Source organism: Flavobacterium sp. FlaQc-30, from assembly GCF_044005885.1.
Taxonomy (GTDB): domain Bacteria; phylum Bacteroidota; class Bacteroidia; order Flavobacteriales; family Flavobacteriaceae; genus Flavobacterium.
Map to the genome: position 1 here is coordinate 346029 of NZ_JBIPCO010000005.1, position 57671 is coordinate 403699.

Below are 57671 nucleotides of genomic sequence, written 5' to 3' on the forward strand. Positions count from 1 at the left end.
ACCTTAAAAGAAAAATCGAAGATCGAAAACTAAAGTTAGAAATTTACATTCCAATTTTAGACTTTCAACCTTCGACTTTATAACTTTTGACTAATTTTTAATATGCGAAAATTGGTCTTTCGCTCATCATTTCGTTTACTTGTTCAGCAACTTCTTCGATAACATCTTCATTTGTGTGATCTGTAAGTACTTTATCGATTAAAGCAACGATAGTTTCCATGTCTTTTTCAACTAAACCACGAGTTGTGATTGCAGCTGTACCAACACGAATTCCAGAAGTAACAAATGGTGATTTGTCATCAAATGGAACCATATTTTTATTTACTGTGATTTCTGCTTTTACTAATGCATTTTCAGCTTCTTTACCAGAAATATTTTTATTTCTTAAGTCAATAAGCATCATATGGTTATCAGTTCCTCCAGAGATAATATTGTAACCTCTTTTTACGAAAGCATCTGCCATTGCGTTTGCATTTTTTTGCAATTGCATTGCGTATGTAAAGAATTCATCTTTAAGAGCTTCACCAAAAGCAACCGCTTTTGCTGCAATAATATGCATTAAAGGTCCTCCTTGATTTCCAGGGAAAACAGCTAAATCTAACAATGAAGACATCATTCTGATTTCTCCTTTTGGAGTTTTTAAACCTTGTGGGTTTTCAAAATCTTTCCCCATCAAGATCAAACCTCCACGAGGTCCGCGTAATGTTTTGTGAGTTGTTGTTGAAACAATATGACAATGAGGGATTGGATCATTCATTAAACCTTTTGCAATTAAACCTGCAGGGTGAGAAATATCAGCAAACAAAATTGCTCCTACGCTGTCTGCGATTTGTCTGAAACGAGCAAAATCCATATCACGAGAATAAGCCGAAGCTCCTGCGATGATTAATTTTGGCTGCTCTTTTGTAGCAATTTCTTGAATTTTGTCATAATCTAAACGACCAGTTTCAGCATCTACACCGTAGAAAACTGGACGGTACAAACGACCAGAAAAGTTAACTGGTGAACCATGAGTTAAGTGACCACCATGAGATAAATCAAATCCTAAGATTGTATCACCAGGATTTAAACAAGCATGATATACAGATGTATTTGCTTGTGAACCTGAGTGAGGCTGTACGTTTGCATATTCAGCACCAAACAATTCTTTTGCTCTGTCAATAGCAATTTGCTCAATAACGTCAACTACTTCGCAACCGCCGTAGTATCTTTTGCCAGGATACCCCTCGGCATATTTATTAGTTAAAACAGACCCTGCTGCTTGCATTACTTCATCACTTACAAAATTTTCTGAAGCGATAAGTTCTAATCCGTGAATTTGTCTATCTTTTTCCTCTAGGATAAGATTAAAAATTTGTTCGTCGCGTTGCATTTTTTCGTTTTTCGTTAATTTCCTGCAAAAATACAAAAAAACGTTTGTGATACTGTTAGATTATGATATATTTGACAAGTAATTTTTCAACAAATAATTAACATTCAACATGCCAATAACCGCCAACGATACCAAAAGAAAATCATGGTTAGAAGTACCAGAAAATAGCGACTTCCCTATTCAAAACATTCCTTTCGGTGTATTTCTTACTAAAGAAAATATCGTGACTGTAGGAACTCGAATTGGCGATTACGCTATAGATTTAGGGGCTTTACAACAATTGAACTATTTCGCAGGAATTGATTTGACTGACGATATGTTTATACAAGATACGCTTAATGATTTTATTTCTGACGGAAAAAAAACATGGCGTTTAGTTCGAAATCGCATCGCAGAGATTTTCGACGAAACCAATCCACAACTTAGAGATTCAACAAAAGACAGAGATATTGTTATTTTTAACATCGATGATGTAGAAATGCAGCTTCCTGTTTTAATTGGTGATTATACTGACTTTTACTCGAGTAGAGAGCACGCAACAAACGTAGGTAAAATGTTCCGTGATCCAGAAAATGCGCTTCTTCCAAACTGGCTGCATATTCCGGTAGGTTATCACGGCAGAAGCTCAACAATTGTTCCTTCAGGAATTCCTGTTCACAGACCAATGGGACAAACTTTGCCTGCAGGCGAAAAATATCCTGTTTTTGGACCATCTCGTTTAGTTGATTTTGAATTGGAAACTGCTTTTATTACAACTGATGTTAATGTAATGGGCGAAAACATTTCAACATACGAAGCCGAAGATTATATTTTTGGTATGGTTTTACTAAATGACTGGAGTGCGCGTGATATTCAAAAATGGGAATATGTGCCACTTGGGCCATTTTTAGCTAAAAACTTTGCGACTTCAATTTCTCCATGGATTGTGACTATGGATGCGTTAGAGCCTTTTAGAACAAAGGGACCTAAGCAAGATCCTACTCCGCTTCCTTATTTACAAACAAAAGGAAAAAAGGCATTTGATATTCATTTAGAAGTTTCGATAAAACCCGAAGAGCAAGAAGAAACTGTAGTTTCTAAATCTAATTTTAAATATTTATACTGGTCAATGAGTCAGCAATTAGCGCATCATACTTCAAACGGATGCCGTGTAAATTCTGGTGATATGATGGGTTCAGGAACTATTTCGGGACCAACTCCTGATAGTTTTGGTTCTATGCTTGAATTGACTTGGGGTGGAAAAAATCCGCTTAAGCTAAATGACGGCAGTGAACGTAAATTTATTGAAGATAACGATACAGTGATTATTCGCGGTTTCTGTGAAAATAATGAAGTACGAATTGGATTTGGAGAAGTTTCAAGCCAATTATTACCTCCATTCATCAGACAATGAAGAGCAGATCAATCTGAAGAGATATAGAAATAGAAAAACCTTGGTAAGAGCCAAGGTTTTTTTATGCTTTATATTTGATCTTGAAAAAACGGAAAGAAAAAGTAATTTATTCTAAGATCACCTTTATCCAAACCAAACGATGATCTGAACTTGACTCCCGTTTTTCGACTAATTCTGACATTGGTTCGCCTTTTGCAGGCCAGAATACACCGCTATCGACAACCTTAAAACCAAGTCTGGATGGTAATACATAGTCAGCTCGCATTCTCCAAAAGGCTGTATGATTAACTCCAAAAGGGTTTTCCGGACTAAATTCAGCACCACCTTTACTAGCAGGCGTAAAGTCGTTATTAATTTTCGGACTCTCTATTAATGACTTTATACCTTCTCTAATAGCATCCCTCTCAACTGGTGAAGCGTTTTGGTCACCCAATATCACAAATCGAGAATCTGGAGGCAAACCACCTTTTCCTCCTTTATCATCATAAATATACGAAGCTGAATTGTCTGAAATATAATCTCTCCAGAATCGGATTTCATCATGATTTCTTTTTCCATTTCGATCTTCATCACCATCAAAAGTAGGAGGAGTTGGATGACTGACTAAAACATGAACTGTTCTATTACCAATCTCTACAGGAACATCCCAATGGGATTTTGAAGATAATGGAAATTCCTTCCATGCATTCTTACTGTACCAATCCGATCCATCCGCTTTTTTGGTAAGTAATGCTCCCGGCATATCTTTCCATTTAAAATGTTGAAAAGTACGAACCGCCTTAACATCAATAGGATATTTAGATAAAAGCATCATCCCATATTGCCCAGGATACATACCAAATGCCCACGCGTCATTTCCAAAATTAGTCAACTTTCCATCATTGTTCAAATCATAAGGACTTGGCTGGCCAGTATTCACCGTCGAATAATAGTAGTAAGGATAATCAATAGCCGTTGCTCCGCCTTGACTCACATTCAAATAGTTTTTTATAAATGTCTTTACTCCAAGCTCAGGATCTTTAATATAGTCAAATTCGTTTAGCAAAATAACGTCTGGCCTAACGGTTTGAATAATCTGGGCAATATTTTTGATTTGAGTATTATGCCCTGAGTTAAGCTGATAAATCAATATTTGCTCCGATTTTCCCATTGCACCTTTGGGAGAATAATTATCAGATTCCATACTCACATTGTAGGTCGCAAATGTAAGTTCAGTTTTTTCCTGTGATTCTGACTGTGAAAATAAAACTCCGGAAGAAAGCACGGAAAGGATAAAAAATATTTTCTTCATATAAAATTAAATCTGCATTTTTGCATTGTTGAACATACGAATATAAGAAGGACGCTGAGACACACGGCAAATCTATCTGTTAAATATACAACAAAAAAAAGCTGCCACTTTTGGTGACAGCTCAAATAGTACAAGAAAGTCTCTGTGTATCTGATAATTTTATCACAGCTTAAAAAAACAAAATGATTATTTTATAATCTGTGGCTACTATTTTTATGCAGGAATCTGCTGACTTAAACAATGTAAAGTTCCGAAGCCCCAGATGAAATCAATACAACTAATTCCGATTACTTCTCTGTCAGGGAAACATTCTGCTAAAATGTTTAAAGCTACACGATCGTTGCTGTCGTTAAATGTTGGTACTAAAACGCAATTATTTAAGATTAAGAAATTAGCATAACTCGCAGGTAATCTTAAATCTTCGAAATCTACACGTTTTGGCATTGGTAATGCTACAATAACTGGAGATTTTCCGTTTTCTAATTTAGCATTTTGCAAACGTTTCAAATTGTCCTGTAAAGGTTTGTAATTTGAATCATTTTTATCAGTTTCAACAATGGTTACAATTGTATCTTCATTTACAAATCGGCATAAATCATCGATATGACCGTGAGTATCATCGCCTTCGATTCCATCACCAAGCCAAATTACATTCGTAACGCCTAGATATTCTTTAAAAACAGCTTCGTAATCTTCTTTTGCAAAACCTTGATTTCGCACCTGAATTGTTGGATGCATCAAACATTCTTCAGAAGTTAACAAAGTCCCTTTTCCATTAACATCAATTGCGCCACCTTCTACAACTACTGGTTTACCTTTGTACATAACCTGAGTTAAAGGCACATCAATAAAATCAGCTATTTTACTTGGAACGAATTTATCTAATTGATAGTTTTTATATTTAGCCCAACCATTGAAGTTAAAATTTAATGCTTCACGTTTTGAACCATTTTTTACAATAATTGGTCCAGAATCACGCATCCAGCTTCTATTTGTTTTATGAATGATAAAAGAAACATTTTTAATGTTTACACGAGCTCTTTGAAGCATATCGGCAACTTTTTCTTTTAATTTCTCGTCGGCAACAACCAAAAAAACAGTTTCAAATGTGGCTACTTTTTTTATAAATTCTACAAAAGCCCATTGAACAGCTTCATATTTTCCTGGCCAGTCATTACCGTTATGCGGAAAACATAATACAATTCCTTGTTGTTTTTCCCATTCTGCTGGAAATCTTCTATTATTTGTTGACATAAAAAGGTTCTATTTTGAAAGAGTACAAAGATAAACATTCGTTAGGATTTTAAAACATTTGAATAGAAATGATCTGAGATTTAATAATTATTGCCTTCTAAAAATTAAGTTAAAGATTAAATAATGAAGGCTTAATATACTGCCGAGATCCGCTAATTACATTTGGCAAAACTAAAAAACTAACAAATGAAAAAATTAAGTATCACATTATTAGCAGCATTAGCTCTTATGACAAGCTGTAATAACGATGAAAACTCAAAAAATGAAGAAAACGAAGTTGTTGTAAATGAAAACCCAGCAACTTTTAAAGAAATTGGCTCAATTACAATTGGCGGAGAGGCTGCTGCTGAAATTTCTGCTTATTGCGAAAAAACAAAAAAGCTTTTTACAGTAAATAACAGCGGAACAAACCAAATTGATGTAATTGATTTATCAGATCCAACTAAACCGGCAAAAATTGGAAAAATTGATTTAAGCCCTTATGAAGGTGCATCAAACAGCGTTTCTGTTTATAATGGAAAACTTGCTGTTGCTTTAGAATCAACAACAAATAAACAAGGAAACGGAAAAGTTGTAATTTTTAATACAAGTGATTACAGCTTAATAAAACAAGTGACTGTTGGTGCTTTGCCTGATATGATTACATTTTCGCCAGATGGAAAGTTTATTATGACTGCAAATGAAGGAGAGCCAAATACAGATTATTCATTGGATCCTAATGGAACAATCTCTATTATCGATACTAATACTTATGTGGTTACAACTCTTGATTTCAGCTCATTCAGCAGTCAAGCTGCGGCATTAGCTAAAGATGGATTTAGAATTTCTAAGTTTGCTAAGAGTTTTGCTCAGGACATTGAACCAGAATATATTACTATTTCTGATGATTCTAAAACGGCATGGGTAACTCTTCAAGAAAATAATGGTGTTGCAAAATTAGATTTAACTTCAAAAACAATTACAGCTATCTATCCGTTGGGTTTAAAGGATTTTAACACGGCTGAAAATGCGATTGATGTAAGCGATAAAGATGATAAAATTGCTTTTAATCCGTGGAAAGTTAAAGGAATGTATATGCCGGATGCTATTAGTCATTTTTCAGCAAATAGTGTTCCTTATTTTGTTACAGCGAATGAAGGAGATGCTAGAGAATATACAGCTTATTCAGATATTAAGAGAATGAAAGACATGAAGCTGGATGCGGCTGTTTTCCCAGATGCTGCAACTTTAAAATTAGAAACAAATTTAGGAAGACTTAATCTTGTTGCTGATATGGGCGATACTGATGGAGACGGCGATTTAGACCAAATGGTTAGTTTTGGCGCTCGCTCTTTCTCTATCTGGAATGGAAATACTGGAAAAATTGTTTACGACAGCAAAAATGATGTTGACAAAAAAACAAATGAATTTGGAACTTATGATGATAAACGAAGCGATGACAAAGGATCTGAGCCAGAAGCTGTAGTTGTAGCTAAAATGGGGAATCAGAACATTTTGTTTGTTGGACTTGAAAGATCTGATGCTTTCATGACTTATGATGTAACAAATCCTGCTTCACCGCAATATTTGCAAACGGTAAAAACTGGAGATGCTCCAGAAGGACTTTTATTTATACCAGCTTCAAAAAGCCCTAATAAAAGAAGTTTAGTTGTAGTAAGCAGTGAAGGTGATGGAACCATAAAGATCTATCAGCCAGATCTTAAGTAGTTAATTTTAACAAAATTAGTAAGAGGGTAAAATATTAATTTTACCCTCTTTTTTTATCAAAAATTGAGCTTTTATTAACTAATTTACATAATTAAATGCCAAAATATGGGAATTATGTAAGACCTAATAGAACACAATCTAAAACATGAAGCATAATTTTGTCAGGAGTTTAATAATAAAAACAACTAAATTTTTGATATCATGAAAAAGAAATTAGCTTCCTTATCACTTTTATTCTTAGCATTTGCTGCAAGTGCTCAAAATATGGCTACGACCTCTGCACAGGCGACAGTTGATCAACCTGCTTATAACAAATGGTCTATCGAACTTAATGGCGGTGTTAACAAACCAACACGAACAATGACTCCTGGTTATTCTACATCAACTTTAAATCCGTTTCATGCTGATTTAGGCGTTAGATATATGTTTAGTCCAAAATTTGGTGTTAAACTGGATGTTGGATACGATCAGTTTACAGAACGTGACAATACGCCAAATTTTGAAAGCAGATACGTTAGAACAAGTTTACAAGGTGTTGTAAATATTGGACGAGCTTTAAATTTTGAAACATGGACTAATACTATTGGAATCTTAGCTCATGGTGGATTTGGTGTTTCGCAAATAAGTACTGAAACTGGTTTTGGCGGTCAGGATTATATGGCGCACGGAATTGTTGGTTTAACGGGACAAATTAAAGTAAGTAACAGAGTGGCTTTGACTGGTGATCTTACGGGAATTGTAAACGGAAGACAAAACTGGAACTTTGACGGAATGGGTAATACTACCACTGGTTCTTTTGATGGTGTTTTACTAAATGCCTCTGTAGGTTTGACATTTTACCTAGGTAAAAATGAAAAACATGCTGACTGGGTTAGCGAAGAAGACAGATACGGAAAATTAGAAAAAAGAGTTGATCTAATCGAAAGTGGTCTTCTAGACACAGACAAAGATGGTGTTGCTGATTTATACGATTTAGAACCAAATTCTATTGCAGGTGTTGCTGTTAATACAAAAGGACAATCAATTGATACAAATCAAAATGGAGTACCTGATGAAATGGAAAGTTACTTAGACAAAACATACGAAAAGAAAGGAAACGGAACTGCAACTAATAATACTGTTGAAGAATTAATTAACGGTGGTTATGTAAATGTTTACTTTGACTTCAATTCGTTTAAACCTACAAACGCTTCATTGTCTGGTGTTGATTTCTTAGTGAAATATCTAAAAAATAATCCAGGAAAATCTGCTGATATTATTGGTTATGCTGATGAAATTGGAAACACTAGTTACAATCAATCATTGTCTCAAAAAAGAGCTGAAGCTGTCAAAAAAGTAGTTGTAAATGCCGGAATTGATGCTTCAAGACTAAATGTAATTGGTAACGGAGAAGACACTTCTGTAAACAAAAAATCAAAAGAAGCACGTCAAATCGTGAGAAGAGTTACTTTCCAAGTGAAGTAATTTACATATAAAGCTAAAAACAAGAAAAGGAGCTGTTTCATTTTTGAAACAGCTCCTTTTTGTTATTTAGAAGAACTCCTTACAAAGTTTTTCAGAGCCAGTTTTTGATAATTGAATGTACATTTGATAAAGCTCCGGAGGAGCAAAATATTTATAGAATTTCAATACGACCAATAAAAAAGCTCCAGCGTAGCGACATGTACTAGATTGAAAAAAAACATGTTGCTCCGCTGGAGCTTTATATTGTAAATATTTATTCTTTGCTATAAATATTTAGCTACCCTGAAACTTACAAAAAAAGGGCAAAATAATATTTTTTGCCCTTTTTATATTTATGATAAATCTAATTATCTATCTATTGCTCTTTTTGTAATATCACCAAAGGCATCAATTCTTCTATCTCTAAAGAATGGCCAGTTCTGACGAACATTTTCTTGTAAATCTAAATCAACTTCGGCAATTAGAATTTCTTCTTGATCGTGAGAAGCTTGTGCTAGAATTTCACCTTGAGGGCCTGCAATGAATGATGCTCCCCAGAACTGAATTCCTTCTGTTCCTTCAATGTACTTTTCAAGACCAATTCTATTTGCTGCTGCAACAAAAACGCCATTTGCAACTGCATGACCTTTCATTACATTCATCCAAGCACCATATTGGTTTTCACCATATTGTTCTTTTTCTTTTGGATGCCATCCAATTGCTGTAGGATAAAATAAAACTTCTGCTCCTTTTAAAGCTGTAATACGCGCTGCTTCTGGATACCATTGATCCCAACAGATTAAAGTTCCTATTGTTCCTTTTTTAGTTTCGATTGCTTGAAAACCTAAATCACCTGGTGTAAAGTAGAATTTCTCATAAAAATGCGGATCGTCTGGAATATGCATTTTACGGTATAAACCTGCCTCTGTTCCATCAGTATCGATAATATAAGCACTATTGTGGTAAATACCAGCCATTCTTTTTTCGAAGAAAGGAACAATAATTACTACTCCTAATTCTTTTGCCAATTCGCTGAAAGCAATAAACGAAGTACTGTAAAGTGGTTCTGCTAATGCAAAATTATCTACATCTTCGCTTTGGCAGAAATAATGACTGCTATATAATTCTGGAAGCAAGATAACCTCTGCTCCTTTTCCGGCAGCATCTTTTACCCAGCTGATGCATTTTTTAAGATTATTTTCGGCTACGTCATTCAAATTTAATTGAATAACCGCTATTTTATACTTTCTTTTCGGCATGACATAAAATTTAGAGTGCAAAAATAGTAAATTTTAAAGGAATGACAAACCAAGCGTATCGAGCGTTTCTAGAAAACTGCAATCAATAATTTCTGCAATAAGAAACTTTGCAAAACTTATTTAAAAAGAAAACCATTTTACATTAACTTAAAAAAATAAATCTCTGCAAAATGGCCTCTCAACCTATTTTTCTTATAAGAAACTATTCAATAACCACTTTCTGAGTCAGGAATTCAGTTTCAGATTTTTTGAATTTAATTTCAAAAGTTCCTTTTGCTGTAGATTTAAATTTGTAAACCGTTTTCTTTGGTTCTGGAACTTGCAGCGTGCAAACTCCTGTTGGGTATCTTACATCTATTTGTAAACCTTTTACTTCACCAATAGTTGTCTCAGAAATTTTTACAAATTCGCCGCACGCATTATCTACAAGATAAGTTACATCATAGCTCAATTCTTCATTAACTTTTCCTGTTTCTGGTCCTTTAATTTCTGTTGCAAATGCCGCTTTTATGTTTTCAGGTGCTGTTGCTTTGTCATCATCGTTGCTGCATGAAACAAATGCAGTTGTTAAAAATAATACTACTAATGCTGATGTTAATCTAATACTTTTCATATAAAATAATAATTAATTGTTAATTACTATGAAGATGTATCAAAATTAAGATGGTTGCTTTTATAAAATGTTAAAAAAAACACCAGACAAATAACATACTGTTAATCAGATATTTATTTTGAATAAAAATTTCAAAAAATAATTTTATTTTCTATTAAAAATCAAAATATCTCGATTAGCCCCGGTAGAAACGGCATCCTTTTTCTTGCTTCTTTAGCAAGAAAAAGATAAAGTGGATAACGGGACAAGTGGTCTCCAAAAAACTCTTAGAACTGCTCCAAAAAAAAACATCAGCCTTTCGACTGATGTTTTATATGGTAACTTTATTCTTACTTTTATTTCTTCTTTTTAAACAACATTTTAAAAAGATTTACGGCGCCAAGAACGACAAGTCCTAAAGCTAGTCCAATTACAAATTCTTTTATAATTGATGGAATATTAATTGTTTCTGATAAATGATGAAAATATGGAATATAGTGCACAAAGATACCGCCGGCAACTAATAGTAAGGCTATTGTACCAATTACAGTTAAACTCTTTATAACTAACGGAAGTCCTTTTACTAAAAGATTTCCAATGAATTTTGATATACTTTTTTCTCCTTTGCTAAATTTGATCAGCTTATATCCAGCTTCATCCATTCTGACAATAAGAGCTACAATACCATAAACTCCAATTGTTGCTACCAAAGCAATGATTGACGTTACAGCTATCTGTTGTGAAATTGGTTTTCCTATAACAGTTCCAAGCGCAATAATTACGATTTCGACAGATAGAATAAAATCAGTTACAATTGCAGATTTGATTTTTCCTTTTTCGGCTTCTAAAATTTGCTCTTCTGTAAAAGTTTCTTCTGTAATTCCTTCAGATTCTTCATGACTGTGTGGAAAAATAAACTCGTAAATCTTTTCGGCACCTTCATAAGCTAAAAAAAGTCCGCCTAAAACAAGAATTACAATGATTGCAATAGGAAAAAATGCACTTAACAAAAATGCAATTGGCAAAATGATAATTTTGTTAAGCAATGAACCTTTACTGATTGCCCATAATACAGGAAGTTCTCTTGAGGAAGCAAATCCTGATGCTTTTTCTGCATTTACAGCTAAATCATCGCCTAAAATCCCTGCTGTTTTCTTTGCTGCAACTTTACTCATTACGGCTACATCATCCATAATTGCTGCAATATCGTCTAGTAATACGAAAAAACCTGATGCCATTATATTTGTTTTTGTTTAAATTTAGTTGTGCGAATCTAAGACTTTTTATGCTAATCTTAATGCTGTAAAATCACAATTAATTCCTAACTGCACTGTCCTAAAAGCACCCAAATAATTATAAAAATAAAAACTGTGCTAAAACAACCACATCCTAATTTCTTGGCACCATAACCTGCAATTAATCCTCTAACTATATTATTCATACCTTTTATTTTTAAACTACTGTAAATTTGAGAATTAAAGATGAGAGTGGCTTATATTACTTTAAAAAAAAGTTTCATTATTTTATGGACATAAAAAAAACACCAGCATTTCTGCTGGTGTTTTTCTAGTGAGTGTAAAGACGCACAGACGTGCGTCTTTAAATTATTTTCTAGTACTAAATTATTTTACTTCGTGGGTTTGGTTTCTAAATACCAATTTTCCATCGAAAGCATCAATTAAAATAATACTGTCCGTTGTAATATTGTTTGCCAAAATTTCTTTTGACAACTGATTCAGCACTTCTCTCTGAACGATACGTTTTACAGGTCTTGCTCCAAACTGAGGATCATATCCTTTTTCAGATAAGTAAGCAACAGCCTCTGGCGTAGCATCCATTGTAATACCTTGCAAGGCAAGCATTTTTGTAACACTCTTAAGCTGCAGACTTACAATTTTCGAAATATTATCAACCGTTAATGGCGTAAATAATACGATTTCATCAATACGGTTTATAAATTCCGGACGGACGGTTTGTTTCAATAAGCCTAAAACTTCAACTTTTGCAGCTTCGGTCGTATCTTCAATGCTTCCTTTTAGATTTTCAAACTTTTCTTGTATAATTTGACTTCCCATATTAGAAGTCATAATAATAATTGTGTTTTTAAAATCGGCTAGACGACCTTTATTATCCGTTAATCTACCTTCATCTAAAACTTGCAATAAAATATTGAAAGTATCTGGATGTGCTTTTTCTATCTCGTCTAATAAAACTACAGAATATGGTTTTCTACGAACCGCTTCTGTTAACTGACCACCTTCATCATAACCTACATATCCTGGAGGTGCACCAACCAAACGGCTCACGCTGTGACGTTCTTGGTATTCGCTCATATCGATACGAGTCATGGCATTTTCATCGTCAAAAAGATATTCTGCCAATGCTTTTGCAAGTTCTGTTTTACCAACACCGGTAGTTCCTAAAAATAAGAATGTACCAACAGGTTTTTTCAAATCTTGCAAACCAGCACGACTTCTTCGAACAGCATCACTTACTGCTTCAATTGCCTCTTCTTGTCCTACAACACGTTTGTGCAGCTCATCTTCAAGATGTAAAAGTTTCTCTCTTTCGGTCTGAAGCATTTTCATTACAGGAATCCCTGTCCATTTTGCTACAACTTCCGCGATATCTTCTCTGGTTACTTCCTCTTTAATTAAAGAAGTTCCTGATTGAAATTCTTGCAGTTGTTTCTGCAGTCCTTCAAGACGTTCTTGAGCTTCTTTTATTTTTCCGTAACGTATTTCAGCGACTTTTCCATAATCACCATCACGTTCTGCACGTTCAGCTTCATATTTAAAATCTTCAATTTCTAATTTTACAGCCTGAATCCCATCAACAATATCCTTTTCAGATTTCCATCTTGCATAGATCTCGTTACGTTCTTCTTTCAGATTTGCCAAATCCATGCGAAGGATTTTCAGTTTACTTTCTTCTTTCTCGCGTTTTATCGCTTCAATTTCGATTTCAAGCTGCATAATTTTACGATCCAAAACATCTAATTCCTCAGGTTTTGAATTGATTTCCATACGCAGTTTTGAAGCCGCTTCGTCCATTAAGTCAATAGCTTTATCTGGTAAGAAACGGTTTGTAATATAACGCTGTGAAAGTTCAACAGCTGCAATAATAGCTTCGTCTTTAATTTGAACTTTATGATGCGTTTCGTACTTTTCTTTAATACCACGTAAAATTGAAACTGCACTTTCGGTATCTGGCTCATCAATTAATACCTTTTGGAAACGTCTTTCTAAAGCTTTGTCTTTTTCAAAATACTTTTGATATTCATCTAATGTAGTTGCTCCAATGGCTCTTAATTCACCACGAGCCAAGGCTGGTTTCAGGATATTAGCCGCATCCATTGCGCCTTCTCCTCCACCCGCACCTACAAGTGTATGAATCTCATCAATAAACAAAACGATATCACCTTCGGCAGATGTAACCTCTTTTACTACCGATTTTAAACGCTCTTCAAACTCTCCTTTAAACTTAGCTCCTGCAATCAAAGCTCCCATATCTAATGAGAAAACGATTTTATCTTTTAAATTTTCAGGAACGTCTCCGTCAACAATTCTGTGTGCTAAACCTTCTGCAATTGCAGTTTTACCAACTCCAGGTTCACCAATTAGCATTGGATTATTTTTAGTTCTACGAGTTAGAATCTGCAATACGCGTCGAATTTCTTCATCACGTCCAATAACAGGATCTAATTTTCCTGTACGAGCTAATTCATTTAAGTTTTTTGCGTATTTATTTAATGAATTATAAGTTTCTTCGGCAGATGCAGATGTTACTCTTTCGCCTTTTCGAAGTTCTTCGATAGCCGCTTTTAAGCCTTTTCCTGTAACACCTTGATCTTTTAATATTTGTGAAACTTTGCTTTTTGAGTCGAAAATAGCTAAAATTAAATGCTCGATCGAAACATATTCGTCGTTCATTTTTTGTGCTATAATTTCGGCTTCATTCAAAGCTTTGTTTGCGTCTCTAGAAAGCAGAATATCGCCTCCTGAAACTTTTGGGAAACTCTGAATTGTGCTGTCTAATATCTGTAAAAACAACGGCACATTTACATTGAGTTTTTTCAGAATAAACGGTGCAACATTTTCATCTACTTCAAAAATAGCTTTAAAAATGTGTTCGTTTTCTATTTGCTGCTGACCATTTCGTTGTGCCAACTGTTGTGACAGCTGAATGGCTTCCTGCGATTTAATTGTAAATTTGTTTATGTTCATATTTTTTCGATTTGATTGATTTATTTGTCTGATTTTCAATAGGATTAAAGTTACAATTTATTAAGCTACATTTTTAACTCAAATAATTTAACTTTGCATTTTAATAAACAAATTATATTCCACAGTAATAAAACAGACAAAACGGCATTAAAAACAGCATAAACAGCTATTTTTAATGTCAAAAAGTCATAAAATAAGCCAAATATGAGTTTTTTAAATTCAATCTTCGGAAGTTCAGAGAACTCAGAAGCCTCAAAAAGTAAAGTAAACTGGACAGAATTAACAGATATGCGTCAATTAACAGAAATCGAAACAATCTCGAATGAAAAACCAGTTGTAATATTTAAACACAGCACAAGATGCAGTATCAGCCGAATGGCACTAAAACAATTTGAAAGAGATTATGATCTTGAAGAAGTTGTTGATGCTTATTTTCTAGATTTGATTGCACATCGTGATATTTCAAATGAAATCGCAAGCCGATTTGGAGTTTATCATGAATCACCGCAATTGATTTTAATCAAAAACGGAAAAGCTATTTATGATGTCTCCCATAGTGATATTGATGCTGAAGCTTTAAAAAGCAAAGTATAAAATAGTAAGATGATATAAGTAAAATATCAGATGTGTTTTACTTATATCATTTTACATTTTACTAATCACATTTCACAACATTAAAAATTTCCCGCTGAACCGCCACCGCTAAAACCTCCTCCACCGAATTCCATTGGAGAATCTACTTTAACTTCTGGTTTTATACCGAAAGTCGAGGCTACAATTAAAGCTTCGGCATGTAGGAAATTATCTGAATGATTGATTCTATCTTGTTTAAAAGTTATACCGCTTTCTTTTTCTTTTAATTTTTTAATTGAAAAATATGCTATTGCGAATAAAATAATTCCACCCAGCGTCAATGCTAATTCGATTGGCAATACCGCATAATAAAATCGAATGGTATAGATTGAAAATCCTATGGCTAAAAAGCTGATCCAAAGCATAAATCTGTCTTTTGCTCTTAAAGCCTGAACTAAATAGATAATTGGAACAACAAAAGTAAAACCGTAAAAGAAAAACGCAAACGGAATATCGGTTCCAGGTTGAACTTCCGTTCCTAAAAGTTCAGAAGAAAGCTCTCTCACTACCAAATAATTACATGAAAGGTAAAACAGAATCAAACAGAAACTATTTGCAAGCAAAAGTCCGTTGTAATAATAACTTTTGCTTAAGTTACTAATGAATTTCCTTGTCAAAAAATAACAAATTGCAGCAAAAATCATCGCTGTGAATGGTAAAACATTTTTCCCTATTTCCCCAAATTCAAACATTTGAAAAAATAAAAATGCTGTAATGGACAAACAAAAAACCAACATTGAAAGCAAATGCAGGTATCTTAAAAACATGTAAATCGAGACAACTGCCATAAAAAAAGCTATAACAGACTCATAACCGTCTGTGGTAATTCCGATAGCAAATCCAATATTTAAAACGGCGCCTAAAATAAATGCATCATCTAATCCATGATTGTGATAGTTTTGTTTTGCCAGCAATTCCGAGCCTGCAAAACCAACCGCAGCGAAAATATAACAGCAGATTTTGAAATAAGCATTCTCTGCATTCATTCCAATAATAGAAATTGCACCACAAATTGAACCATACAAAAAACTACCTAATAAAAAGAATCCAATTCTAACAAGGATATTATTCTGACTTCTAAAAACTGGTAATTCTTTTTTGATAAATTGTTTCTGTTCTTTACTTATAAAACCTCCTTTGTATAAAGTATTAGCTTCATCAACCAAAATTTCATTGTCTAATATTTTTGTATCGTATACTATCATTCTGCAATTTCTTTATGAAAGTTTTTAATTAATTTAATGAATATTACAATTGAGCCAATAAAATAAGCTGGTAACAGAAAAATGAATAATTCCCAAATATCAGAGAAATCAATATTGTCACAAAGTCTGAACAAAAATATATTGACACCAATGTAGCCGTAAACAATCATAAAAACATACAAAGACATGGCTTTATTCTCATAACTCGCTTTATAAAAATAAAAAGTAGAGGCTGCCAAAACAATCGCAAATAACATCCAATTTAGCGTATCATAACTGGTTAAATTGCTAATTGAAGCTATACTTATAATATGCAGTGCAAAAGTCAGAAAAATTAAACCAAAGTGTGTTTTTAAAGAAATTCTGCGACTGTAAATTGTCCATAAAATTAGTAAGACACCAAGCATCACAGCCGAGTAACTTAAATTTTGACTTGCATACAAATTATTACTGTCATTAAAAATATCTTGTGGCGTTACCGAAAGACCTATGTAAGCTGCCAAACCTGTAATTGCAATTGTCAAAACACTTTTATTATCAAAATAATAAGCACAAAAGAAACTGACTATTGTTGGAACTAAAGTTGCCAGTCCGTAATGTTCTCCAAATGGTTTGTACTGAAACTGAAGATATCCAATAAAAATACACGTTAGAATATTAGCCACTAAAACTAAATATTCTAAAACAGGATGCTCGAAAGTTGTCTCTGATTTCTGAAATCCCTTTGAATTTTTGAAACAGTAATAGAAACAAACCACAATTACAATTAATAAAATCGAAAGAATAGCAATATGACCAATGGTATCAATATTTTCATAAATCAAGATTCCAATTCCTGAAGTAAATAGTAAAACAGATAAATAAAGAAATAACTTTAATTCTGCATTCAATGAAAAAATATTGAGAGCCCGATATGTTTTAATTTCCTGAAACTGATTTTCCGTAATTAGATTTTTCTCAAAAAGACTTTGAGTCGCCTGTTCATCAAACTGTTTCATATCTAAAATTTAAAAGTAACTAATTCTCAAATTTATAGAAATTAGGTCGAATTTTCTTAATATTATAAAACAATATTTTTAATAACAAAAAAACCGATTTACAGCAAATGCAAATCGGTTTAAATAAAGCTTAAAACGCTGTTATAAAGCAGCTTTCATTTTATTTTTTATCGCGTCTAGGCATAAATTATTGATACTTCCTTCGTGTGTATGTTTCGTTTCTTTCGGAGATTTGTATGTTCCTGCTTCTAATTGTTCTGCAACAGCTTTGTAAGCATCTCTAAACGGCATTCCTTCTACAACCATTTCGTTTAAAGTATCAACTGTAAACAAATAATCGTATTTTTTATCTTCTAAAATATGATCTTTAACCGTAATATCTTTAATTGAAAATATAGCAATATCTAAACAAGATTTTAAAGTTTGAATCGCTGGAAATAAACCTTCTTTCAAAAGCTGTAAATCTCTGTGATAACCGCTTGGAAGATTATTTGTAATTAAAGTAATCTCGTATGGAAGCGCCTGAATTTTATTGCATTTTCCTCTGATTAATTCGAAAACATCTGGATTCTTTTTGTGAGGCATAATGCTGGAACCTGTTGTAAGATGCGCAGGAAGACCAATAAAGTCAAAGTTCTGACTCATATACAAACAAACGTCCATAGCAAATTTTGATAATGTTCCTGCAACGCTTGTCATCGCAAAAGCAACTGTTTTTTCTGCTTTTCCGCGACTCATTTGAGCAGCAACGGCATTGTATTTTAAAGTTTCAAAACCTAATTCTTGAGTTGTAAATGTTCTGTTGATTGGGAACGAGCTTCCGTAACCTGCAGCAGAACCCAGCGGATTCTGATCTACAATTTTAGACGCCGCGTTCAACATTGTAATATCATCAATTAAACTTTCAGCATAAGCTGAAAACCACATTCCGAAGGATGATGGCATCGCGATTTGTAAATGCGTATAACCTGGCAATAATACATTTTGATGTTTTTCTGCCGATTCCATCAACAAATCAAAAAGCGTTTTTACTTGTTCTTTTATCGCTTTTAATTCGTCTTTTAAATACAAATGAACGTCTACTAAAACTTGATCGTTACGAGAACGTGCGGTGTGGATTTTCTTTCCTGCATCTCCTAGTTTTACAGTTAAAAGATATTCGATTTTAGAATGCACGTCTTCGAAACTGTCTTCGATTTCGAAATTCCCCACTACGATATCTGCAATGATTTCGTTTAATGCATCAACTAAAGAAGTTGTTTCTTCTGAAGTTAATAAACCAATTTGACCGAGCATTTTAGCGTGAGCAATTGAACCTAAAGCATCGTATTTTGCTAAAACTAAATCCAGTTCACGATCGTTTCCAACGGTGAATTGTTCGATTTGTTTATCTGTTGGTATTCCTTTTTCCCAAAGTTTCATAAGATGTATGTTTTTTGTTTCACAGAGATACACAAAGGTTCTCAAAGTTTCTTTTTTACTTAATGTTTCTAAGTTCCTGAGTGTCCTAGCCCCGATAGTAGTGGAAATCCTTTTGTGCCGGGGTTCGGTACAAAAGATTGGAACGGATAGCGGGATTAGCTCCTAAAAAATATTATAATTTAAAGAAATCAGTTAGTATTTTAATATACAAGTCGACTCCTTCCTCAATTTCATTTATAAAAATAAATTCGTCTGCTGAATGTGAACGCAATGTTTCTCCTGGTCCTAATTTTAAAGACTGACAGCTTAAAACGGATTGATCTGAAAGTGTTGGCGAACCATATGTTGTTCTTCCTAATGCAATTCCCGCCTGAACCAAACCGTGTGCAACTGGAATAGAAGATGCGTTTAAATGCATGGATCTTGGCGTTACTTCGGCGTTTACATTTGCTTTTACGACTTCCAAAATCTCACTATTTGTGTAACGATCTGTTACTCGAATATCTACAACTAAATCACATTCTGAAGGCACAACATTATGTTGTTTTCCTGCATTAATTTGCGTCACGGTCATTTTTACGGGACCTAAAACGTCTGAGATTTTGTCGAATTTATAGTTTTTAAACCATTCCATTACTGGAATTGATTTGTATAATGCATTATCGTCGTTTTGATGTGCGGCGTGGCTTGCGGTTCCTTTTACTTTTACGTCCAAAACTAATAAACCTTTTTCTGCAACTGCCAATTGCATTAATGTTGGTTCTCCAACAATGGCACAATCTAATTCTGGCAAACTTTTTAAAACGCTATTTAAACCATTTTTCCCACTGCTTTCTTCTTCGGCGGAAGCCACAATTACGATATTATGTGATAGGTTTGGGTTTTCGTAGAAATGTACAAAGGTTGCTAATAATGAAACCAAACATCCGCCTGCGTCATTGCTTCCTAAACCAAATAATTTACCGTCTTTCTCGATTGCTTTAAAAGGATCGTTGGTGTACGCCTGATTTGGTCGTACGGTATCGTGATGTGAGTTTAGTAAAAGTGTTGGTTTGTTTTCGTCGAAATATTTGTTGAAAGCCCACACATTGTTGTTTTCTCTCTTGAAAGGAATTTCATTCTGATTGAACCAATTTTCGATTAAAAGAGCTGTTTGGTCTTCTTCACTTGAAAATGAAGGGGTTTCGATTAAGCTTCTTAATAAACTAATTGCTTCCTGGGTAAGCGTATCTATATTTTTCATTTTGTTGTGCTCTTGCCACAAAGGCGCTAAGTCGCTAAGTTTTTTTAAGCTTTTACTTTCTTAACTAAATAATATGCGACATTTTTAATTTGCGCAAATTTCTAAAATTAATATTTAAAAGCACTGCGCAATTCTGTTTTTTTGCCACTAATTGCACGAATTTTCACGAATTATTTTTTTGTAACAGATTTAAAATCAAAATAAACTTTTTACTGTATGTCTAAAATTATTTTCTCTTTTAACAGTAAAATTAGAGTCAATTCGTGGCAACATTTTTTATAATGTAATCGTTGTATGCGGAATATCTGAATTTTGAAGCATTTTGTGATGCCCAATTTTGATTTTCTGTACACCTCTTGATAAACTATTGAAGCAATTGTCCAATTTCGGAATCATTCCGGAATGAATTACTTTTTCTCCTTTTAGTTTATTGTATAGTGTTTCGTTGATTTCTGTTATTACAGATGAATCGTCTTCTGAATCTTGTAAAACGCCTTGTTTTTCAAAACAATATGTTAGTGTAACATCAAAAACTTCTGATAATGCAATTGATAATTCGCTCGCAATTGTATCAGCATTTGTGTTTAACAATTGTCCGTTTTTGTCATGTGTAATCGCACAAAAAACAGGAGCAACTCCTGCTTCTAACAAAGTTGCCAGTAATTTGGTATTGACTTGCTTTACATCGCCTACAAATCCGTAATCAATTGTTGGGTGATTTCTTTTTGTTGACTGAATTAAATTTCCATCAGCTCCTGAAAAACCAATTGCATTATTGTCTTTTGCCTGCAATTGCGCCACAATATGTTTGTTGATTTGTCCGGCGTAAATCATGACCACGACATCAAGCATTGGAGCATCTGTAATTCGGCGTCCGTCAATCATTTGCGGAACCAAACCTATACTCTGCGCCATTTTTGTAGCCGATTTTCCACCGCCGTGAACTAAAACTTTATAGCCTTCAATTTTAGAGAAATCGCTTAAGAATTGTTCTAATTCTGCTGGATTGTCGATGATGTTTCCACCTATTTTTATTACTGATACGTTCATTTTTTTGAGGTTCTAAGATGCTAAGGTTCTAAGGGACTAAGGTTTTTTGCTCATCGTTTCTTAGCATCTTAGAAACTTAGAACCTTAGTGCCTCAAAAATTACAATTTCTTCAAAATCTTTTGTAAAACTAATTGTGCTGAATACGTTCTATTATTCGCTTGCTCGATTACGATTGAATTTTCTCCGTCTAAAACTTCGTCACTTACAATAACATTACGACGAACTGGAAGACAGTGCATGAATTTTCCGTTGTTGGTTAAAGCCATTTTTTCGGCTGTAACGGTCCAGTTTGGATCGCTGTTGGTTACTTTTCCATAATCGTTGAAGTTGCTCCAGTTTTTAACGTAAACGAAATCAGCATTTTCAAACGCTTTGTCTTGATCGTATTCGATTTTACAGTCTTTTGTTATTTCCGGGCTCAATTCGTAACCTTCTGGATGAGTGATTACAAAATCCATATCTTTTTGCATCTGCATCATTTCTACGAATGAATTTGCAACAGCCTGAGGTAAAGCTTTTGGATGCGGTGCCCATGAAAGCACTACTTTTGGCTTGTGTTTCGTTTTGTGTTCTTCCATTGTAATGGCATCTGCCAAAGACTGCATCGGGTGACGAACGGCACTTTCCATATTTACAATTGGCACTGTAGCATATTTCAAAAACCCTGAAATTACAGTTTCAGCATAATCTTTTTCTTTATCGACTAAACCAGCAAAAGCACGGATTGCGATAATATCACAGTATTGAGAAACAACTTCTGCTGCTTCTTTAATGTGTTCTGAAGCACCAGAATTCATAACTGCTCCGTCTTCAAACTCTAAAGTCCATCCTTCGTTGGTAAAATTCATTACCATTACATTCATCCCTAAATTTAAAGCCGCTTTTTGAGTACTCAAACGCGTTCTTAAACTTGGATTAAAGAATAACATTCCAAGAGTTTTATTCTTTCCTAAACTTTGATTTTTAAGCGGATTCTTTTTGATTTTTATCGCTTGTTTTACCCATTTTGATAATGAGTTGATGTCTTTTATTGAGATATAGTTCATTTGCTTTTTTGTTTAATCGGTTAATCGTTGATTTGTTTAATCGTTTTGTGAGTTAAATAATCTAACTTTCATCCATTTATGTGTTTTTATATTTAGTTTTTAATCGATTAACCGAATTAACGATTAAACAATTAAACGATTTTCGTAAACGGAATTTCGTCTTTTAATGCCTTCAGAATAAAATTATCATTTAATCCATTGACTATCCATGTTTCTATATTTGCAGCTTTTGCGATTCCTGCCGCTTCTATTTTAGATTGCATTCCTCCTGTTCCGTGTGACGATTTTGATTCGCCGATTTCTTTTTCCAATGTTTTCAAATCGTTTACCAATTTTATCGTTTCTGGATTTTCATCATGAATTGAATCTTTTGTGTAAATCCCGTTTGTATTGGTGGCAATTATCAGAATATCAACATTTAAAAGAACTGCTGTTAAAGCCGCTAATTTATCATTATCTCCAAACCGAATCTCATCTGTGGCAACAGTATCATTTTCATTGATAATCGGAATGTAATTGTTTTTAACCAATACATTAATCGTATTTACAATGTTCTTTTTGGTCTGCTCTTTTTCAAAATCAGAATAAGAAAGTAAACACTGCGAAGTATTTAATCCTAAATCTTTAAAGTTTTCATTGTAAATCCGCATTAAATGAGGCTGTCCGATAGAAGCCAAAGCCTGTTTTACAAAAACATCTTTGTCTTGATTATCCAGCTTCACAAATTGCTTTGCCGCCGCAATTGCTCCTGAACTTACGATGATAAACTCGTATTCGTCGTTTAAAGCTGCAATCTGTACTCCAATATCTTCAATCTTTCCCCGCGAAATATGATTGGTTTCTTTGGTTAAAGTATTACTTCCTATTTTTAATAAAATCCGTTTTTTTGCCATGTCTTTTGTTTTTGCCACGAAGGCGCTAAGGCACAAAGTTTTTTTTAAATCTATTAAGGTGCAATTGTTTAATTATCTAATTGACACATTATCTAATTATCTCAATTACCTAATTTGTCCTTCTCCGTAAACGTACCATTTGTTCGTTACAAGATGCTGTAAACCAATTGGACCTCTTTGATGCAATTTATCAGTACTTATTGCCAATTCTCCGCCTAAACCAAACTGTCCGCCGTCTGTAAAACGGGTTGATGCATTTTGGTAAACTGCTGCAGCATCTATTGATTCCATAAACTGCTGTGCAACATCATTATCTCTTGTAATAATTGCTGCTGAATGTCCTCCGCAGTATTTATTAATCATATCAATGGAATGCTCTTGAGAATCGATGGTTCCAATTACGATTTTATAATCTAGAAATTCTTCGTACCAAATATCTTCGTTTTGAAGTGTTTTCGTGTTTTCGAAATTCTCTAAGGACTTATCAACGATAACTTCCACTTTTGCTTCAATTAAAGCTTCAATTAACATTGCTGTGAAACCTTCAAAATTTGGAAGTTTCGAATCAATTAAAACTTTATCTAAAGCATTACAAGCTGAAATTTTAGCTGTTTTAGCATTTAAAATTACTTTTAAAGCTAAATCTGTATCTGCTTTTTCATGAACGTAAACAAAATTATTTCCGCGTCCGCTTACGATTACGGGACAGGTTGCGTGCGCTTTTACAAATTCAATTAGCTTTTCTCCGCCTCTTGGAACTATTAAATCTACTTTTTGAGTTGGTTTTTCTAGAAAAGCCTGAGTTTCTGTTCTGTTATAATTCAGATATTCTACCCAGTCTTTTGAAACTCCGTTTTCTTCCAAAGCTTTGTGCCAAAGACTTACGATTTTTAAGTTTGATTTCAAAGACTCTTTTCCTCCTTTCAATAAAATCTTATTTCCGGATTTAAAAGCGATTCCGCCCGCTTCAATGGTAACGTCTGGGCGAGATTCGTAAATAATTAAAATCGTTCCGAAAGCAGCCGTTTTATTTATAACTTTTATTCCATTATCGTGTGTAAAATGAAAACGCTCAACACCAACGGGATCTTCTTGAGAAGCTAATTGGTTTAATGATAAAATCATTTCGTCGACTTTTTTATCATCTACTTTTAAGCGTTCTTCCATCGCTAAATCTGAGCCGTCGTAATCGGCAAGATCTTCCTGATTGGTTAGGATTATCTCATTCCGCTCCTGCTCGACCAGCTTTGCCATGGTCCGCAGAACGAGATTGCGTTTTTCAATTGATAATGGATTCATTTTTTTGGTTTAATTGGTTAATTCGTTTAACTGTTTAATCGTTAATTCGTTTAATCGATTAAACAGTTAAACGATTAAACGAATTAACATTATAGCTCTTCTAAACTTTCTTTCAATGCTTTTACAAACGTATCGATATCTGCTTTTTTCACTGTAAGCGGCGGTAAAATTCTTAATAGATTTTTGTTATTTGCACTTCCTGTAAAAATGTGTTTTTCGATGATTAATTTCTTTCTTAAAGCTGCTACATCAAAATCAAATTCTACTCCAAGCATTAAACCTTTTCCTTTTACTTGTTTGATGCCGCTAACTTCTTTGATTTTTTCTAAGAAATATTCATAAACTTCGTTTACATTTTTTTGTAAATCCAGTTTTTCAATTACGTCTAAAACTGCAATTCCTGCTGCACAAGACAAATGGCTTCCGCCGAAAGTTGTACCTAATAATCCGAAACTTGCTTCAAATTTTGGAGAGATTAAAATAGCTCCAACAGGAAAACCGTTCCCCATTCCTTTTGCAACTGAAATAATATCAGCGTTGATTCCGTGGTGTTGGAAAGCGAAGAATTTTCCGCTTCTTCCGTATCCAGATTGCACTTCATCTAAAATCAAAACAACATCGTACTTTTTACATGCTTTTTCTAAAGCCTGAAAAAATTCAGTTGTTCCTTGGTCTAAACCTCCAACTCCTTGAATTCCTTCGATAATTACTGCAGTAACATCGCCTTTAGCTAATTCTGCTTCAACTAATTCTATTTGGTTTAATGGTAAAAAAGTAACTACTTGTTGTGCATTGATTGGAGCAACAATTTTTTTGTTATCTGTAACTGCAACGGCAGCAGAAGTTCTTCCGTGGAAAGAATTATCAAAAGCCACAACTCTTGATTTTCCGTTATGGAAAGAAGCTAATTTCAAAGCATTTTCATTGGCTTCGGCACCAGAACTGCATAAAAACAATTCGTAATCTTCAAGACCTGAAAGTTTTCCTAATTTTTGAGCCAATTCAACCTGTAAAGGATTCTGAATAGCATTTGAATAAAAACCTAAATTATCTATCTGATTTTTTAATTTTGCTACATAATCCGGTTGTGTGTGTCCGATAGAAATCACACCATGTCCGCTGTATAAATCTAAATATTCTACTCCTTTGTCGTCAATAATTGTACAATCTATGGCTTTTACTGGAGTTATGTCGTATAATGGGTAAACGTTGAATAAGTTCATTTTTGTTTTGTTTAATTGTTTAATCGTTGATTTGTTTAATCGATTAACCGAATTAACGATTAAACGGTTAACCAACAATCTAAAATCCGCTTGGTTTCAAATGTAAACCTGTGGTTTCTTCTAAACCGAACATTAAATTCATGTTTTGAATCGCTTGTCCTGAAGCACCTTTGGTTAAGTTATCTATAATTGATGTGATGAGAACCCGGTTTCCTTTTTTCAATAAACTAATGATACATTTATTCGTTTGCACCACTTGTTTCATGTTGATGTTTGTTGTGGTAACAGTTACGAAAGGTTGATCTTTATAGAAATCTTCGTATTTCGCAACCAATTGCTCCAAACTATCATCACACAATGTGTATAAGGTTGCAAAAATTCCTCTTGGAAAATCACCTCTGTTCGGAATAAAAAGCAATTCGCTGTCAAAATCATCTTGCAATTGTACCAAACTCTCTGAAATTTCACCTAAATGTTGGTGCTCAAAAGCTTTATAATGCGACATATTGTTGTTTCTCCAACTGAAATGAGAAGTTTCAGAAAGACTTACTCCTGCTCCTGTACTTCCGGTTGTAGCATTAATATGAACATCATTATTTAACAAATTATGCTTCGCTAAAGGCAATAATGCCAATTGAATAGCCGTTGCAAAACAACCTGGATTTGCAATATAATTTGCTTTTTTAATGTCTGCTTTATTGATTTCAGGCAATCCGTAGATGAAATCTTTTCCTTCAAAATGAGCATCTTTATTCAATCTGAAATCATTTCCTAAATCGATAATTTTAGTGTGACTTGCAAACTGATTTTCTTTCAAAAATGAAATCGATTTTCCATGCCCTAAACACAAGAAAACGACATTCACATTTGGATTGATTTCAGCTGTGAAATTCATTTCAATATCGCCCATCAAATCGTGGTGCGCTACAGAAAGCGGTTTTCCAGCGTTTGTTGTACTGTAAACAAAATCGATGTTTACTTTTGGATGATACATTAAAATTCTGATAAGTTCTCCCGCTGTATAGCCCGAACCACCAATAATTCCGACATTAATCATGATCTAATTGATTTACAGATGAAAATATGTTTTGTGCATTTCCAAGGATTTTGATAAATCCTTTTGCATCGTCAGATGTCCATGCATTGTTCATTTCTCCGTATTGACCAAAACCTGTGTTCATCAAATCGTTTTTAGATTCAATTCCGTCAAGTGAGAAATGATATGGTTTTAATGAAACTGTTACGGTTCCATTTACAGTTTTTTGTGTATCTTGCAAGAACGTTTCAATATTTCTCATAACTGGATCTAAGAACTGACCTTCATGAAATAACATTCCGTACCAGTTTCCTAATTGCTCTTTCCAATATTGCTGCCATTTTCCAAGGGTATGCTTCTCTAATAAATGGTGCGCTTTAATAATAATCAATGGAGCTGCAGCTTCAAAACCAACTCTTCCTTTAATTCCGATAATAGTATCTCCAACATGAATATCTCTACCAATTGCGTAAGCGTTTGCTAATTTTTCAAGTACTACAATATTGTTAGATGGTTTATCCGTTTTTCCGTTGATTCCAACTAATTCTCCTTGTTCAAAATGTAAAGTCACTTTCTCTTCTCCTTCTTTTTTTAATTGAGATGGATAAGCTTCACTTGGTAACGGCTGACCAGAAGTTAAAGTTTCTTTTCCTCCAACACTTGTTCCCCAAAGTCCTTTATTAATAGAATATTGTGCTTTTTCCCAAGAATAATGAACTCCGTTTTGAGCTAGATAGTCAACTTCTTCTTGTCTTGACAATTTTAAATCTCTAATTGGCGTAATGATTTCGATTTCCGGAGCAATGGTTTGGAAAATCAAATCGAAACGAATTTGGTCATTTCCTGCACCTGTACTTCCGTGTGCGATTGCGCTTGCTCCAACTTTTTTAGCATATTTAATAGCTTCAATTGCTTGAAAAACACGTTCTGCACTTACTGATAATGGGTAAGTATTATTTTTTAATACATTTCCAAAAATCAAATATTTTATAGCTTTATCATAATATTTGTCTACGATTGTAAGGTTTGCGTGTTGTGCACTTCCTAATTCGTACGCTCTTTTTTCTATAGCTGATAATTCTTCTGCATCAAACCCTCCTGTATCAACAAGTACAGTATGAACTTCGTATCCTTTTTCGTTCTTTAAATATTTCAAACAATAAGAGGTGTCTAATCCTCCGCTATAAGCTAATACTACTTTTTTCATAATGTTACTTTTTTAAAAATAAGGCTTGTTTAATGGTTCTCAGTCTATTAAGAACTTTTTCGTTAAAAGGGTGTTTTGGCGGTATTTTTTGTTTTTCCTTTGGATCATACAACATACCTGTGCATAAACACATTTTGTTTTCTTTACTTTGTAAAATTTGATAGTTGGTGCAGGTTTTACAGCCTGCCCAAAAACTAGGATCAGTTGTCAATTCTGAGAATGGAACTGGTTTGTAACCTAAATCCGAATTGATTTTCATTACAGCTAAACCAGTTGTAATACCAAATATTTTAGCATCTGGATATCTTTGTAATGAATAATCAAAGACTTTAGATTTGATTTTTTTTGCCAATCCTAAACTTCTATAATCAGGATGAACAATTAAACCAGAATGTGCCACGAATTTTCCGTGCTGCCAGCTTTCGATATAACAAAAGCCTGCAAATTTCCCGTCTGCCAGAGCAATCATTGCATCACCATTCGACATTTTTTTCTGAATATACTCAGGAGTTCTTTTAGCTATCCCCGTACCTCTTAGCAAGGCCGATGATTCTATCGTATCGCAAATTTCTTGTGCGAATTTGAAGTGTTCTTCCTGAGTAACAACAATAGAGATCTTCATTTCAATAATTGAAGTTAGAGTTAAAAATTAATGCATACTGTTTGGTTTGAAATTCAGAATTGAATCCAATAAAATTAAGCAAAATAGAAGTAACATTCTCAAAATCAAAATATTGATTAAGAAAATTTACAAAATAATAAATACTTTTAGGATATGTTTGTCCAATGGACAAATTATGTAATTTCAAAATGAAAAGGGAGTATGAATAAATATACGGCTAAAAACTCAGTGAATACTATATAGATAGTATCCGTACTTCGGGAGAAGTACTAGGTGAGTTTGTCCGTGACAAAGAAGTTATATGTAAACTTATTTTATTCATCGACGCAAAAGTACATAAAATTTTAATTCACAAAACAAAATTTTAAAAATATAACATTTTTTTATCTCAATGTTAAACCATACAAAAGCAAAAACCCGATAGTTTTAATTAACTATCGGGTTTTAAGTGTTTTAATTCCTTTATTTTTTAGTTCTTAGTAAACGGTATTATTTGTCCGTTAGCTAAAAGTGTCATGTCAACCGCTGTTCTAGCTTCGTTAAATTTAAATTTTACTCCCGCACCAGTAGACTGAAATGTATCTTTTTCATTTTCAACAGCCGTTAAAGGAAATTTAGGATAGTTGGTAATTTCAACATTTAGTGTGCTGTTTTTTTCGCTAAAAATAAGTTTTAATGGCGCTCTGCTTGTTGAAAAATTCCCTAAATAACTATCCAAAATCACATCTTTCTCAATTACACCTTTTCCTGCTGTCCAAACATTATTTGCATCGTTATTATCTGGAAAAAGATGTTCTGGATCAAGTGTAATACTTTCAATTTCTTCTGTAGAATTATGTCTAAACGTCCAAACATTATTACGCTGCCAAACTTCTACTGGTAATTGTACTCTTGAAACTTTACCACTTTTTGTTTTTACATCCAATATAATAGGCATTGGCATTTTATCAAAGTTTTCAACAGTAATGGCAACTCCTTTAGAAGGATCGTTTTTGATATATTTAATAGAATTAATTCCTTGATCAAATCTCCAATTGTTTACAAACCAGCTTCTCCAAAACCAGCTTAAATCTTCACCAGCAACATTTTCCATTGATCTAAAAAAGTCATCTGGCTGCGGATGTTTGTATGCCCAACGTTGTATATAGGTACGGAAAGCATTATCAAAACGTTCTTTTCCTAATACTTGCTCTCTTAAGATAATTAAAGCCGAACTTGGCTTAAAATAACACAACATACCAATATTTGCTTCTTTCATATTATCAGGAGAACTCATTACAGTTTCTAAATCTGTACGTGTAAATGATTCTGCCCTTTTATGGAAATCTGTTGGTTCTTCTTTGTACTCACCATTATTAAATGCTGCTGTACTTAACGAATTTATAAAAGTATTAAATCCTTCATCCATCCAACCGAATAGTCTTTCGTTTGACCCAACAATCATAGGAAACCAAATATGTCCGAATTCATGATCTGTAACTCCCCATAAATCTTGTCCTTTCGATTCCCATCCACAAAAAACAATACCAGGATATTCCATTCCGCCTTCATTCCCTGCAACGTTTGTTGCTGCTGGATAAGGATATTCAAACCATTGTTTTGAATAATGTTCAATTGATGCTTTTACATATTCTGTCGAACGCCCGTAAGCGTCTTTACCAGCACTTTCTACTGGATAAGCTGATAATGCTAAAGCTTTTTTACCACTTGGTAAATTAATTTTCGCGCCATCTAAAATAAAAGCAGGAGAAGATGCCCAAGAAAAATCACGAGCATTTTTAATTTGAAAATGCCATGTTTTTTCACCTACAGCATTTTTACTAGCAGTTGCAGCAACTTCTTCGGCAGATCGAATGGTAACCGTTTTATCACTCAAAGATGCTTCTTTATAACGTTTAAACTGATCTGCTGATAAAACTTCGGCTCCATTCAATAATTCTCCTGAACCTACAACATAATGATTCGCTGGTACAGTAAGTTTTACATCAAAATTTCCGTATTCCAAATAGAACTCAGAAGCTCCTAGATAAGGCGCAGTATTCCAACCTTTTACATCATCATAAACACACATACGAGGATACCATTGTGCGATGGTAAAAATTTTACCGTTTTTAGTTTCTAAAACTCCCATTCTATCTGATCCTTCAAAAGGAGAAATGAATGAAAATTCAATCTTAATTTTTACCGTTCCACCTTTTGATGCTAATGCTTCTGGAAGAAATACTTGCATTCTGGTATCGGTAACTACATATTTTGCATCAACAGTCGTTGGTTTCTTTCCTCCGGTAATTACTTTTACTGACTTAATTTTATTTCCTCCCTCAAAAATCTGACCTTGAGCACCATTACGACTTCCGGTTAAAGGCACAACAGCATTTCCTCTAGAATCTTCTTTAAATAAGTTTTGATCTAAATTTAACCAAACAAATGATAATTTATCAGGGCTGTTGTTGGTATACGTAATTTCATCTGTACCAATAATTTCGTTTGTAGTACCGTTTAACTTAGCAGTAATTTGATAGTCAGCTCTATTTTGCCAGTATTCAACTCCGGGCTGACCGCTTGCTGAACGGGTTGGAGTGCCATTTTTGGTATAAAAATTCGGCCCAAATGCATCATGATAATTGTAATTATTAACAGGATTTGCTGCTGTTGTTGCTGGTGTTTGTTGTGCCCAAACAGAAGAAATCCCAACAAATAAAGCCATTGTTAGTAAGGCTTTTGAAGATTGTATTTTCATATTTTTTTGCTGTTTATGCAACAAATTAATGAAAAAAAAAGCTATTTACAGAGAAATATGCACGTCTAAATTTAATTTTAGCAAAATTTTATCAGAAAAAATATTTTACGGTTTTTTCTTAAAAAAACGAATTTTATAAAATACATTTACATCAAGACTAAGTTTAATTTTATTCAACATTATCCCCTTGAACACAATCATCTCAAACTCAATACTTAAAGCTTCTATTAATCATGCTGGAGCAGAATTATTTTCTTTAAAAAATAATCAAGAAAAAGAATATATATGGGAAGGAAATCCTAATTTTTGGGGCAAACACTCTCCTATTCTTTTCCCAATCGTAGGAACATTAAAAAACAATACTTATACTATTGATCAAAAAGATTATCAATTGTCTAGACATGGTTTTGCAAGGGACATGGAATTCGAATTGATTGAAAAAACAGAGAACAGTGCTGTGTTTTCTTTAAAATCAAACGCTGAAACTTTAAAAAAGTATCCTTTTGAATTTGAACTACAGCTAATTTATTCGCTTGAAAAAACATCCTTAAATATTGAATATATTGTAATTAATAAAAGCGATAGAAAAATGCCTTTTTCGATTGGGGCACATCCAGCAATTGCTTTACCTGAAAATTTTGAAAACTATTCTTTTAAATTTGAAAAAGAAGAAGTCTTGAAGTTTAATCTTTTAGAAAATGATTTAATTTCTAACAAAACAGCGGTTTTAAAAACTTCTGAAAATTTAGTTCGATTAAATTATAAGCTTTTTGAAAATGATGCTTTGGTTTTCAAAACGTTAGAGTCAAATTCATTGACTATTTTAGAAAATGAGAAACCATATATCGAGGTTGATTTTGAAGATTTTCCTAGTTTAGGGATCTGGACAAAGGATCAAGCGCCGTTTGTTTGTATTGAACCTTGGTTTGGTTATTCAGACACAGCCAATAATTCTGGAGATTTATATCAAAAAGAAGGCATCGTACTTTTAGATGCAGATCAAATATTTCACTCAAAATTCAGTATAAAAATTTTATAAAATGTTAGAATTTAATTTTCACCCTTTTCCCATAATTAAAACTGACCGTTTAGTTTTAAGGAGACTTATAAATGATGATGTTAAAGAGGTTTTCGAAATACGTTCGAATCCTGAAACCATGAAGTATATCCCGAGACCTCTTGCAAAAAGTAACGAAGATGCACTAGAGCTCATTGCACAGATTGAAGATAAAATTACAACCAACACAGGAATTAACTGGGCAATTACTTTAAATGATAACCCAAAACTACTTGGTATTATAGGCTTTTACCGTACTCAATTTGAAAATTATCGTTCAGAAATAGGCTATATACTACATCCTGAATTTCACGGAAAAGGAATTGTTTCAGAAGCTGTAAACAGACTAGTTCAATTTGGGTTTGAAGATCTTAAACTCCATTCTATCGAAGCAGTAATCGATCCTGAAAACACTGCTTCTGAACGAGTATTACAAAAATGCGGTTTTGTTAAAGAAGCACATTTAAAAGAAGCCGATTTTTATGAGGGTGTTTTTTTAGACAGAGTAATATATTCAATATTAAACAAATAGCTTTTAAGTATTTTATCGTAAAAATTAATTCTTGTTAAAAGCACCATATTCCGCAATAGTCAATGATCTATTACGTTATATTTGTGCCGAAAATAAATTAAGCCCTTTTGATCTTAAAAAATACCATGAAAAAAATACTTTATTTAGCCGTTCTTCTTTTATCAATTCAATCACAAAGTCAAACTTTTATTAAGTTCAATGCTGCAACAGCACTATTAGCTGTTCCAAACATTGGTGTAGAAACTAGCCTTGGCGAAAAGACCACTTTCAGCTTTGATGTTATGGCTTCTTTTTGGGAATCATTTAATGGTCACAGCCCAATGAAATTTTACACTTTTACACCAGAGGTTCGTTACCATTTTAAAGAAAAATATAATGGTTTTTATGTGGGCGGACATGCAGGCGCTGATATGTACGACCTTCAAAAATGGAATTATTGGGATACTAATAAATATGAGCACGGATTTGGTTACCGTTTTGGGGTTACAGTAGGATATAATCTAAAATTAAGCGATAAGTTTTTACTTGATATTTTTGCAGGAGGCGGATGGCACCAAGGTTTTTATCATGGATATTATAATGATGGAACTCCAGGGAGATATGAAAAAGCAGAACACTGGAATAAAAGCGGTGAATGGCTTCCTTATCGAGGCGGCGTAATGATTTCTTACAAATTATAATTAATTTGAAAGTTTAGGAAGTGTTTTAATATACAGATCCTCTACTTTTTTTCGAGCCCAATCTGTTTTTCTTAAAAAAGTAAGGCTTGATTTTATACTCGGATTAGAACTGAAACATTTTATTGGAATCAATTCTGCTAAAGTATCAAATCCGTAAAAATCTACTAGAATTTCTAGAATATTTTGAAGTGTAATACCGTGCAGCGGATCTTTAGATTTATTTTGCATTTCTATATATTTTAAAACAACAATAAAAAGACCGTACTTAAAAAAGCACGGTCTTTCTTTTTTTACAAAATTAATGAATTGATTTAAAACAATTCAATATAATTAAAATACAAATTTAAATCCAACAGAAAGCGGAGTTGTTAAGTTTGGTGCGCTTCCAGCTAATGCAGAATTGTAATAAGAGTCAACATTTGCCACGTGAGCTAATCCAAAATTTGTTACAGTTGTTTTCTCTCCATTCTCTGGTTTTAGAGTTGTAGATGTAAAGTTTGCTAAATCATAAGAAAATTCGACTGAGAAGTTTTTAGTTACAAAATAATCGAAACCTCCTGATACAGATAATCCAACTTGATTTACTTTTAGGTTACTTTCTTTTTCTTTTCCTGTAATAACCGGTAAAGCTAATTGCCCAAAGAAATATAAAGATCCTGCTACATTCCAGTATTTTCTTGCCAATGGCTGAATTACAAATAAATTAGTGTTTGCAGCAGTTTTAGCATCTGTTTCTGATTTAATATTAATGTAACCCAATCCTGCTCCAACAGCGATAGATGGTGTAATAAATGTTCCTACAATAGGCAATACAGTAAGATTTGTGCCTTTTGTATCTCCACTTTTTGTCTGCTGATAACCAAATTGTGAGGTTGCAAACCAAGCTCCTTTTAACCCTTGACTAGCATCTTGTGCTTTTACTGATAATCCAAATAATACAATGGTTGCGATAGTTAAAATTTTCTTCATTTTTAATGGTGTTTTTAAATTATGAAGCAAACTTATGAGTAAGTTTTTTCCTTAAAACTGATTTAAATCATTGTTTAAAAGAAATCTTTATTTATTTTAGATTGCAGTAAAGTTTTTCAATTTTGTTTACATTTGCACCTATGTTAAAATCAGTCAATATACTTAATAAAAGAGCTAGGTTTGATTATGAAATAATCGATACTTATGTAGCGGGAATTGTCTTGACAGGAACCGAAATTAAATCTATCCGATTAGGAAAAGCGAATATTACAGAAAGCTTTTGCGAATTTAATAACCTTGAACTTTTTGCCATCAATACTTACATTGAAGAATATTCTTTTGGAAATCAGTTTAACCACAAATCACGCAGCGAACGAAAACTTCTTTTGAACAAAAAAGAACTTAAAACGCTGCATAAGAGTGTTCAGGCAAAAGGTCTTACTATTGTACCTTTAAAATTATTTACCAATGAAAAAGGTCTTGCTAAGCTGCAAATAGGTCTCTGCAAAGGAAAAAAGAATTACGACAAACGTGAATCGTTAAAAGAACAAGACACAAAACGTGATTTAGACCGCATCAAAAAAGCGTACAACTAAACGTTATTTTTATTTTTAATCTGCTTTATTATTAATTTTTTATAGTTATTTTTACTACAAACAATATAACTATACCATATGAAAAAGCACTTAATTATGTTAATCGTTATTCTGTCACTTTCAAGCTGCGGCAGTAATACCTCTATTGTTAACAGCTGGAGAGATCCAAAAATAACTGTAGCTCAAGAACAATTTAAAAAAGTTTTAGTGGTTGCGCTGGTAAAAGATGAGGCTTCTAGAAGAGTTGCAGAAAACAGAATTGCAGCCAGTAATCCCATTTTTAAAACTTCTTATCAGTATTTAAATGAGACCACTAAACAGCTTTCGCAGGAACAAAAATTAAAAATTTTACAAGACGAAAATTTTGATGGTGTTGTAACAATGCGATTGGTTAGTACTGAAAAAGAAACTAATTACGTTCCTGGAACTTATACAGGAATGTACTACGGTGGTTTTGACGGCTTATACAGTGGAATGTATGGTTATGGTTTTGGAAATTGGTACGGAATGTATTCGCCAAATTTCTACGATCCGGGATATTATCAAGAAACAACATCTTACATGGTCGAAACCAATATTTTTTCGTTAAAAGAAAACAAATTAATCTGGACGGGAACTACAAAGTCTGATTACGTAACAGATTTAGGACAAACAGTAGATGCAATTATGCAGACAGTTGTCAAAGAAATGAGAAAAGACGGTTCTCTTCCTCCAAAATAAAAGAAACTTTAAAAAGCAACAATCAAATGTTGCTTTTTTTACGATTAAAAAAATGACTATTTTTGTCAAGACTTAAAATTTCATTTACATGAAATCACTTTTAAAAAATGCACGAGAACAAAAAGAATTAAAAACTCGTGAAGTAGCTCAGCTTCTTGGTATTGATCAAGCCTTAATTAGTAAATTCGAATCTGGAACGCGGAAACCCACAAAAGAACAAATTTCAAAACTGGCTAATCTTTTAGAGATAGATTACGAGACCTTGATGATTGCGTGGTTAAAAGAAAAAATTCTTTATGAAATTGGAAACGAAGAGTTTGCTTTGAAAGCTTTACTTTTAGCAGAACAGGAAATTCAAAACAATAACAAAAAACTAAATCCTGAAACTTTCCCATCTATAAAATCTTTATTAGACGAAATCGAGGCGTTAAAAAATAAGATATTATCTTTTCAGCATTTCGATCTGCATCGAATTTCTAAAATTTTGGAGCTTGAATTCATTTCTGAGATTAATAAAATGAACGGAAATTCTTTGACCTTTCAGGAAACTAAAGCTGTAATAAATGAAGGCTTGATGATTCCCGGCAAAAACATGCAGGAACATCTAGAAGCGGTAAATCTTAATGACGCTATTGGTTATATAAAAGATATAAACCAGAAGAAACTTCCAATATCAGAGAAAGATCTTCTTGCCGTTCATAATCTTATTTTTAGAGGAATTAAAATCGAAAATTCAGGAAAGTATAAAGAAGATCCAATCATTATTAAAGAAATGAATTTGTTTTTTAATTGGTATGAAACCAATAAAAACAATATGCATCCTTTATTATTAGCCACTGAAGCGCATCTTAAAATAATGTCAATATGTCCTTTTGAAAATGGAAATATTCAAATTGCAAATCTTTTAATGAATTGGATTTTATTAAAAAGCAGTTTTGTTTTTGCCGTAATAAAAGGAAATGAAGAAGAAATAAATAATTATTTAGCAACATTAGAATCGGCTCAGAATAAAAATGATAAGTCAGTCTTTATCAATTATATTCTTCAAAAGGAAAAAGAAAATCTAATTCATGCGATAACATTAGTCAATTAAAAAAGCCCGATCAAATCGGGCTTTTTTATTAATTTTTATCTTCTAACAAAGGAACAAATCTAAACTCTCCAAATTCATGTTTTTCAAATTGTGTTTCGTTCTTTCTTATTAACAAGGTCATAATCTGAACATCTTCACCTAACGGAATAACAAGCCTTCCTCCTATTTTTAACTGCGCCATTAATGGCTGCGGAATAAACGGTGCACCTGCTGTAACAATAATACTATCAAAAGGAGCGTAACCTGGAAGTCCTTTATAACCATCACCAAAAGACAGGTGTTTTGGGCGAATATTTAATTTTGGAAATAAGTTGGATGTTTTCTTAAATAATTCGTTTTGTCTTTCTACACTAAAAACTTTTGCTCCCAGCATACACAAAACAGCCGTTTGATAACCAGAACCAGTTCCGATTTCTAGAATTTTATGTTCTTTTTTCACTTCCAATAACTGTGATTGAAAAGCAACGGTGTAAGGCTGCGAAATAGTTTGCCCCGCGCCTATAGGAAATGCCTTATCTTGATAAGCATAATCTTCAAAACTTGAATTCAAAAAAAGGTGTCTTGGAATTTTTTTTATCGCCTCTAAGACCGCTCTATCAGTAATTCCTTTTTGTTCTAAAGTGCTTACTAATTGATTACGAAGTCCTTGATGTTTGGCAGTATCTTTCAAAATGGGTAGGTTTTATTTTGGCAAAAATAAGAAACTAAATAGGAAATCAAAATAATGATTTTTAAATATTAAATCGTTAAATCTTTATTGCATTAACTTTCACTTTAAACAAATAAATTATATTTTTGTTTAAAATACATTCTCATGTTAAAAGTAGGAGTTTTAGGTGCTGGTCATCTTGGTAAAATACATTTACGCTTATTACAACAATCTGACCAATACGAATTAGTTGGATTTTACGACGAAAATCAAGAAAATGCCGAAAGAATTTCAAAAGAATTTGGCTATACAAACTTCAGCACAATTGCAAAACTTATTCACGCTGTCGATGTTATCGATATTGTAACCCCAACACTTTCGCACTATAAATGTGCAAAAGTGGCGATAAAATCTGGTAAACATATCTTTATAGAAAAACCAATTGCCAATACTGTAGAAGAAGCTGAAGAAATTATTGCTTTAGCCAAAGAATACAATGTAAAAGGGCAAGTTGGTCATGTAGAGCGTTTTAATCCCGCTTTTATTGCCACAAAAGAAATGATCGAAAATCCAATGTTTATAGAAACACATCGTTTGGCCGAGTTTAATCCTCGCGGTACAGATGTTCCTGTAGTTTTGGATTTAATGATTCACGACATTGATGCTATTCTTAGTGTTGTTAATTCAAAAGTAAAAGATATTCATGCAAGCGGTGTTTCTGTAATTAGTGACACTCCAGATATTGCAAATGCTAGAATTGAATTTGAAAATGGCTGTGTTGCCAACTTAACGGCAAGCAGAATTTCGATGAAAAACATGCGTAAAACTCGTTTTTTTCAGAAAGATGCTTATATCTCAGTTGACTTTTTAGAAAAAAAATGCGAAGTAGTCCGCATGAAAGATGCGCCAGAAACCCCAGGAGATTTTGATATGATCTTGCAGAATGCCGAAGGTGTAAAAAAACAAATCTATTTTACAAATCCAGATGTTGAACACAACAACGCAATTCTAGATGAATTAGAATCATTTGCAAACGCTATCAAAACAGATACAACTCCAGTGGTAACGCTTGAACAAGCAACTGATGCTTTGCGTGTCGCGTACCAAATAATTGATTGTTTCAATAAATAAAATAGTAAATAAATTTTAAAACTTAAATTAGCCACGTAATTTACTTCAAATAGTGAATTCGTGGCTAAAATCATAAATATAATATCAAAATTCAAATGAAAACGATAGCTGTAATTGGTGCTGGAACTATGGGTAACGGAATTGCTCACACTTTTGCACAAAGTGGTTTTGTGGTTAAACTAATTGATGTTTCAGAAAAATCATTAGATAAAGGAATGGCAACTATTGCGGCCAATTTAGACCGTATGCTTGCAAAAGGTTCTATAACTCAAGAAGACGTTGCAAAAACCATTACTAATATTATTACCTATACTGATATTAAGGATGGAGTTGTTGGTGCTGATTTAGTTGTTGAAGCTGCTACAGAAAATGTAGAATTAAAACTTAACATTTTCAAACAATTAAACGAAGCTTGTTCTCACAATACCATTTTAGCAACGAACACTTCTTCTATTTCAATTACGCAAATTGGTTCTGTTGTAGCACATCCTGAACGTGTTATTGGAATGCATTTTATGAATCCTGTGCCGATTATGAAATTAGTAGAAATCATCCGTGGATACAACACGAGCGATGAAGTCACTAAAATTATCATGGATTTATCTGTAAAACTTGGAAAAACTCCAGTTGAAGTAAACGACTATCCAGGTTTTGTGGCTAATAGAATTTTAATGCCAATGCTAAACGAAGCAATCGAAACGTTATACAATAAAGTTGCTGGAGTTTATGAAATTGATACAGTAATGAAATTAGGAATGGGTCATCCAATGGGACCGCTTCAATTGGCTGATTTTATTGGTCTTGATGTTTGCCTTGCTATCTTGAACGTAATGTACGAAGGTTTCAAAAATCCAAAATATGCACCTTGTCCATTATTAGTGAATATGGTTAGAGCAGGAAAATTAGGAGTAAAATCTGGTGAAGGTTTTTACGATTACAGCGAAAGCAAAAAAGCAGAGAAAATCTCTAAGCAGTTTTTATAAAAAAGAATTATCATGTCGATTCAGTCGAATTTAAATACAATCAAAGAAAGCTTACCTGAACACGTAACTCTAGTTGCCGTTTCAAAAACAAAACCTGTTTCAGATTTGATGCAGGCTTATGAAGCTGGACAGCGTATTTTTGGAGAAAACAAAATTCAGGAAATGACTGATAAATGGGAAGAAATGCCAAAAGATATTCAATGGCATATGATTGGTCACGTTCAGTCAAACAAGGTTAAATTTATGGCGCCTTATGTAACTTTGATACATGGTGTTGATAGTTTAAAATTGTTACAAGAAATCAACAAACAAGCTTTAAAAAACAATAGAATTATTGACTGCCTTCTTCAAGTATACATAGCTGAAGAAGAATCTAAATTTGGTTTAGACGAAGAGGAATTGAATGAACTTTTAGCATCTTCAGCATTTAAAGAATTGAAAAATATCCGAATTTTAGGATTGATGGGAATGGCTACTTTTACAGAAGATCAAAACCAAATTAGAAAAGAATTTACTCATTTGAAATCAATTTTTGATTCTATAAAACAACGTAAAGACGCACTGCAGTGCGCCTCTACCTTAGATCATTTTTCGACAATCTCAATGGGAATGTCGGGCGATTACCAACTTGCGATCGAATGCGGCAGTACGATGGTACGCATAGGAAGCAGTATTTTTGGAGGAAGATAAAAAAGATTAAAAAAAAATAATTCTTAACTAAGAAAAAACAAACGAATTAAACACAAATAAATGAAATCGATCATTTTACGAGAAATAAAATCTTTTTTCGGCTCACCTATCGGCTATTTGGTCATTGCCATTTTCCTGATAAGTAACGGACTTTTTTTATGGGTTTTCGAGGGAGATTACAATATCTTAAATACTGGTTATGCTGATTTGACTCCGTTTTTCACGTTAACTCCATGGATTTTGATTTTTCTGATTCCAGCCATTACAATGAGAAGTTTCTCTGATGAAAAAAAACAAGGAACACTAGAATTACTCTTAACTAAACCGCTATCGATTTGGCAGATTGTAAACGGAAAATTCTTTGGTTCTTTAATTCTTATTATTCTGGCAATCATCCCTACTTTTATTTATGTAAAAGTAATTTCAGGTTTAGGTTCTCCAGAAGGAAATATTGATATGGGAAGTACAATTGGGTCTTATTTTGGATTACTGTTTTTAATTGCTTCTTATTCTGCAATTGGAATCTTTACTTCTACCCTTTCAGAAAATCAAATCGTTGCGTTTATTATTGCCGTTTTTTTATGTTTTTTCTTCTATTTTGGATTTCAAGGTTTAGCAGGATTACTGCCAGGTTCTTCGAGCATCATTGCAGCATTTGGTATGCAGGATCATTTTAAAAGTATAAGCCGAGGTGTTATTGATACTCGTGATGTTATTTATTTTTTAAGCATCACTATATTATTTTTATCCTTTACCATTTACCAATTAAAATCTTTTAAAGCGTAATGAAGCCATATACTCAAAAAAACCTCAAAGCGTTAGGCATTACAATTTTTGTTTTAATTGTTTTAAATGTTCTCGGAAGCTTATTTTTTCACCGTTTCGATTTAACTAAAGACAAAAGATACACTTTATCTGAAACTTCTTTACAAATTGTAAAACAGGTTAAAAACCCATTATCTATTAAGATCTATATGCAGGGAGATCTTCCTGCAGATTTTCGTCGTTTACAGCAAGAAACTAAACAGTTATTAGAAGAATTTCAAGCTTACAACAACAATATTGTTTTTGAATTTGTTAATCCTATGGAAAACGGAGAAGAAAGCATGGACGTTGTAAAATCGCTGTATCAAAAAGGACTTACTCCAATAAACATTACTGTTGATGATAAAGGAAAACAATCTCAAGCGATGGTTTTTCCTTGGGCAATTGCAGTTTACAATAATAAAGAAGTTAATATTCCTTTATTAAAAAATATAATGGGAGCTTCAACTACTCAAAAAGTAATTGGTTCTATCCAGCATTTAGAATATTCAATTGCGGATGCAATTAATAAAATCACTAAAGACAGACAGAAAAAAGTTGCCATTATTAAAGGAAACGGTGAGTTATCTGAAATTCATATTGGCAAATTACTAAGACAAATTAAAGAAAGCTATTACATTGGCCCTTTTACCTTAGACTCTGTTGCCAAAGATCCAAACGGAACATTAGCAGCTCTTAAAAAATACGATTTAGCGATAATCTCAAAACCAACCGAAAGATTCTCAGATGAAGAAAAACAGGTTTTAGATCAGTTTGTCATCAACGGCGGTAAAACGATATGGCTTATTGATCAGGTCGCTGCAGACATGGATAGTTTATACAATCAATCCGGTGCAATTTTAGCTTATCCGAGAGATCTGAATTTAAATGATATGTTCTTCAAATACGGATTTAGAATTAATCCTGATTTAGTAAAAGATGAGCAAGGAAGTCCAATAAAACTGGCAACAGGAGAACAAGGAAGTGCAACGCAGTACCAAGATTTTATCTGGAAATTTGCTCCGCTTGTTCGCCCTAACACCGAGCATCCAATTGTAAAACATTTGGGAGGTATTAAGTTCGACTTTGCAAATCCAATTGATACGTTGAAGAACGGAATTAAAAAGACTATTTTACTGCAATCTTCTCAATATTCAAAACAAATTGGTTCTCCAGCTGAAGTTAATTTGAACGTTGTTGCTGAAAAAACATCTCCGCAAGATTATATCAATAAAGGATACTTAAACTTGTCTGTTTTATTAGAAGGAAATTTCCATTCTGCTTTTGAAAATCGTGTTTTACCATTCAAAGATGATTCATTCCAAGCAAAAGGAAAACCAACCAAAATGATTGTTATTTCTGATGGAGATTTGGCAAGAAATCAATTAGACAAAAACATGATGCCGGTTGAACTGGGTTATGATCAAAGAACTGGAAATCTTTACGACAATAAAGATTTTATGATGAATTGTATTAATTACCTGCTGGACGATACTGGACTTATTAACATTAGAAGCAAAGATGTTGAACTGCCATTATTAGACAAGGAAAAAGTTTATGAAAATTATACCACAACACAATTCATAACTATCGGACTTCCAATTCTAATTTTACTGGTTTTTGGGCTTATATTTACATTTATAAGAAAAAGAAAATACAGTAAATAGATGTTGATAAAAAAATTGGAAAACTAAGAATGTTTACGATATATTTGTAATCTGTATCTTTAGAATATAAATACTAAAGAATACTCCAAAAAATAAAACAAAAGACGATGAAATTTATAGTATCGAGTTCGTACTTATTAAAACAATTACAAGTTCTAGGCAGTGTTATTAACAGCAATAATACACTTCCTATTTTAGATAACTTTTTATTTGAACTAGACAATAATGAGTTGACAGTTTCGGCATCAGATCTTGAAACGACAATGTCAGCGACATTAACAATCGATTCTACAAGTAAAGGAAGTGTTGCAGTACCTGCAAAACTTTTACTTGAAATTTTAAAAACATTTCCTGAACAGCCTTTAACTTTTACAGTTGAAGATAACAATACTGTTGAGATCAGCTCAAACTCAGGAAAGTATGCTTTAGCATATGCTGCTGGAGAAGAATTTCCTAAATCTGTAAATCTTGAAGAGCCTTCAGTAACTTTAGTTCCTGCTGATGTTCTAGCAACTGCTGTAAGTAAAACTATTTTTGCTGCTGGAAACGATGATTTACGTCCGGTAATGTCTGGAGTATTCTTCCAGTTTTCACCAGAAGGATTGACTTTTGTAGCTACAGATGCACACAAATTAGTAAAATATGCACGTACAGATGTCAAAGCGTCTCAAGTGGCAGATTTTATTATGCCAAAGAAACCTTTAAATATTTTAAAGAGTATTTTAGGAGCTTCTGATGCTGAAGTAAAAATTGAATACAACGACTCAAATGCAACTTTCTCATTTGATAATTATATTTTAACATGTCGTTTAATTGATGGAAAATACCCTAATTATGAAGCGGTAATTCCAAAAGAAAATCCAAACAAATTAATGATCGATCGTTCATTATTTTTAAGCTCTGTTAAGCGTGTTGCGATTTTCTCAAATAAAACAACACACCAAATTCGTTTAAAAATTGCTGGAGCTGAATTAAATGTTTCTGCAGAAGATATAGATTACTCAAATAAAGCTGAAGAAAGATTAACTTGTGATTATCAAGGAGATGATCTTCAAATTGGTTTTAACTCACGTTTTTTAACTGAAATGCTTACTAACTTACAATCAGACATGATTATGTTAGAAATGTCATTGCCTAACAGAGCAGGAATCCTTACTCCTGTTGATGGTTTAGAAGAAGGAGAAACCGTTACTATGCTTGTAATGCCTGTAATGTTAAATAGTTAACATCAAAACTTCTTTTTGTTACAGAGATTTTTTTTAATTTCAAATTAAAGACATATCATTGTAAAAAAAATAATATCGCTATTAACCAACCATTTTTTATACCTAGAAACCGCAATTCTTTTTGAGAGTTGCGGTTTTTTAGTTCTACTATAAAATCTAGTTTTTCTTCTTTTTAAAACCAAAATAATAATTCAGTCCTAATCCTAGAGTTCTGCTGTCGTATCTTGTTTCACTCTTTTCTACTCTTCCTAAAGCTTTTCCCATATTTACGCCGGTATAATATAAGTTAACAGCCAAAGAGTCGTAATTTTTATCAGAAAGAATAATATCTAAACCAACCCCAATTCCAATTGATTGCTGCCATTCTGTTACAGTTTCCTTCTTTGTTGTTATTTGAGCTTGACTACTTTGATTAATTGCGGTATAATTTCCTTGAGCCTCAATTCTTGCAATGTTATAAATAGGCAGAATTTGCAAAAGTGCATCACCTGCACTATACTCTCCACAAGAGATACATATTTTAGGCGTAAAACCAAAATTTAAAGCTGAAGCATTCGCTGTAGATACGCTCGTAACATTTCCCTGATCATCTAATTTACTATAGTCTTCAAGACTTCCGTAGTAATAACTAACACTTAATTCTGGTTTTAAAAACTTATAAACCTTAACTTCTAAGCCTAATCCACCCTGAATATACACAGATTCTTGAAAATCTGTATGCCGATAAAGGCCTAAATCTACAGAACCTCTTACTTGTGCGTTTAATGATACGGAAAACAGAATCAATAAAAAGCCATATGTTTTTTTCTTCATAGTAAAAATTACAGTGTTTTTTAAATGGACAAATCTTTACAGACTTATTTGTGCTAAAATACTTATTTCCTTTACATAAAAAACTTTTTCTTTAGGTCTCAAAAGGAGATTATTTACTCAGAAACAAATATTTCTTATTTTTGTAATATGAAAATAGAAATTTGGTCGGACATCATGTGTCCGTTTTGTTATATCGGAAAAAGGCAATTGGAAACGGCTTTAGAACAGTTTCCTAATGATAACATTGAAATTGAATGGAAAAGTTTTCAGCTTGATCCAACAATTGAACCGCAATCAGGTAAAGATGTTTACACATTTCTAGCGGAACGCAAAGGTATTTCTGTAGAACAATCTATAGAAATGCATAAAGGTGTCGTAGAACGTGCTAAAAGTGTTGGTTTAGATTATCATTTTGATAAAGCAGTTATCTCAAACTCTCTAACAGCGCATAGAATTATTCATTTGGCAAAAAAGAATAATCTGGGCGACGAAATGGAAGAAATTTTCTTCAAAGCTTATTTTACAGAAGGACGAGATTTAAATGATGCTCAAACTCTAATCGAATTAGGAACAAAAGCAGGTTTAAATCCAGACGAAGTTAAAGAAGTTGTTGAAAATGAAAATCTTTATTTAAATGATGTTCATTCAGACATTCACGAAGCTAATCAAATTGGCGTACAAGGAGTTCCGTTTTTTGTTTTTGATAGAAAGTATGCTGTTTCTGGCGCACAGCCGGTTGAAGCTTTTGTTCAAACCATTAAAGAAGGGCTTAAATAAATTTTAGTTTTTGATTTTAGAATGTAGATTTTAGATTTCGCTCAGAGTGGCAAAATCTAAAATCTAAAATTATATAACTCCCATTTTCTGCATTAAGAAAGTAGCACTTTTATTTTTGCAGATTCCTGCGCGAAGTTTGTAATCAAAATGAAGCTCGTTGTCCTTTATTTCGACTTCAAAACATTGATTAGTTAGAATCTCTGGATATTCATTTGTTGTTAAACAAACCTCAATATCGTGTGTTGCTATTGCACCAATTGCTTTTTTTGCAATGACTTTCTTTACTACCTCAATAGTTCCATTTCGTTTATCATCAGAATTTGTACCTCTTAAAATTTCATCCAGCAGAACGAACGCAGGACGATCTTCTAAAGCGTCCATAATTTGTTTTAAACGTTTAATTTCAGCAAAAAAGTACGATTCGCTGTCTGCTAAAGAATCAGACAATCGCATTGAAACCAAAACTGGAAGTGGATGCATATTCGCTTTTGAAGCACAAACAACTGAACCAATTCCACCAAGAACCATATTAATTCCTAAACTTCTCAAAAAAGTACTTTTTCCAGACATATTTGACCCTGTTAAAATCATAAATGACTCAGGATAAAAGTGCGTATCATTCCCTACTCTGCTTATCGGATTTAGTAATGGATGGCTTAGATTTTCGAAACCTATTTTGTATTCCGTATTAATTTCAGGATATACAAAGTCTGGATTATTATGTGCTAAATTTGCTAAGCTATTCAAAGCTTCAAATTCGCCAATAATTGAGATCCATTTTTCAAGTTCTTCTGAATAGTTTTCTTTCCATTTTAAAAGTGATCTTAAAACATGAAGATTAAACAAAAAAGTACCGTTAAAAACAATTGCAGTTACCAAATTATTTATCGTATCCATTCTGGAAAACAATTCAGATAATTGTTTTAAATGTGTACTTGCAGTCGCATTTTTAAAAATTAACTGTTTCTGCAAGTCGATTAATTTCTTTGATTGAAAAGTCTCTTTTTCTATTTTTTCAACTAATAAACTATATTGTTTTATGATTTTATCAACGTTATCGGCCTTAGCAATTTCTGAATGAATTCGCTTGAAAGATTTTCCCATAACCATCATATTGAATATAAAAATATAGGTTAAATAGGATAATAAAATGGTTTTTGATGTAATAATATAAGCGATCAAAAAACCAAAAAAAAGAGTTGGAAGAATAACTGAAAGTGCAATTAAAACTTTAGGTAAAGTATTATTTTTAAATGAATTCCAATGAAGTAATGATTCATACGAACTTTTAGAATCGTTGCTTACAATTCCTAAAGCATGAAATTCCTGACGCCAATCAATCTTTTTATTTAATTCATGAATAGCCTCTTGATTTTCAAGAATTGTTTCATTAGGAAACAGAATTAATAATTTTTCTGCTAATGTTTTCTTACCAATAAAAGTAGCGGTTCGGTTTAAGTTTTGAAATAACGAATGCTCTCCAAAAATATCTAAATCGTAAGCATAAGGATGATGAAAATCATTGAATTCAATTCCGTTTTCAAAAGGAAGTTTTTCTCTTTTTAAAAATGAAATTTCATTTTCATTGATTTTTAATATTGCTTTTGTGAGTTCCTTTTCAATTGATAATTTAGAATGGATTCTCATTAAAATAAGAAAACCAACAAAAGATAAAAAAGCAAAACCAACATAAAATAATTGATTTGTTTTGATGTAATAAAACAACATAAACAAGCATAAAAAAACGCTTAACAGTCTTAAAACACTGATGCTGTTGTATCTTTTATTGATTTTATTAAAAACTTTTGTGTAGTGTTCAACTTTATTTTGATATAATTCCATCTTTATCTTTTAATGAAATACAAATATAGGTTTTACACTTACAAAAAGCTTGCGTTTACTAGTGAATTCATTTTTCGTGCATGATCAAAACAGGTATCGAAACTTCTTTAGTGATTTTTTTACTAAAACTAGATTCGAAAATCGACTCAAAAAAAGATCTCTTATGCGTGATAGTCGTCAGAATATCAATGTCTTTATAAAGAATAAAATCAAGAATGGTTTCTTTTATTTCATCGCTTGGCAATACTAAAAATTCGACATTTTCAGCTGCAAATTCTTTATCCCATTCTTTAATTGTCGCATCATCAACATCAGTATCAGATGATCTTACGTACAAACTTTTTACTTTCGCATCTGTTTTCTTTGCGATTTTCAATATTTTTCTAAGTACTTCTTTGTCTTTCTCACGATAGCGGGTTGTAAAACCAATTGTTTTGATTTTCTTAAATTTAGCATCGGCCGGAACACATAAAACCGGTACATCAACTCCTGAAATTACAGAATTAGTATTTGATCCCGTAAAGAATTTTGTCCAGTCAGAAGCGCCTGTAGTTCCCATTATTACAAAATCGATCTGATCCTCTTCTACTGCATTTTTAAGATTATAGATTAAATCACCATCCATTAAACGGTGCTTAATGACAATATCATCTAACTTTCGTTCGGCAGCAATAGCGCGAAGTTTAGGAATTTCATCTTTAAACATTTCAAACTTTGCCAATTCAATCGAACTGTAAATTGAAGCGTAATTCTCTGGAAAGAACTGACTGTCATAAACCGGAATCTCAAATGTATGAAGCAAAACAAGCTCGGCTTTGACAATTTTAGCAAATTCTAAAGCGTGTACAAACGCATTTGTTGCTGCTTCAGAAAAATCCGTAGGAAATAATATCTTTTTCATTTTATTTGAGTTTTATAGGTTTATTACTCAAATTTAAACATTATAAAAACAAAAAGGTCTGATAATTATCAGGAATTTAACAATTAATATTTTCTTAATAGGATAAATAAAAAGAGTTATTCTCATCCATAATTCAATCACTAAGCTCTTTTAATGATTTCTGCTTTTTTTATACCTTTGCACTATGATAAATCAAGATTCTATAGTTGCATTGGCTACTCCATCTGGAGCGGGCGCTATTGCAATAATTCGTATTTCGGGTGCTGAAGCCATTACAATTGGTAATTCTGTTTTTAAATCCATTAAAAACAAAGACTTAACGAAGCAAAAAACACATACTTTGCATTTAGGGCATATTATAGATAATGAAAAAACACTTGACGAAGTTTTGATATCTGTTTTTAAAGGTCCCAATTCTTATACAGGCGAAGACACTATCGAAATTTCTTGTCACGGCTCTACTTATATTCAGCAGCAGATTATTCAGTTATTATTACGAAAAGGATGCAGAATGGCTGATGCAGGAGAATTTACTTTAAGAGCTTTCTTGAACGGAAAACTTGATTTATCACAAGCAGAAGCAGTTGCTGATTTGATTTCATCAGACAATGAGGCTTCACACCAAATCGCTATGCAGCAAATGCGCGGCGGATTTAGTAATGAAATTGCTAAACTGAGAGAGGAACTTTTAAATTTTGCTTCTTTAATTGAACTTGAGTTAGATTTTGCAGAAGAGGATGTTGAGTTTGCTGATAGAACACAATTCCATGAATTACTGAACCGAATTGAATTTGTTTTAAAACGCTTAATTGATTCGTTTGCAGTTGGAAATGTAATTAAAAACGGAATTCCCGTTGCGATTGTAGGTGAACCTAATGTTGGAAAATCGACTTTGTTGAATGCTTTATTAAACGAAGAACGTGCGATAGTTTCGGACATTGCTGGAACAACTCGTGATACTATTGAGGACGAATTAGTGATTGGCGGAATTGGTTTCAGATTTATTGATACGGCAGGAATTCGCGAAACTAAGGATGTGGTTGAAAGTATTGGAATCAAAAAAACTTTCGAAAAAATTGATCAGGCTCAGGTTGTGATTTATTTGTTTGATGGCTTAAAGTTCCAGGTTTCAAGTTCTGAGTTTGTTTCTGAAATTGAACAAATCAAAAATAAATATCCGCTTAAGCCTTTAGTAATTGTTGTAAATAAAAAAGATATATTGTCTGCTGATGAAGTTTCAAACATCACGACTAAGCTTGAAAATTTAAATGCAAAACTTTTATTGATTTCTGCTAAAGAGAAAATTGGTGTGGACGATTTAAAGAACGAATTGCTTTCTTTTGTAAATACTGGTGCTCTTCGTAACAATGAAACTATAGTAACAAATACAAGACATTACGATTCTTTACTTAAAGCTTTAGATGAGATACAAAAAGTAAAATACGGTCTTGAAACTAATCTTTCAAGTGATCTTATTGCGCTTGATATCCGTGAAGCTTTATACCAATTTGGACTGATTACAGGTCAGGTTTCTAATGATGAATTGCTTGGTAATATTTTTGCTAATTTTTGCATCGGGAAATAAATGACAATACAAGATTTAGTTGGTGATTATTCTATTTCAGGAAAAAATCAAGACGAAAACCATGAAATAACCTATAAAGGTATTTTGAGTTTATCTTTGGATAAAAACAACCGAATTAAAGCGAAATGGCTTATTAATAATTCGCAAGAACAAAAAGGTTCTGGTTTCTTTAAAGACAATATTCTGGTTATCAATTTCAGTTACAAAGGCGAAGACAACAAAACTTATAAAGGAGTTGCTGTCTATCGATGCTTAACCAAAGACGTTTTGGACGGATTTTGGTCTGAAAAGCACGGAAACCCACTCTATTTAGGAGCTGAACATTGTTTGAGGATAAAAAGTGCTGAAAAGTTAAACTAGTACTAACGAATAAGAAAGTGTTATTCTATGAACGCGGTTTAGGCAAATTTCTATCGTACATAACAATAGTTCCTGCCACGGCTACATTTAAACTCTTTACTGATTTGAATTTTACCAAATGGTGGCATTTTTCCATTACTTTTTTTGATAAACCGTGATCTTCTGCACCCAATAAATAAACACAACGTCTTGGGTGTTCGTAGGTTTCTAAATCAGAAGCTTTCTCGTTTAGTTCAACACCTACTAATCGCGCTCCTTTAGGTAAGTTTTCAAGGAAAGCTTCAAAAGTATCGTAATGAAAATAAGGAATCGCTTTTACAGCATCGTGAGTATCACAGGCTTGTTTGGCATATCGATTTCCTATGGTAAATATAAAAGTAGCGCCTAAGTTTTGAGCCGATCGCCACAAAACACCTAAATTTTCGGGTGTTTTACCATTTTGTATACCTATTCCAAAATATTCGTTTGTAAAATTATCATTCATAAGGGCAAAAATACGAACTGTCTAAGTATAAATCAATTTTTTATTGAGATACAACAAATATTATAAAAGGCACTAACTTCTAATGAAACTAGTGCCTTTTTACGATCTACTTTATTATTTTACTTCTCCTTTTTCTGATTGTAAATCTTCCAAGATTGGAGTTTCTGCTGCCTTAATTGATGATTTAAAAAATGTTTTCGCGAATCTATCTTCCCATCCACCCGCCATCAACAGTTAATAATGCTCCGTGAACATAATTAGCTGCATTTGAGCACAGAAAAACAATTGGTCCTTTAAAATCTTCTGGTTCTCCCCAACGATTGGCAGGAATACGTCCTAAAATAGACTGGTTTCTATTTTCATCCGCACGCAGGGCTGCTGTATTGTCAGTAGAAATATAACCTGGTACAATTGCGTTTACATTTACGCCTTTTGCAGCCCATTCATTGGCAAAAGCTTTTGTTAACTGAGCAATCGCTCCTTTACTTGCAGCATAACCCGGAACGGTAATTCCTCCTTGAAATGAAAGCAGAGAAGCTATAAAGATAATTTTCCCCTGTCCTTTTTTTACCATCTCCTTACCAATTTCCTTTGTCAAAATAAAAGGAGCAGTTTGATTAACAGCTATAACTTCATCCCAATATTCATCAGGATGCTCAGCTATAGGTTTGCGTAAAATAGTTCCTGCGTTGTTGACCAGAATATTTATATGAGGATGATCTTCTTTTACTTTTTTAATGAATTCCTTTAACGATTCTCGATTTGAAAAATCACATTGATAAGCATAGAATTTTCTTCCCGTCGCTATTATTTCTTGTTCTACCTCACTTCCACTCGATTCTAAATTGGCCGATACTCCAATAATATCTGCACCAGCTTCTGCTAGAGCGATAGCCATTGCTTTACCAATTCCTCTTTTGCAACCGGTTACCAATGCTAATTTGCCTTCTAATTGAAACATCTGTATTGATTTCATTTTTTTTATTTTAGGGTTACTATCAGAGGCTCCTTAATTTGTTGAAAAAATCGATCTAAGTACTCAAACCATTGTTTGGAGTCAACTATTTCTCCAGCCTTATTCCAAGCTGCTCCAGCATAGTAAACAATCGATTCGTTGCTTTTGACTGTAGTTTTGGCCAATAGCTGCTTATTGTCCACAAACATATTACTTACTGACGATGTCAATATAGTGCCAACACCTGTAATACCATCTTCACCATGATTAGGTTCCCAATATCCCATTATACCTTGCTGTTCGTTTAATGACATAATACCATTTTCAGGTCTTTTTATTATACCTACAACAACAGGCAAAGGTTTATTATCTTCAAAAGTATAAATGTTTTCTATGCGATTAAGTTGTGATCCTGCATCTAAGGAAATGACTTTTATTGCCCTAACTTTGATTCCTCCAGCATTCCAAGTATCGTAGGTTAACTGAAAAGAAGACCGTAACCGCCCGTTATCCAATACTTTCCATTGATGGTAATTTGCCGAATAACGAATGGTATCATTTACATATGGTGCCATATTTCCAGCACCTAAAGAAAATCCCACATGATAGTAATCCATTCCGTTACCATTATCTAAATGATAGTTCCCTAGTTTATATCGTTCATCAATAACTAATTTATCCGTTCGTTTAACCCAAACATCTAAACCGTACGCATCTTCTTTTGTTTTTTCTATGGCTTTCCCATAGGTACGAAAAGCTATTTTGTCATTTTCCCAAGCAAAATCATCTTTACGTTCTGGTACGAAACGAGCGTAGGTTTTGGCATTAAATGCTTGTGGTTTTCCTTGTTGTATCAAAAGAGTAAGTGTCGATTTTGCTTTAACATTAACCTGAACTAATAAGTTTTGAATACTTTGTAAACCTTGGTGTTCAAGCTGAAAAGGAATTTGTTTTTTGGTTATTGCATCAATCACTAAAAAATTAGTAGTATCGATTTTTGGAAAACGGGATAAAACATTTTCCCATTTAACTGCCACAACGCTTTCTTTACGTGCTAAAGCTGAACTGTTTTGAATATTAATTATGGCTTTTGTTTGTTGTCCAAAAATGGATATAGGTAAAATAAGAGCAACCCAAAAAAAGGTTTTGATAATTTTCATAATTCGTTATCTTAATTCATTAATGCAAGCAATTTGATTTTCTTGAGCTTTAAAGTAAAAATAAGCTTCTATCCTTTACCACGAGTATAAGCTGCATGGTGTTTCAAACACTCCTGATTATTAGTTCGGTCATGCCTATTTGAACCTTGCAGGTTTGTACCACATCAAACTCAGAGCAGTGATATTTATAGTATAAGATTAATATTCTACTTTATAATCTTTTTTAAAGGACTGATTACTCCATGCTCTTTTTGCTGTCCAGTCTGCAGCGGGTCCAGTCCAAAATATATTATCTGCAGGCAATCCTAATGTTAAGAATCCCAAAGTAGCCATATATAAACTTCCAGTCGAAGTATATTGATCAGCTATCATAGGTTGATGCCCACAGAAACCTAGTACTAACCATCCGTTTTTGTCAAAATTATCACATCCATCATACATGCGGTGCATTACAGCAGTTAAACCACTACGTACTTGCGAAGGCGTTATATGTTCTGGTAATTTTTCCATAAGTGCTGTTTGCGCCAGAGCTTGAAAAGCTCCAGTACGATACGTAATGGAACGACCAAATGCAGGATAACTTCCGTCAGGGGCAATAACGCGTTCTAAAAATTCTGAATATCGAATCATTCTTTTTACAGCTGTTTCATATTCGTCTTTATTAATCTTATTCTTATCTACCAACACTTTTAAAAAGTCTACTAACATAGGATGTATAACATAACTATTATAATAATCCATACTGAAACTAGGGCCATCACTATACCAGCTGTCACCTTGATACCATTCGATCATTTTCTTTTTAGCAAACTCAATACGAGCAGGATCAGGTTCTTCGCCAACGCTCAATAAGAATACTTCATTTATACCTGCAAATAATAACCAATTATTGTAGGCACCGGATCTGGTACGTAATGTTTTAAACTCTTCTACTATTCTCTTTTTAGTTACAGAATCCAATGGATCCCATAATGCTTTTGGGGCACGCAGAAACGCTTGAGCCATATAGGCCGCATCGACAATAGGTTGTTTTTCAGAGCGAAAATTCAAGTAATCAGCACTATTTGGATCAACAGCATGTGTTAATCCTTTGAGTAGTTCTTGACGTAATTTTTTTCGCAAAATTCCTTCTTTTGTATTATCATCTGCAAGAGCCAGCCAAGGAGCAATACCCGCCATGGTTCGACCTACTGCTTCGAGATAGGTCACTTTTTTTACCTGTAAATAATAATCTGGCCCCATCTCCAATGGCATGTTTTTCTTCAAAGTTTCTTCCGCCAGATTGTGCACTACTGGATATGAAATTTTATACAACAATTGAGACCAATACTCTCTGTCTTGTTTACCATTGGCACTAATTAATTGCTTCTCTTGGGATTTATCTTTGTTTTTTTGAGCAGAGACATTATATGCTGGCAGACTTACTGCTAATAATAACAGCACAGCACTAACATTCGAAATTTTTCTATTTATTCCATTCTTCATATCGCTATTCTGGATTGTATTGTTAATTCTCTTTCCTTTTGAATTGTTTTTTTTACTAATAAAATCAATAATCTACCGCATAGTCTTTTTTAAAGGATTGACCAGTCCAAGCTTTTCGCTGGGTCCAATCTGTAAAAGCCCCTGTCCAAAATTCATGTGTATCAGGTAAACCTAATGGCAAGAATACTAATGATGTAATGTACATACTGCCAGTATTGGAATAATAATCGGCAATATCTTTTTGCTTGCTACCTACCAATCCTAAGGTTAGCCAATCGCCATTTGTAAAAGTGGATGGAATGAACATATTCTTCATTACTGCAGTTAAAGCACATCGAACCTGTGCAGGCTTTATTTCTTCAGGTAAAGCATCATCCAAGGCTAATTTCACCAATGGCTGAAACGCCCCAACACGATAAGTCGAAGAACGTCCTACTGCCAGGAATGTACCCTCAGGCGAAATATAACGCTCTTGAAAAGAGGCATAACGCTGCATTCTTTTATAAGCAATATCGTATTCTTTAGTATCTCTTCTTCCTTTTGCTGTATTTACTTTTAATACTTCCACCAGCATATTGTGAATAACAAACCCGTTATAGTGATCAAAATGGAATTTATCGCCATCGCTGTACCAACCATCACCAACATACCACTTATTTATTTTATCAATCGCAGTATCTATTCTTGCAGCATCAATATCTTCACCTATACTTAGTAAAAAACTCTCGATTGTAGCGGCAAATAACACCCAGTTATTATTAAATGGTTTTATCTGACGAATAGTTTTAAATTCATATATATAGCGCTGTTTGGTTATAGGATCTAGTGGTTCCCACAATACGGCAGGAGCCGTCAATAAGGCTTGTGCTATATAAGCGGCATCTACCAAAGGCTGAGCTGTTTTTGTTGATCCCCAGTATAAATAATCTGGACTATTAGGATCTACTGCATGTGCAAGACTTTGCTGTACTTGCACTAGAAGTCTTTTTCTAACAGTACCTTCAGCAGAATTATCTACGGGCAGCGCAAGAAAAGGTGCAAGCCCAGGAATCAGCCGTCCAAAGGCCTCCATATACGCCACTTCTTTATTTCGACCATCCCAAATGGGACTGTATTCTACTGGCATATTTTTTCGTAATTCTCCTTTGCTCATATTACTTAAAACAGGAGTTGCAATCTTATCCATTAAATCTACCCAATACGCTCGGTCATTTTGTTTGACTGGCATATTGTCATCCAAGATAGCATTTGTGTTCGCCACTATATTTTGTCCAGGAATAAAACCTGTAATAGCAAGCAAAGATGACCATTTCAGAAAATTTCTTCTTTGTATCATTTCTTTTTCTTTTTGTATTGTTTATAAGCACTATTCTGGATTGATAATTAAACATGTTTCAATTCCATGTGCTAAAAACGGAGTTATATTTTTTTTGAAAATTAGTGCCCTCGACTAAAAGTCTTTTTAAATTTTATAAATACCATTTCTTATATCGCAGTAATGCCTCCAAAAAATAATAATCAGCATAAGTAAGCGGCACATCCACTTCTGATTTAAATGGCAAAGCGCCTACACTGTGCATTAAAAGAAACCCTCCATTTTCTCCTAACTTAGCTCGGTATTTGTCTGAAGCAAGTGATTGGATTATCGTTTCAGCTACTGCAACATATTCTTTTTTTTCTTTTTTATTAGAATATTGTCCTAATTCTAATAGTGCTGAAGCAATTAATGCACCTGCCGAAGCATCACGTAAAGCATTTGGTATGTTTGGTGCATCAAAATCCCAATACGGAATCTTATCTGCTGGTAAATTAGGGTTATTAAGGATGAACTTGGCTATATTTTTTGCCTGTAATAAATAGTTTTTGTCTTTTGTAAAACGATACATCATTGTATACCCATACAAACCCCATCCTTGACCTCGAGACCAAGCCGATGAATCTGCTGCTCCCTGCCAAGTTACTTTGCGTAAAACTTCACCCGTCGTTAAGTCATAATCTAATACATGATAGGAACTATAATCTGGTCTAAAATGATTTTTTATAGTGGTATTTGCGTGTGTAATAGCAATTTCTTTGAATTTAGGATCTGCACCGTTATCACTTGCCCAACTCAATAGTTCTAAATTCATCATATTGTCAATAATCACTGGGCATTTGAAATTCTTGCTGCTGTCCCAACTTTGAATTGCTTTTATAGAAGGACGGTATCGAGTTGACAAGGAAGCTGCTGCTGTATCAATAGTTGCCTTGTCTTCTGGTTTACCAAAAAGTCTATAAGCATTACCAAAACTACAATACATCATAAAACCAAGATCATGATTACCTGTATAGTGTTTTTCTTTTTCCAGAATTGCCAATCGTTTTTCGGCTTCTGCTTTTATTTCAGCATCTTTTGTGTACTCATAAATATATAAAAGAGTTCCAGGAAAAAAACCACTGCACCACCATTTAGTATTACTCGTTTCTACCTTATTTTCTTTTTTGTTAAACGTTACTGGCATAACATCTCTTGCAACGTTTTTACCTAGCAGCTTATATTGTTGAGCAGCAAAATTAAATTCTTCATCAATGAGTTTCGTCATTCTATTTTTAGTTGACGTATTTTCGGTTGATGAGCCTTGTGCTAAAATGGCGTTAGATATCCATAAACATAAGATTACTATAAAAACAGACTTCTTTCTGGCTGATTGTTTCATGCTTTTTGGGTTAAATTAGATTTTGTAATATGTTCTTAATAAATTTTCACAAACGTTTTTTCAATAATGTGTTTGTTTTCAGTTTTACTAGTTTTCAACGATTTGAAACTTATATTTGTTGGCAGATAATTTTTTCTTGTCGGTCATTACAATCCGATATAATCTATCTTGTTTCCAAGAACTTAGTAATCGTTTATCAGTAAGAATCAGTTCTTCTATTTTTACACTAAAAAGATCTTCAGGATAATAAAAACTAACGCTTCTTCCTTCTTTATCTTTCAATTTTATTTTGCCTTCTTTTTCCAATACAGGAAGCTGTGCTACTATAAAATGTTGTATTGATTCTCCTTTATATTCTTTCAATTCAAATTGATCTTCAATAATTAGTACAGACTTAGATGCTCTTTTTAAAGTATAAGTTCTATTCCACGATTTACAAGAAGCAGCTTCTGGATAGGCACCAGCCAAGTTCAAACTAAAACGGAGCTGCGATTTAGAGTTTAGAAAGTGAACTTCCGAAGCTTTGAATTTTTTCCCGTCAACTTGAGCAAAACCATTAATCATAGGTAGGTTATGATAATCAGACTGCATAGTCCAAATTTTATATCGCTCGGGACCAAAAGTTTTTTTAGAATAGGTTTCGACTCCAATATCTACAAAA

Annotated in this window: 52 protein-coding genes (1 of these 52 only partly in view); 19 read left to right on the forward strand and 33 right to left on the reverse strand. The window is 33.2% G+C overall.

What is annotated here, in order from left to right; all coding sequences use genetic code 11:
- Positions 1 to 97: 97 nt before the first annotated feature.
- On the reverse strand, positions 98 to 1372 hold the full coding sequence (glyA, locus tag ACHRV0_RS13770) for a serine hydroxymethyltransferase (protein WP_089057729.1): 1275 nt from the start codon (positions 1370 to 1372) through the stop codon (positions 98 to 100).
- A 109-nt stretch (positions 1373 to 1481) separates the two neighbouring features.
- On the opposite strand from glyA, the gene fahA reads away from it, so the two are divergent.
- A complete protein-coding gene (gene fahA / locus ACHRV0_RS13775; protein WP_129023827.1) occupies positions 1482 to 2765 on the forward strand; it encodes a fumarylacetoacetase in 1284 nt (427 codons plus the stop codon).
- 106 nt (positions 2766 to 2871) lie between these two features.
- Here the strand turns inward: fahA and ACHRV0_RS13780 are convergent, their stop codons facing one another.
- Together ACHRV0_RS13780 and ACHRV0_RS13785 are read right to left on the reverse strand one after the other, a co-directional pair.
- On the reverse strand, positions 2872 to 4056 hold the full coding sequence (locus ACHRV0_RS13780) for an endonuclease/exonuclease/phosphatase family protein (protein ID WP_395441227.1): 1185 nt from the start codon (positions 4054 to 4056) through the stop codon (positions 2872 to 2874).
- Between the two features lie 213 nt (positions 4057 to 4269).
- Positions 4270 to 5310 (reverse strand): agmatine/peptidylarginine deiminase, encoded by a 1041-nt coding sequence (locus tag ACHRV0_RS13785; RefSeq protein ID WP_395441228.1) that lies wholly within the window; start codon positions 5308 to 5310, stop codon positions 4270 to 4272.
- Between the two features lie 186 nt (positions 5311 to 5496).
- On the opposite strand from ACHRV0_RS13785, the gene ACHRV0_RS13790 reads away from it, so the two are divergent.
- Together ACHRV0_RS13790 and ACHRV0_RS13795 are read left to right on the forward strand one after the other, a co-directional pair.
- A complete protein-coding gene (locus tag ACHRV0_RS13790) occupies positions 5497 to 7017 on the forward strand; it encodes a choice-of-anchor I family protein (protein ID WP_395441229.1) in 1521 nt (506 codons plus the stop codon).
- A gap of 201 nt (positions 7018 to 7218) precedes the next feature.
- Positions 7219 to 8481 carry an OmpA family protein gene (locus ACHRV0_RS13795; RefSeq protein WP_395441230.1) on the forward strand — a complete coding sequence of 421 codons (1263 nt, stop codon included), beginning with the start codon at positions 7219 to 7221 and terminating at the stop codon, positions 8479 to 8481.
- Between the two features lie 347 nt (positions 8482 to 8828).
- Here ACHRV0_RS13795 and ACHRV0_RS13800 read toward each other — a convergent pair whose 3' ends face one another.
- The 4 genes from ACHRV0_RS13800 to clpB form a co-directional block, all read right to left on the reverse strand.
- Positions 8829 to 9719, reverse strand: coding sequence for a carbon-nitrogen hydrolase (locus tag ACHRV0_RS13800; RefSeq protein ID WP_395441231.1), 891 nt, complete (start codon positions 9717 to 9719; stop codon positions 8829 to 8831).
- Positions 9720 to 9921: 202 nt separating this feature from the next.
- Positions 9922 to 10332 carry a hypothetical protein gene (locus ACHRV0_RS13805; RefSeq protein WP_129023832.1) on the reverse strand — a complete coding sequence of 137 codons (411 nt, stop codon included), beginning with the start codon at positions 10330 to 10332 and terminating at the stop codon, positions 9922 to 9924.
- 335 nt (positions 10333 to 10667) lie between these two features.
- Positions 10668 to 11549 (reverse strand): DUF808 domain-containing protein, encoded by an 882-nt coding sequence (locus tag ACHRV0_RS13810; protein ID WP_395441232.1) that lies wholly within the window; start codon positions 11547 to 11549, stop codon positions 10668 to 10670.
- Between the two features lie 384 nt (positions 11550 to 11933).
- Positions 11934 to 14537 carry an ATP-dependent chaperone ClpB gene (clpB, locus tag ACHRV0_RS13815; RefSeq protein ID WP_129023834.1) on the reverse strand — a complete coding sequence of 868 codons (2604 nt, stop codon included), beginning with the start codon at positions 14535 to 14537 and terminating at the stop codon, positions 11934 to 11936.
- Between the two features lie 204 nt (positions 14538 to 14741).
- On the opposite strand from clpB, the gene ytxJ reads away from it, so the two are divergent.
- Positions 14742 to 15131 (forward strand): bacillithiol system redox-active protein YtxJ, encoded by a 390-nt coding sequence (gene ytxJ / locus ACHRV0_RS13820; protein ID WP_395441233.1) that lies wholly within the window; start codon positions 14742 to 14744, stop codon positions 15129 to 15131.
- Between the two features lie 80 nt (positions 15132 to 15211).
- Here the strand turns inward: ytxJ and ACHRV0_RS13825 are convergent, their stop codons facing one another.
- From ACHRV0_RS13825 to ACHRV0_RS13885, 13 genes are all read right to left on the reverse strand, one after another.
- Positions 15212 to 16375, reverse strand: coding sequence for a hypothetical protein (locus ACHRV0_RS13825; protein WP_395441234.1), 1164 nt, complete (start codon positions 16373 to 16375; stop codon positions 15212 to 15214).
- Positions 16372 to 17373 (reverse strand): DUF2157 domain-containing protein, encoded by a 1002-nt coding sequence (locus tag ACHRV0_RS13830; RefSeq protein WP_395441235.1) that lies wholly within the window; start codon positions 17371 to 17373, stop codon positions 16372 to 16374. Before ACHRV0_RS13830 ends, ACHRV0_RS13825 begins: the two co-directional genes overlap by 4 nt.
- Positions 17374 to 17514: 141 nt before the next feature.
- Positions 17515 to 18795, reverse strand: a complete 1281-nt coding sequence (gene argH / locus ACHRV0_RS13835; RefSeq protein WP_395441236.1) for an argininosuccinate lyase — start codon at positions 18793 to 18795, stop codon at positions 17515 to 17517.
- 172 nt (positions 18796 to 18967) lie between these two features.
- Positions 18968 to 20038 (reverse strand): M20 family metallo-hydrolase, encoded by a 1071-nt coding sequence (locus ACHRV0_RS13840; protein WP_395441237.1) that lies wholly within the window; start codon positions 20036 to 20038, stop codon positions 18968 to 18970.
- A 276-nt stretch (positions 20039 to 20314) separates the two neighbouring features.
- Positions 20315 to 21088, reverse strand: a complete 774-nt coding sequence (argB, locus tag ACHRV0_RS13845) for an acetylglutamate kinase (RefSeq protein WP_395441238.1) — start codon at positions 21086 to 21088, stop codon at positions 20315 to 20317.
- Positions 21089 to 21187: 99 nt separating this feature from the next.
- Entirely contained in the window at positions 21188 to 22135 is a 948-nt protein-coding gene (locus ACHRV0_RS13850) for an N-acetylornithine carbamoyltransferase (RefSeq protein WP_395441239.1), read from the reverse strand.
- A 131-nt stretch (positions 22136 to 22266) separates the two neighbouring features.
- Positions 22267 to 23028 (reverse strand): glutamate 5-kinase, encoded by a 762-nt coding sequence (gene proB / locus ACHRV0_RS13855; protein WP_395441240.1) that lies wholly within the window; start codon positions 23026 to 23028, stop codon positions 22267 to 22269.
- Positions 23029 to 23133: 105 nt separating this feature from the next.
- The gene (locus ACHRV0_RS13860; protein ID WP_395441241.1) at positions 23134 to 24327 is read right to left on the reverse strand and encodes a glutamate-5-semialdehyde dehydrogenase; all 1194 of its coding nucleotides are present in this window, start codon (positions 24325 to 24327) and stop codon (positions 23134 to 23136) included.
- An 89-nt stretch (positions 24328 to 24416) separates the two neighbouring features.
- Positions 24417 to 25550, reverse strand: coding sequence for an aspartate aminotransferase family protein (locus tag ACHRV0_RS13865; protein ID WP_395441242.1), 1134 nt, complete (start codon positions 25548 to 25550; stop codon positions 24417 to 24419).
- A 79-nt stretch (positions 25551 to 25629) separates the two neighbouring features.
- Positions 25630 to 26607 (reverse strand): N-acetyl-gamma-glutamyl-phosphate reductase, encoded by a 978-nt coding sequence (gene argC, locus ACHRV0_RS13870; protein WP_395441243.1) that lies wholly within the window; start codon positions 26605 to 26607, stop codon positions 25630 to 25632.
- Complete coding sequence (locus ACHRV0_RS13875) at positions 26600 to 27793, reverse strand: argininosuccinate synthase (RefSeq protein WP_089057707.1); 1194 nt, start codon at positions 27791 to 27793, stop codon at positions 26600 to 26602. Before ACHRV0_RS13875 ends, argC begins: the two co-directional genes overlap by 8 nt.
- 4 nt (positions 27794 to 27797) lie before the next feature.
- Complete coding sequence (locus ACHRV0_RS13880; RefSeq protein WP_089055819.1) at positions 27798 to 28415, reverse strand: GNAT family N-acetyltransferase; 618 nt, start codon at positions 28413 to 28415, stop codon at positions 27798 to 27800.
- Positions 28416 to 28884: 469 nt separating this feature from the next.
- Positions 28885 to 31155, reverse strand: coding sequence for a M1 family metallopeptidase (locus ACHRV0_RS13885; RefSeq protein WP_395441244.1), 2271 nt, complete (start codon positions 31153 to 31155; stop codon positions 28885 to 28887).
- A 187-nt stretch (positions 31156 to 31342) separates the two neighbouring features.
- Here ACHRV0_RS13885 and ACHRV0_RS13890 point away from each other — a divergent pair, with 187 nt between their 5' ends.
- The 3 genes from ACHRV0_RS13890 to ACHRV0_RS13900 all read left to right on the forward strand — a co-directional run bounded on the left by ACHRV0_RS13890 (position 31343) and on the right by ACHRV0_RS13900 (position 33424).
- Positions 31343 to 32194: an aldose 1-epimerase family protein gene (locus ACHRV0_RS13890; protein WP_395441245.1), complete on the forward strand. Its 852-nt coding sequence runs from the start codon at positions 31343 to 31345 to the stop codon at positions 32192 to 32194.
- Position 32195: 1 nt separating this feature from the next.
- The gene (locus ACHRV0_RS13895) at positions 32196 to 32744 is read left to right on the forward strand and encodes a GNAT family N-acetyltransferase (protein ID WP_395441246.1); all 549 of its coding nucleotides are present in this window, start codon (positions 32196 to 32198) and stop codon (positions 32742 to 32744) included.
- Between the two features lie 125 nt (positions 32745 to 32869).
- Positions 32870 to 33424 (forward strand): DUF3575 domain-containing protein, encoded by a 555-nt coding sequence (locus ACHRV0_RS13900; protein WP_395441247.1) that lies wholly within the window; start codon positions 32870 to 32872, stop codon positions 33422 to 33424.
- On the opposite strand, the gene ACHRV0_RS13905 is transcribed toward ACHRV0_RS13900, so the two are convergent.
- Both ACHRV0_RS13905 and ACHRV0_RS13910 read right to left on the reverse strand, forming a co-directional pair.
- On the reverse strand, positions 33425 to 33652 hold the full coding sequence (locus tag ACHRV0_RS13905; protein ID WP_089055823.1) for a VF530 family DNA-binding protein: 228 nt from the start codon (positions 33650 to 33652) through the stop codon (positions 33425 to 33427). It abuts the gene before it with no gap.
- Positions 33653 to 33754: 102 nt separating this feature from the next.
- Positions 33755 to 34393 (reverse strand): outer membrane beta-barrel protein, encoded by a 639-nt coding sequence (locus ACHRV0_RS13910; protein WP_129023852.1) that lies wholly within the window; start codon positions 34391 to 34393, stop codon positions 33755 to 33757.
- A gap of 140 nt (positions 34394 to 34533) precedes the next feature.
- Here ACHRV0_RS13910 and smpB point away from each other — a divergent pair, with 140 nt between their 5' ends.
- The 3 genes from smpB to ACHRV0_RS13925 all read left to right on the forward strand — a co-directional run bounded on the left by smpB (position 34534) and on the right by ACHRV0_RS13925 (position 36802).
- The gene (gene smpB, locus ACHRV0_RS13915; RefSeq protein WP_089055825.1) at positions 34534 to 34989 is read left to right on the forward strand and encodes an SsrA-binding protein SmpB; all 456 of its coding nucleotides are present in this window, start codon (positions 34534 to 34536) and stop codon (positions 34987 to 34989) included.
- A gap of 78 nt (positions 34990 to 35067) precedes the next feature.
- Positions 35068 to 35709 carry a hypothetical protein gene (locus ACHRV0_RS13920; protein WP_129023853.1) on the forward strand — a complete coding sequence of 214 codons (642 nt, stop codon included), beginning with the start codon at positions 35068 to 35070 and terminating at the stop codon, positions 35707 to 35709.
- Between the two features lie 88 nt (positions 35710 to 35797).
- Positions 35798 to 36802 (forward strand): helix-turn-helix domain-containing protein, encoded by a 1005-nt coding sequence (locus ACHRV0_RS13925; RefSeq protein WP_395441248.1) that lies wholly within the window; start codon positions 35798 to 35800, stop codon positions 36800 to 36802.
- Between the two features lie 28 nt (positions 36803 to 36830).
- Here the strand turns inward: ACHRV0_RS13925 and ACHRV0_RS13930 are convergent, their stop codons facing one another.
- On the reverse strand, positions 36831 to 37472 hold the full coding sequence (locus tag ACHRV0_RS13930) for a protein-L-isoaspartate(D-aspartate) O-methyltransferase (RefSeq protein WP_089055828.1): 642 nt from the start codon (positions 37470 to 37472) through the stop codon (positions 36831 to 36833).
- Positions 37473 to 37616: 144 nt separating this feature from the next.
- Between ACHRV0_RS13930 and ACHRV0_RS13935 the strand changes: the two genes are divergently transcribed.
- The 6 genes from ACHRV0_RS13935 (at position 37617) to dnaN (ending at position 43952) form a co-directional block, all read left to right on the forward strand.
- Positions 37617 to 38582: a Gfo/Idh/MocA family protein gene (locus ACHRV0_RS13935; protein ID WP_395441249.1), complete on the forward strand. Its 966-nt coding sequence runs from the start codon at positions 37617 to 37619 to the stop codon at positions 38580 to 38582.
- A 95-nt stretch (positions 38583 to 38677) separates the two neighbouring features.
- Positions 38678 to 39565 carry a 3-hydroxyacyl-CoA dehydrogenase family protein gene (locus tag ACHRV0_RS13940; RefSeq protein ID WP_089055830.1) on the forward strand — a complete coding sequence of 296 codons (888 nt, stop codon included), beginning with the start codon at positions 38678 to 38680 and terminating at the stop codon, positions 39563 to 39565.
- A 12-nt stretch (positions 39566 to 39577) separates the two neighbouring features.
- Positions 39578 to 40255 carry a YggS family pyridoxal phosphate-dependent enzyme gene (locus ACHRV0_RS13945; protein WP_395441250.1) on the forward strand — a complete coding sequence of 226 codons (678 nt, stop codon included), beginning with the start codon at positions 39578 to 39580 and terminating at the stop codon, positions 40253 to 40255.
- Between the two features lie 60 nt (positions 40256 to 40315).
- Positions 40316 to 41041 carry a gliding motility-associated ABC transporter permease subunit GldF gene (gldF, locus tag ACHRV0_RS13950; RefSeq protein WP_395441251.1) on the forward strand — a complete coding sequence of 242 codons (726 nt, stop codon included), beginning with the start codon at positions 40316 to 40318 and terminating at the stop codon, positions 41039 to 41041.
- Positions 41041 to 42726 (forward strand): gliding motility-associated ABC transporter substrate-binding protein GldG, encoded by a 1686-nt coding sequence (gldG, locus tag ACHRV0_RS13955; protein WP_395441252.1) that lies wholly within the window; start codon positions 41041 to 41043, stop codon positions 42724 to 42726. Before gldF ends, gldG begins: the two co-directional genes overlap by 1 nt.
- Positions 42727 to 42833: 107 nt before the next feature.
- Positions 42834 to 43952 (forward strand): DNA polymerase III subunit beta, encoded by a 1119-nt coding sequence (gene dnaN, locus ACHRV0_RS13960; protein ID WP_089055834.1) that lies wholly within the window; start codon positions 42834 to 42836, stop codon positions 43950 to 43952.
- Between the two features lie 156 nt (positions 43953 to 44108).
- On the opposite strand, the gene ACHRV0_RS13965 is transcribed toward dnaN, so the two are convergent.
- Positions 44109 to 44765 (reverse strand): hypothetical protein, encoded by a 657-nt coding sequence (locus ACHRV0_RS13965; protein WP_395441253.1) that lies wholly within the window; start codon positions 44763 to 44765, stop codon positions 44109 to 44111.
- 147 nt (positions 44766 to 44912) lie between these two features.
- Between ACHRV0_RS13965 and ACHRV0_RS13970 the strand changes: the two genes are divergently transcribed.
- Positions 44913 to 45542 (forward strand): DsbA family oxidoreductase, encoded by a 630-nt coding sequence (locus tag ACHRV0_RS13970; RefSeq protein ID WP_395441254.1) that lies wholly within the window; start codon positions 44913 to 44915, stop codon positions 45540 to 45542.
- Between the two features lie 69 nt (positions 45543 to 45611).
- Here the strand turns inward: ACHRV0_RS13970 and ACHRV0_RS13975 are convergent, their stop codons facing one another.
- Both ACHRV0_RS13975 and ACHRV0_RS13980 read right to left on the reverse strand, forming a co-directional pair.
- A complete protein-coding gene (locus tag ACHRV0_RS13975; protein WP_395441255.1) occupies positions 45612 to 47384 on the reverse strand; it encodes a DNA mismatch repair protein in 1773 nt (590 codons plus the stop codon).
- A 67-nt stretch (positions 47385 to 47451) separates the two neighbouring features.
- A complete protein-coding gene (locus ACHRV0_RS13980) occupies positions 47452 to 48285 on the reverse strand; it encodes a universal stress protein (RefSeq protein ID WP_129023860.1) in 834 nt (277 codons plus the stop codon).
- Between the two features lie 184 nt (positions 48286 to 48469).
- Here ACHRV0_RS13980 and mnmE point away from each other — a divergent pair, with 184 nt between their 5' ends.
- Positions 48470 to 49870: a tRNA uridine-5-carboxymethylaminomethyl(34) synthesis GTPase MnmE gene (gene mnmE, locus ACHRV0_RS13985; RefSeq protein ID WP_395441256.1), complete on the forward strand. Its 1401-nt coding sequence runs from the start codon at positions 48470 to 48472 to the stop codon at positions 49868 to 49870.
- The gene (locus ACHRV0_RS13990) at positions 49871 to 50230 is read left to right on the forward strand and encodes a hypothetical protein (RefSeq protein WP_395441257.1); all 360 of its coding nucleotides are present in this window, start codon (positions 49871 to 49873) and stop codon (positions 50228 to 50230) included.
- Between the two features lie 25 nt (positions 50231 to 50255).
- On the opposite strand, the gene ACHRV0_RS13995 is transcribed toward ACHRV0_RS13990, so the two are convergent.
- The 7 genes from ACHRV0_RS13995 to ACHRV0_RS14025 form a co-directional block, all read right to left on the reverse strand.
- Positions 50256 to 50714 carry an RNA methyltransferase gene (locus ACHRV0_RS13995; RefSeq protein ID WP_395441258.1) on the reverse strand — a complete coding sequence of 153 codons (459 nt, stop codon included), beginning with the start codon at positions 50712 to 50714 and terminating at the stop codon, positions 50256 to 50258.
- A gap of 205 nt (positions 50715 to 50919) precedes the next feature.
- Entirely contained in the window at positions 50920 to 51690 is a 771-nt protein-coding gene (locus tag ACHRV0_RS14000) for an SDR family NAD(P)-dependent oxidoreductase (RefSeq protein ID WP_395441259.1), read from the reverse strand.
- Between the two features lie 5 nt (positions 51691 to 51695).
- Positions 51696 to 52829, reverse strand: coding sequence for a DUF4861 family protein (locus ACHRV0_RS14005; protein WP_395441260.1), 1134 nt, complete (start codon positions 52827 to 52829; stop codon positions 51696 to 51698).
- Between the two features lie 198 nt (positions 52830 to 53027).
- Positions 53028 to 54314, reverse strand: coding sequence for a DUF2264 domain-containing protein (locus ACHRV0_RS14010; protein WP_395441261.1), 1287 nt, complete (start codon positions 54312 to 54314; stop codon positions 53028 to 53030).
- 64 nt (positions 54315 to 54378) lie between these two features.
- Complete coding sequence (locus ACHRV0_RS14015; protein ID WP_395441262.1) at positions 54379 to 55614, reverse strand: DUF2264 domain-containing protein; 1236 nt, start codon at positions 55612 to 55614, stop codon at positions 54379 to 54381.
- A gap of 169 nt (positions 55615 to 55783) precedes the next feature.
- A complete protein-coding gene (locus ACHRV0_RS14020) occupies positions 55784 to 57010 on the reverse strand; it encodes a glycoside hydrolase family 88 protein (protein ID WP_395441263.1) in 1227 nt (408 codons plus the stop codon).
- 87 nt (positions 57011 to 57097) lie between these two features.
- Positions 57098 to 57671: the end of a heparinase II/III family protein gene (locus ACHRV0_RS14025; RefSeq protein ID WP_395441264.1), read on the reverse strand. It continues 1424 nt past the right edge of the window; 574 of the gene's 1998 nt are visible here — the last part of the coding sequence; its start codon lies beyond the right edge, outside the window; its stop codon occupies positions 57098 to 57100.

Bases quoted from the DNA above. Each gene is read 5' to 3' on its own strand.
- glyA (WP_089057729.1), bottom strand. From the start codon at position 1,372: ATGCAACGCGACGAACAAATTTTTAATCTTATCCTAGAGGAAAAAGAT.
- fahA (WP_129023827.1), top strand. From the start codon at position 1,482: ATGCCAATAACCGCCAACGATACCAAAAGAAAATCATGGTTAGAAGTA.
- ACHRV0_RS13780 (WP_395441227.1), bottom strand. From the start codon at position 4,056: ATGAAGAAAATATTTTTTATCCTTTCCGTGCTTTCTTCCGGAGTTTTA.
- ACHRV0_RS13785 (WP_395441228.1), bottom strand. From the start codon at position 5,310: ATGTCAACAAATAATAGAAGATTTCCAGCAGAATGGGAAAAACAACAA.
- ACHRV0_RS13790 (WP_395441229.1), top strand. From the start codon at position 5,497: ATGAAAAAATTAAGTATCACATTATTAGCAGCATTAGCTCTTATGACA.
- ACHRV0_RS13795 (WP_395441230.1), top strand. From the start codon at position 7,219: ATGAAAAAGAAATTAGCTTCCTTATCACTTTTATTCTTAGCATTTGCT.
- ACHRV0_RS13800 (WP_395441231.1), bottom strand. From the start codon at position 9,719: ATGCCGAAAAGAAAGTATAAAATAGCGGTTATTCAATTAAATTTGAAT.
- ACHRV0_RS13805 (WP_129023832.1), bottom strand. From the start codon at position 10,332: ATGAAAAGTATTAGATTAACATCAGCATTAGTAGTATTATTTTTAACA.
- ACHRV0_RS13810 (WP_395441232.1), bottom strand. From the start codon at position 11,549: ATGGCATCAGGTTTTTTCGTATTACTAGACGATATTGCAGCAATTATG.
- clpB (WP_129023834.1), bottom strand. From the start codon at position 14,537: ATGAACATAAACAAATTTACAATTAAATCGCAGGAAGCCATTCAGCTG.
- ytxJ (WP_395441233.1), top strand. From the start codon at position 14,742: ATGAGTTTTTTAAATTCAATCTTCGGAAGTTCAGAGAACTCAGAAGCC.
- ACHRV0_RS13825 (WP_395441234.1), bottom strand. From the start codon at position 16,375: ATGATAGTATACGATACAAAAATATTAGACAATGAAATTTTGGTTGAT.
- ACHRV0_RS13830 (WP_395441235.1), bottom strand. From the start codon at position 17,373: ATGAAACAGTTTGATGAACAGGCGACTCAAAGTCTTTTTGAGAAAAAT.
- argH (WP_395441236.1), bottom strand. From the start codon at position 18,795: ATGAAACTTTGGGAAAAAGGAATACCAACAGATAAACAAATCGAACAA.
- ACHRV0_RS13840 (WP_395441237.1), bottom strand. From the start codon at position 20,038: ATGAAAAATATAGATACGCTTACCCAGGAAGCAATTAGTTTATTAAGA.
- argB (WP_395441238.1), bottom strand. From the start codon at position 21,088: ATGAACGTATCAGTAATAAAAATAGGTGGAAACATCATCGACAATCCA.
- ACHRV0_RS13850 (WP_395441239.1), bottom strand. From the start codon at position 22,135: ATGAACTATATCTCAATAAAAGACATCAACTCATTATCAAAATGGGTA.
- proB (WP_395441240.1), bottom strand. From the start codon at position 23,028: ATGGCAAAAAAACGGATTTTATTAAAAATAGGAAGTAATACTTTAACC.
- ACHRV0_RS13860 (WP_395441241.1), bottom strand. From the start codon at position 24,327: ATGAATCCATTATCAATTGAAAAACGCAATCTCGTTCTGCGGACCATG.
- ACHRV0_RS13865 (WP_395441242.1), bottom strand. From the start codon at position 25,550: ATGAACTTATTCAACGTTTACCCATTATACGACATAACTCCAGTAAAA.
- argC (WP_395441243.1), bottom strand. From the start codon at position 26,607: ATGATTAATGTCGGAATTATTGGTGGTTCGGGCTATACAGCGGGAGAA.
- ACHRV0_RS13875 (WP_089057707.1), bottom strand. From the start codon at position 27,793: ATGAAAAAAGTAGTATTAGCTTATAGCGGAGGATTAGACACCTCTTAT.
- ACHRV0_RS13880 (WP_089055819.1), bottom strand. From the start codon at position 28,415: ATGAAGATCTCTATTGTTGTTACTCAGGAAGAACACTTCAAATTCGCA.
- ACHRV0_RS13885 (WP_395441244.1), bottom strand. From the start codon at position 31,155: ATGAAAATACAATCTTCAAAAGCCTTACTAACAATGGCTTTATTTGTT.
- ACHRV0_RS13895 (WP_395441246.1), top strand. From the start codon at position 32,196: ATGTTAGAATTTAATTTTCACCCTTTTCCCATAATTAAAACTGACCGT.
- ACHRV0_RS13900 (WP_395441247.1), top strand. From the start codon at position 32,870: ATGAAAAAAATACTTTATTTAGCCGTTCTTCTTTTATCAATTCAATCA.
- ACHRV0_RS13905 (WP_089055823.1), bottom strand. From the start codon at position 33,652: ATGCAAAATAAATCTAAAGATCCGCTGCACGGTATTACACTTCAAAAT.
- ACHRV0_RS13910 (WP_129023852.1), bottom strand. From the start codon at position 34,393: ATGAAGAAAATTTTAACTATCGCAACCATTGTATTATTTGGATTATCA.
- smpB (WP_089055825.1), top strand. From the start codon at position 34,534: ATGTTAAAATCAGTCAATATACTTAATAAAAGAGCTAGGTTTGATTAT.
- ACHRV0_RS13920 (WP_129023853.1), top strand. From the start codon at position 35,068: ATGAAAAAGCACTTAATTATGTTAATCGTTATTCTGTCACTTTCAAGC.
- ACHRV0_RS13925 (WP_395441248.1), top strand. From the start codon at position 35,798: ATGAAATCACTTTTAAAAAATGCACGAGAACAAAAAGAATTAAAAACT.
- ACHRV0_RS13935 (WP_395441249.1), top strand. From the start codon at position 37,617: ATGTTAAAAGTAGGAGTTTTAGGTGCTGGTCATCTTGGTAAAATACAT.
- ACHRV0_RS13940 (WP_089055830.1), top strand. From the start codon at position 38,678: ATGAAAACGATAGCTGTAATTGGTGCTGGAACTATGGGTAACGGAATT.
- ACHRV0_RS13945 (WP_395441250.1), top strand. From the start codon at position 39,578: ATGTCGATTCAGTCGAATTTAAATACAATCAAAGAAAGCTTACCTGAA.
- gldF (WP_395441251.1), top strand. From the start codon at position 40,316: ATGAAATCGATCATTTTACGAGAAATAAAATCTTTTTTCGGCTCACCT.
- gldG (WP_395441252.1), top strand. From the start codon at position 41,041: ATGAAGCCATATACTCAAAAAAACCTCAAAGCGTTAGGCATTACAATT.
- dnaN (WP_089055834.1), top strand. From the start codon at position 42,834: ATGAAATTTATAGTATCGAGTTCGTACTTATTAAAACAATTACAAGTT.
- ACHRV0_RS13965 (WP_395441253.1), bottom strand. From the start codon at position 44,765: ATGAAGAAAAAAACATATGGCTTTTTATTGATTCTGTTTTCCGTATCA.
- ACHRV0_RS13970 (WP_395441254.1), top strand. From the start codon at position 44,913: ATGAAAATAGAAATTTGGTCGGACATCATGTGTCCGTTTTGTTATATC.
- ACHRV0_RS13975 (WP_395441255.1), bottom strand. From the start codon at position 47,384: ATGGAATTATATCAAAATAAAGTTGAACACTACACAAAAGTTTTTAAT.
- ACHRV0_RS13980 (WP_129023860.1), bottom strand. From the start codon at position 48,285: ATGAAAAAGATATTATTTCCTACGGATTTTTCTGAAGCAGCAACAAAT.
- mnmE (WP_395441256.1), top strand. From the start codon at position 48,470: ATGATAAATCAAGATTCTATAGTTGCATTGGCTACTCCATCTGGAGCG.
- ACHRV0_RS13990 (WP_395441257.1), top strand. From the start codon at position 49,871: ATGACAATACAAGATTTAGTTGGTGATTATTCTATTTCAGGAAAAAAT.
- ACHRV0_RS13995 (WP_395441258.1), bottom strand. From the start codon at position 50,714: ATGAATGATAATTTTACAAACGAATATTTTGGAATAGGTATACAAAAT.
- ACHRV0_RS14000 (WP_395441259.1), bottom strand. From the start codon at position 51,690: ATGAAATCAATACAGATGTTTCAATTAGAAGGCAAATTAGCATTGGTA.
- ACHRV0_RS14005 (WP_395441260.1), bottom strand. From the start codon at position 52,829: ATGAAAATTATCAAAACCTTTTTTTGGGTTGCTCTTATTTTACCTATA.
- ACHRV0_RS14010 (WP_395441261.1), bottom strand. From the start codon at position 54,314: ATGAAGAATGGAATAAATAGAAAAATTTCGAATGTTAGTGCTGTGCTG.
- ACHRV0_RS14020 (WP_395441263.1), bottom strand. From the start codon at position 57,010: ATGAAACAATCAGCCAGAAAGAAGTCTGTTTTTATAGTAATCTTATGT.